Below are 56,071 nucleotides of genomic sequence, written 5' to 3'. Positions count from 1 at the left end.
TGCGCGGATCGCCTCCAGCTCGGGCGACTCCCCGGAGACGGGCGCGCTCCAGGTGCGGACGAACGACGCCAACAACTACATCGTCGGGCAGATCTCCCGGACGGTTTTCGGCGAGGTGCGTACGGCGGCCTCCACGAAGGCGTCGCGGTCGTTCCTGGACCGGATCTTCGTCTCGTTCTCCGACATCCACGGGCAGACCGTGAAGGCCGCCGAGGGCGCCGACACCCTCACGGGCGGCATCGGCAAGGCCGAGAGAGGGTCCAAGGACCTCGCCGACGGGCTGAAGGACGCCGAGGCGGGCAGCGGCAAGCTGGTCCGGGGGCTGAAGAAGCTCGACACGGGCGCGGGCGACCTCGCCGACGGTTCACGGCAGGTCGCCGCGGGCACGCAGACGCTCGCCGACCGGGTGCACGGCGTCTCGGACCGGCTCGGGCCCTTCCTCGAGGACAACGAGAAGACGATCGGGGACGCCGCCCAGCTCGTCGCCGACTCGGCCGGTACGGTCCGGCGCAACCTCGGCACCCTGGTGAAGGCCGCCCCGGTCGCCGCCAAGGGCGCCCACACGGCCTCCACCACCCTGGACGGCGTCTACCGGGCGCGCTGCGAGCGCGCGGTGCTGCCCGACGCCGCGTGCGCCGACCTGAAGAAGGCCAGGAAGGCGGCGGCGGACGTGGCGACGGTCGCCGACGACGTCAACACCCTGGTCGCCGACCAGAACGGCGACCTGGACCGCCTCGACCGGCAACTGGCCACGCTGCAGAAGCAGGCCCAGTCGCTCGCCGACCGCGCCCCGCGCCTGGCCGAGGACCTCGACGACGCCGTCCGGAAGGTCGACCGGCTCAACGCGGGGGCGGCCCAGGTGGCCGCGGGAGCGCGGAAGCTGCACACCGGGCTCTCCACCGCCAGGACCGGCGCCACCGCCCTGGACACGGGCGTCCAGGAGCTCAGGACGGGCGCCGACGACCTCTCCGGAGGCATGTTCAAGCTCGCCGATTGTTCCGGAAAGCTCGCCGGCGGACTGCACGAGGGCGCCGGGCGGATCCCCGACTACGACCGGCAGGACCGTGACGCGCGCACCCAGGTGATGGCCGACCCGGTCCAACTGGCGTCCAAGGACCTGCACAAGGCACCCAACTACGGCACCGGATTCGCCCCCTACTTCATCCCGCTGTCGCTGTGGGTGGGCGCGATGGTCGCCTACATGCTGATCCCGCCGCTCAACCGGCGCGCGCTCGCCGCGGGCGCCTCCGCGTGGCGCATCACCCTGGCGGGCTGGCTCCCCGTGGCCGCCCTGGGCGTGCTCCAGACCGTGGCCCTGATGTCCGTACTGCACTGGGCGATCGGCCTGGAGATGGTGCGGGCGGCGGGGACAGTCGGCTTCCTGTTCCTGGTCACCGCGTGTTTCGCGGCGATCGTCCAGTGGCTGAACGCACGCTTCGGACCGGCAGGACGGATCCTCGTACTCGCCTTCCTGATGCTCCAGTTGACGTCCGCGGGCGGCACCTATCCCGTGCAGACCAGCCCCGGCTTCTTCAACGCGATCCACCCGTTCATGCCGATGAGTCATGTCGTCGAGGCGCTGCGCAGGCTCATCACCGGCGGGGGGCTCGGGCCGGTGTGGCAGGCGTGTGCCGTGCTGGCGGCGTTCACGGCCGGCGCCCTGGCGCTGACCGCCGTGTCGGCCCGCCGCAAGCAAGTGTGGACCCTGGACCGGCTGCACCCGGAGCTGAGCCTGTGACGTCTCGTCAGCGGGTGCCCGGCGTTCCTGTGAGAATCGGGGCCATGGAACACAGCAGGACCGCGTCGGGCGGCGGTACGCGCCGCGAGGCCACCCGGCAGAAGCTCTACGAGGCAGCCGTCACGCTCATCGCCGAACAGGGCTTCTCCGCCACCACGGTGGACGAGATCGCCGAACGGGCAGGCGTCGCCAAGGGCACGGTCTACTACAACTTCGCGAGCAAGTCCGTCCTCTTCGAGGAGTTGCTGCGCCACGGCGTGGAACTCCTCACCGCCTCCCTCAAGGAGGCGGCGGAGCAGACCACCCGGGACGGCGGCACCAGGATCGACGCCCTGGACGCGATGGTCCGGGCCGGGCTCGTCTTCATCAGCCGCTATCCGGCCTTCACCCAGCTGTACGTGGCCGAGCTGTGGCGGACCAACCGGGCCTGGCAGTCCACCCTGATGGTGGTCAGGCAGCAGGCGGTGGCGGTCATCGAGAACGTCCTGCGCGAGGCGGTGGCGGCCGGTGAGCTCAGCGACGAGATCGACATCCCGCTGACCGCGGCGGCCCTGGTCGGCATGGTCCTGGTCGCCGCCCTGGACTGGCAGTCCTTCCAGCCGGAACGCTCCCTGGACGACGTCCACTCGGCGCTGTCCCGGCTGCTCCAGGGGCGGGTGGCCGGCAAGGGCTGAGCGGGCGGGGTCCGGGCGCACGGGAAAGCGCCGGTCCGTTGTGGCCGCGTCCCCCGCGGGCCACCTCGAACCGGCGCTTCCTTCCTGCTCCCCCCCGTTTCCCCCGTTCCCCCGTACCCCCCTGTTCCCCGTTCCCCCGTGCCCCCGTGCCCCCGTGCGGTCGTTCCCCCGGATCCCCCGGTGTCTCGCTCCCGCCGACGGATCGGCGGAAGGAGCGGTCCAGGGCCTCGGCACCGTTCCGCCGCCCCGTGTCGGCGGTACCGGAGCCGTGCCCTTTTCCGTGTCTCCACTCTCCCGTTCGCGCAGGTCGCCGCCCATCCGTGCGCCTACTCATCTCTCCCCCTAGGTACGCGTACTCAGCCCTGCGCACTCACCCCCACGACACGCCGTTGCCGACTGGTTACCATCGCGTCCGTGTCAGTACTCCCCTTGGTGTTCACCAGTGGCTGGGCCAGCGGCATCAACGCGTACGCGGTGGTGCTCCTCCTCGGCATTTTCGGCGCGACCGGGCTGAGCGACGAGGTCCCCGAGTCGCTGCAACGTCCCGAGGTCCTCGTCGCGGCGGGCGTGCTGTTCCTGTGCGAGGCGGTCGCGGACAAGATCCCGTACGTGGACACGGCGTGGGACGCGGCGCACACGGTGATCCGGCCGGTCTCCGGGGCCGTCGTCGGGGCGCTGCTGGCCGGGCAGAGCGGTTCGCTGTCCGATCTGGCGGCGGGCGCGATCGGCGGTTCGTCGGCGCTGGCCAGCCATGTGGTCAAGGCCGGGACGCGGATGGCGGTCAACACCTCGCCGGAGCCGTTCAGCAACGTGATCGTGAGCGTCGCCGAGGACCTCGGGGTCGCCGGCATAGTGACGTTCGCGATGTTCCACCCGCAGGCGGCGGCGATCATCGCGGGCGCGCTGCTGCTCACCGGCCTGGTCGTGCTGTACTTCCTGATCTCCCGGATCAGCCGGTTCCTGCGCCGCCGGGCCCAGCGGCGCGAGGAGAAACGGCTGGTCACAGGCGCCTGACGGGATTGTCAGTGGGTGCCGATAAAGTCCCTGGCATGGCACGGATTGCGGTGATCGGCGCCGGCATGGGCGCGATGGCGGCCGCTGCCCGGCTGGCCGTCGCGGGCCACCGGGTGGCGGTGTACGAGCGTGGGGAGACGTACGGCGGAGCAGTGCGCCGCTTCGAGCGCGACGGCTTCTCGTTCGACACGGGGCCGGGGCTGCTCACCCTGCCCGCGGTCTACCGCGACCTGTTCGTCAAGACCGGCAAGCAGCCCCTGGAGGAGTGCGTCGAGCTGGTCCAGGTCGACCCGTCCTCGCGGCACGTCTTCCCGGACGGCACGGAGGTCGCCCTGCCGAACGCGTCCCGTGCGGGCGTCGTCCAGGCGCTGGAGGCGGCTCTCGGCCCCGGGGCGGGTGACCGCTGGGGCGACTTCCTGGTCCGGGCCCGCGAGGCCTGGGACCGCACCCGCAGACCGCTCCTGGAGGAGCCCCTGTGGAGCGACTGGCAGGTGCTGGCGGAGCGTGAGCCCTATCCGGCGGTCCCCCACAAGCGGCTGCTGCGCACCCGGCGGGCCGGCACCCTCTCCGAGGTCGCCGCCTGGGAGCTGTGCGACCCGCGCCTGGCCGCCCTTCTGGACAGTCATGCCCTGGCGTTCGGCCTCGATCCCCGGGCCGTTCCGGCGAGCGCGGCCGTGCTGCCGTACATGGAGCACGCCTTCGGCACCTGGTATGTGCGGGGCGGCATCCGGGAGTTGGCGCGCGCGGTGTACGAGCGGTGCGTGGCCCGGCGGGTCGAGTTCGTCTTCGGGGCCGAGGTCATGGGGATCGTCGAGAAGGACGGCCGGGCGGCGGGGCTGGAGTTGGCCGACGGCACGGTCACGGAGGCCGACCATGTCGTGGCGGGCGTGGATCCCGTACGGCTGAAGGGGCTGACGGAGCACACACTCGACGAGGACGGTGACGTGCTTCCCGACGCGTCGACGCCGTCGCCGGGCCGGTTCACCGTTTTGCTGGCCCTGCGCGGGGCCCGCGAGAAGGGTGCCGCGCATCGCACGGTGGTGCACGCGCCGGACCGCGAGGCCGAGTTGGACTGGATCAGCGGGGAGGGAAACGGCCCGGTCCGGCCCACGGTGACCGTGCTGCGGCCGGACGATCCCGCGCTGCGGCCCGACGAGGAGCACGAGTCCGTGGTCCTGAGCGCCCCGGCGGCGGTCATGGGCGACTGGGGTACGAACGGCCCGGCGGAACGGTTCGCGGAACTGATGGTCGGCGCGGCGGAGGCCGCGATCCCGGGGCTGCGCGAGCGCGTCCTGTGGCGGGAGATACGGACGCCGGGACACTCGGGCGAGGAGACGGGCGCGTTCCTCGGGGGCATGCCGGCGCCCTCGCTGGCGGGTGGGAACGGGGACTTCCTGCGTCCCGCCAACAGCACCCGGCTGCCGGGGCTGTACCGCGTGGGCGGCTGGTCGCATCCCGGGGGCGGGCTCGCGCACGCGGGCATGTCGGGTGCGCTGGTGGCCGGGCTGATCGTGGAGGGGCCGGGCTTCCGGGGCTCGCAGTGAGTTCCCTGGCGCCCGGGCGGGGCAGCGGACGTCAGAAGCGGTACTGCTGCTCGTCGAAGCCGTTCCCGTGCGTCTGGCCGTTGCCGTTGGCGCTGCCCTGGCCGTTGCCGTTGTCCTGGTAGGGATACTGCTGCTCCGGCGGGAGTTCACCGCCGAAGAACGGGTCGTCGGTGCTGCGCTGCTGCGGCACCCAGACACCGTTCGACGGGGTCTCCTGGTAGCCGCCGTTGCCGTACTGGTCCTGGCCGTAGCCCTGCTGCCCGTACTGCTGCTGGTCGTAGCCGGAGTCGTACGAGGTGCCGCCGTAGCCCTGGCCGATGTACGGGTCGGAGTAGGCGGCGTACTGCTGCTGGCCGGAGGCGTCGTAGCCGTACTGCTGCTGGTCGTAGCCGGTGTAGCCGTCGTACCCGTAGGTCTGGTCGCCGTTCTGGGCCGCCGCCGCGTACGACTGGTCCTGGCCCGCGCCCGCGTAGGACTGGTCCTGGCCGGTCGCGTTCGCGTAGGCGGCATCGCTGTACACGCCGTACGTGCCGGTCTCGTCGGGGATGGGCTGCGGTTCGTAGACGGCCGTGTTCCCGGTCTCCGCGGGCCGCAGGGGGCGGGCGGGGGTGAAGACGTCGTCCCGGTCGTAGTCGCGGTCGAAGTCCTCGCCCTGCTGGTACGTTCCGGCACCGGTGTCGTAGGCGTCGTTGCCGGCGCCCTCCGCGGGGCCGCGGCCGAAGTCGCCGAAGTCCGCGTCCGTGCCGTTGCCCTGCCCGTAGGCGCTCTCGGTGGCCTCCAGGTCGGAGACCTCCAGCGTCGGGTCCTGGTGCTCCCCCTCGCGGCGGCCCTTCTTGCCGAACCGCGCGAGGAAGCCCGTGCGGCCCGCGACGGCCCAGCCGGCCGAGAAGCCACTGCGGAACGACAGCGTGACGTAGGTCTGGCCGACCGCGAAGGCAGCGGCGCCCAGGCCGATGACCACCACGGACGGGATGAGCACGCCGAAGACCACGCCGAGGAAGCCGACGAAGGCCAGCAGACGCCAGCGCAGCCGCGCCTTGTACTGGAGCAGAACCTCTCCGAGTAGCCACAGCGCGACGACGCCAAACGCGATGTAGAGGACCGTCCAGCCCATGTACGCCCCTCTCCCAGTGGCCGCTACGCAGTGTGTCGTACGCCCGTGCGGCCGGTCTAGGCCCGCTGTGGGTGGTGCAGACCCAGGTTTTCGTAGATTTCCAGCGATGCCGTGGAGTTGTTCAGCGTAATGAAGTGCAGTCCGGGGACTCCCTCGGCCAGCAGCCGCGCGCAGAACTCCGTGGCGAACTCGATGCCAATGGAGCGTACAGCCGTCGCGTCGTCTTTGGCTGTGAGGATCCGCTCTTTCAGGGTAGAAGGGATGGCCGCGTTGCTGAGCTGCGGCAACCGCTCCAGCATCCGCACGCTGGTCACGGGCATGACCTCGGGGATGACCGGGGTCGGGCAGCCCGCCGCCGCGACCGCGTCCCGCAGCCTCAGATAGGACTCCGGGTGGAAGAACATCTGGGTGATCGCGTAGTCCGCGCCGGCCCGGCACTTGTCGACGAAGTGCGTGACGTCCGTGTCCCGGTCCGGTGAGCGCGGGTGCGTCTCGGGGAAGGCGGCGACGCCTACGCAGAAGTCGCCCGACTCCTTGATGAGGCGGACGAGTTCGGCGGCGTACGTCAGACCGCTCGGGTGCGGTACCCAGTCGGCCATCGGATCGCCGGGCGGGTCGCCGCGCACGGCAAGGATGTTGCGGATGCCGGCGTCGGCGTACTGGCCGATGATGTTGCGCAGTTCGGCGACGGAGTGATTGACCGCGGTGAGGTGGGCGACCGGGGTGAGCGTGGTGTCGGAGACGATCTGCTGGGTCTCCTTGACCGTGCCCGCGCGCGTCGAGCCGCCGGCGCCATAGGTCACGGACACGAAGTCCGGCGCGACCGCCTCGACCCGCCGGAGCGCGTTCCACAGGCTCCGCTCGCCCTTGGGCGTCTTGGGCGCCGAGAACTCGAAGGAGTACGTGGTCTTGCCGGATGCGAGCATGTCACGCACAGTGCGTGCGCGGTCGGTTCGGGTGGACGCGGTTCCGAGGGCCATACCCGCAGGTTAGTCAGGGGGCGGCGGTCTCCCAACCGGATGCCGGAAATTTGCCCGGATTGTCGCCTTGTTGTCCACGCCTCGGACACCTGGCGGCCACCCGCCCGACGGTCACCGCGAACGCAGTCGCTTCGCGAACTCCGCCGCCGCCGCGCCCGGGTCGGTCGCCTCGGTGATCGCCCGTACGACGACCACGCGGGTGGCGCCCGCCGCCAGTACCTCGTCCAGGTTGCCCAGGTCGATGCCGCCGATGGCGAACCAGGGGCGCCCGGTGGCGAGCCCGGCCGTGTGGCGGACCAGGTCGAGGCCGGGGGCGTGGCGGCCCGGTTTGGTGGGGGTGGGCCAGCAGGGGCCCGTGCAGAAGTAGTCGACACCCTCCTGGACGGCGGCCGCCTCGGCCTCGGACTCGGCGTGCGTGGAGCGGCCTATGAGGACGTCGGGGCCGAGAATGGCGCGGGCCGCCGGGACGGGGAGGTCGCCCTGGCCGAGATGGAGCACGTCGGCACCGGCCGCGTGGGCGACGTCCGCGCGGTCGTTGACGGCGAGGAGCCTGCCGTGCCGGGCGCAGGCGTCGGCGAAGACCTGGAGGTGGTCCAGTTCCTCGGCCGCCTCCATGCCCTTGTCGCGCAACTGCACGATGTCGACCCCGCCGGCCAGGACGGCGTCCAGGAACTCGGCGAGGTCGCCCTGCCGTCTGCGGGCGTCCGTGCAGAGGTAGACCCGGGCGTCGGCGAGCCGCGCACGGGCGGTACCGGCGCTCGCCCCGGGCACGGTGTCGGGCGTCTCGGGCATACGTGTCCCCCCATGGGCGCGCCCTGGGTGTTCACCCGGGCGCGCCCCTGTGTGGTGGTGTGCGGGCCGTGGCCCGCACACCGGCGGCTGGTCGGATCAGACGGCGAGCGCCTGGGCCCGGCGCTTCACCTCCGTGCCGCGATTCTCGCTGAGGGCCTGCGCGGGGGTGCCGGGCAGGCTCGGGTCGGGGGTGAAGAGCCACTCGAGCATCTCTTCGTCGGAGAAGCCGTCGTCCCTCAGGAGCGTCAGGGTGCCGGTGAGGCCCTTGACGACCTTCTGCTCGGCCCCGTCGATGAAGGCGGCGGGGACGTGCAGCGCGCGGTTCTCGCCACGGCGTACGGCGATCACTTGGCCCTCCTTGACCAGCTGCCGGACGCGTGTCACCTCGATGTCGAGGATTTCCGCGATGTCGGGCAGCGTGAGCCAGGCGGGGACGAGAGCATCGATCTTTGCGTCAATCTCGGTCACGGGACAAGCCTGCCATCCCGCACTGACAGTCGGAAGCGGGACCCCTGTGACCTGCGCCGTTGTACTCGTGTCGAGCCGCGTCGGGCGACGACGGGCCTTAAGCCGTGGCCGCCTTCAGTGGCCGGGAGGGGTCCGTCAGGGCCTCGGCGTCCATCAGGGTGCCCGCCTCGATCAGCCGGCGCCCCTGGGCCAGGTCCCGGGGTCGGCCCACCGCCAGCAGGGCGACGAGGCGGCCCTCCAGCAGCCAGCAGACCGTCCAGGCGGGCCCCGCCGGGTCGCCGCGCCACAGGGTGGTGTCGGCGGACTGGTGGTGGCCGACGTACTGGACGAAGCGGCCGAACTGCTCCGACCAGAAGTACGGGACGGGGTCGTAGACCGCCGGGGACTCCCCGATGATGTTGGCGGCGACCGTACGGGGGCCCTGGAGGGCGTTGTCCCAGTGGTGGACCAGAAGACGCCGGCCGTACCTTCCCGAGGGGAAGGACGCGCAGTCGCCGACCGCGTAGACGTCCGCCTGGGAGGTGCGCAGATGGTCGTCGGCGACGACCTCGCGGTGCTCGCCCAGGGTGATCCCCGAGCCCGTGAGCCAGGCCGTGGCCGGGCGGGCCCCGATGCCGACGACGACGGCGCCCGCGGGCAGCCGCGAGCCGTCGTCGAGCACCACCGCGCCGGGCTCGACGCGTGCCACGCGCGCGTGGGTGCGCAGCGAGGCGCCGCTGTCGGCGTACCAGGCGGCCATCGGCGCGGCCACCTCGGCGGGCAGGGCGCCCGCGAGCGGCCGGTCGGCGGCCTCCACGACGGTGACGGAGCAGCCCGCCTCCCGGGCGGCGGTGGCGAACTCGGCGCCGATCCAGCCCGCCCCGACGACCACGATGTCGTGCTGGCGTGCGAGGACCGGCCGCAGCCGCTCGGCGTCGTCGAGGGTCCGCAGCAGATGCACCCCGGGTACGCCCTCGGTGCCCGGCAGCCGGATCGGTTCGGCGCCGGTGGCGAGGACCAGGACGTCGTACGGGACGGGCCCCTCGGCGGTGTCAAGTTCGTGTGCGGCGCCGCGGACGCCCAGCACCTCGCGCCCGAGCAGCAGTTCGATGCCGAGGGCCTCGAAGTCGACGTCGAAGGCGGAGTCCTCCGCCTTGCCCAGCAGTACGGCCTTGGAGAGCGGCGGCCGGTCGTACGGCTGATGGGGTTCCGCGCCCAGCAGCGTGACGGTGCCCGTGAACCCCTGCTCCCGCAGGGCGACCGCGGTCTGCACCCCGGCCATGCCCGCACCCACGACGACCACGCGCCGCGCCCGCGACCCGCCCGGTGTGTCCTGTGCCTGCGTCTGCTCGCTCACCCGATCACCATAGACAACTGACAAATTGTCAGTCAGTGGGCGCGGTCAGTGACCTACTCCACACCCGCGCGCTCGACCTGTTCCACCACGCTCGTCCCGCTGCCCGGCTGCGACTCCCACTCCCAGGTCTCCGCCAACCGCAGCCGCCCGTCGGGCAGTTCGGTCACCTCGGACACACAGTGGCCCGAGGACGTCGTCCCGTCGCGCTTCAGCTGCACGTACCGGAAGTCGAGCCGGTCACCTTCCCGTGTACCCACGAGATGGCCGCGTACGACATCGCCGCCCGCGTACTCGGCCCAGATCTCGCCGCTCTGCTCGTGGTAGGTGAACCGGGTGCGCGTCCCCACCTGACCTGGGGCCTGGTCCGTGACGGGGGCGAGGACAAGGCCGTCGAGCGAGCGGGGCATGGGGACGGGCTCCCTTACATGGGCGTCGCACTGCGGGCTAGGGTGACCAGCGTAAGCACTCGCGGGAGCCCGGACGCACCGGGCTGAGAGGGAGGCTGGGCGGCCTCCGACCGTACGAACCTGATCCGGGTCATGCCGGCGAAGGGAGGGGCTGGACGCCCATGTCGCGTACACACACCTCGGACGTCGTGGTCGTCGGCGGCGGGATCATCGGGCTGGTGACGGCCTGGCGGGCCGCGCAGCGCGGGCTCGCCACGACCGTCGTGGATCCCGTGCCGGGCGGCGGGGCCGCGCAGGTGGCGGCCGGGATGCTGGCCGCCGTCACCGAACTGCACCACGGGGAGCAGACCCTGCTCGGGCTGAACCTGGAGTCGGCCCGCCGCTATCCGGACTTCGTGGCCGAGCTCACCGAGCTGACCGGCCACGACCTCGGCTACCGCCGCTGCGGCACCCTCGCCGTCGCCCTCGACGCCGACGACCGCGCCGAGCTGCGCGAACTGCACGCCCTGCAACAGCGCTCAGGCCTGCGGTCGGAGTGGCTGTCAGGGCGCGAGTGCCGGCGCCTGGAGCCGATGCTCGCGCCGGGCGTGCGCGGGGGGCTGCGGGTGGACGGCGACCACCAGATCGATCCGCGACGGCTGGCCGGGGCGCTGGTGGCCGCGTGCGAGCGCGCCGGGGTCGTGCTGTGCCGGACCTGGGCCGAGCGGCTCGAGGTGCGGCGGGGGCGGGCCGTGGGAGTCATGGACTCGGACGGCGACGAACTGGCCGCCGGGTCGGTCGTGCTGGCCGGGGGCAGCCTCAGCGGGCGGCTCGCGGGGGTTCCGGAGGCCGTGCTGCCGCCCGTACGGCCCGTGAAGGGGCAGGTGTTGCGGGTGACCGTGCCGCAGCGGTACGCGCCCTTCCTGAGCCGGACCGTGCGCGCCGTGGTGCGCGGCAGCCAGGTCTATCTGGTGCCGCGCGAGAACGGTGAGCTGGTCGTCGGGGCGACCAGCGAGGAACTGGGCTGGGACACCACCGTCACGGCGGGCGGTGTCTACGAGCTGCTGCGCGACGCCCACGAACTCGTCCCCGGGATCACCGAGTTGCCGCTGACGGAGACCCGCGCGGGGCTGCGCCCCGGCTCCCCCGACAACGCGCCGCTGCTGGGCCCGACCGCGCTGGACGGGCTTCTGGTGGCCACCGGGCACTACCGCAACGGCGTGCTGCTGACGCCGGTCACCGGAGACGCGATGGCCGCCGCCCTGGCCACCGGTGAACTGCCGGACGAGGCCCGCGCCTTCACCCCCCGACGGTTCGACGCCGTCCACGCCGTACGCATGGAGCAGTTCGCATGAGCCATTCCCTGAACATCCTGAACATCCTGGTCAACGGCCGGCAGCGAGAGGTGTCCGCCGGTACCGCGCTCGACGCCCTGGTGAAGACCCTCACCCCGGCGCCTTCCGGGGTGGCCGCCGCGCTCAACGAAACCGTCGTCCCACGCGCGCGTTGGTCCTCGACCCCCCTCGCCGAGGGAGACCGCGTCGAGGTCCTCACCGCCGTCCAGGGAGGCTGAGCCATGGCCGACGATCCCTTTGTCCTCGGCGGTACTACTTTCGCGTCCCGGCTGATCATGGGTACGGGGGGCGCGCCCAGCCTCGAGGTGCTGGAACGGGCGCTGGTGGCCTCGGGCACGGAGCTGACGACGGTCGCGATGCGGCGCGTCGATCCCTCGGTGCACGGGTCGGTGCTGTCGGTGCTGGAACGGCTCGGCATCCAGGTGCTGCCCAACACGGCGGGATGCTTCACCGCCGGGGAGGCCGTGCTGACGGCCCGGCTGGCCCGGGAGGCGCTCGGTACGGACATGGTGAAACTGGAGGTCATCGCCGACGAGCGGACGCTGCTGCCGGATCCCATCGAACTGCTGGACGCGGCGGAGGTGCTGGTGGACGACGGGTTCACGGTGCTGCCGTACACGAACGACGATCCGGTGCTGGCGCGCAGGCTGGAGGACGTCGGGTGCGCCGCGATCATGCCGCTCGGGTCGCCGATCGGATCGGGGCTGGGGATCCGCAACCCGCACAACTTCCAGCTGATCGTGGAGCACGCGCGCGTGCCGGTGATTCTGGACGCGGGGGCGGGGACGGCGTCGGACGTGGCGCTGGCGATGGAGCTGGGGTGTGCGGGGGTGATGCTGGCGTCGGCCGTCACCCGGGCCCAGGAGCCCGTGCTGATGGCTGCCGCCATGCGGAGCGGGGTGGAGGCGGGGCGGTTGGCCCACCGGGCGGGGCGGATTCCGCGGCGTCACTTCGCCGAGGCGTCGTCTCCTGCGGAGGGGCTGGCCGTGTTTGATCCCGAGCGGCCCGCTTTTTGATCTCCCGCCCGCGCACCGCCCGTTTCCAGCCCGTTGACAAAGGGGGCTCTCCTGCGGGGGTTGTCCGCCGTCGGCGGCTGTCCGTCGCCGGTCGCGTCACAGGTCGGCTTCAGTCCTGCTGCTTTCCCGAGTGAGATCGCGGCCCTGTCAGTGACGGCTCGTACACTCGCCTGCGTGGACACGACCCTTCAGGACCCTCTCGTCGGGCAGGTGCTCGACGGTCGCTATCGCGTGGACGCGCGGATCGCGGTCGGCGGGATGGCCACGGTCTACCGGGCCGTGGACACCCGCCTCGACCGTGTGCTCGCCCTCAAGGTGATGCACCCCTCGCTCGCCGCCGACGTGTCCTTCGTCGAGCGGTTCATCCGCGAGGCCAAGTCCGTGGCCCGGCTCGCGCACCCCAACGTCGTGCAGGTCTTCGACCAGGGCACCGACGGGTCGTACGTCTATCTCGCCATGGAGTACGTCGCCGGCTGCACCCTGCGTGACGTGCTCCGTGAACGCGGCGCGCTCCAGCCGAGGGCCGCGTTCGACATCCTGGAGCCCGTGCTCGCCGCGCTCGGCGCCGCCCACCGGGCCGGATTCGTGCACCGCGACATGAAGCCCGAGAACGTGCTCATAGGGGACGACGGCCGGGTCAAGGTCGCCGACTTCGGGCTCGTGCGGGCCGTGGACACGGTCACCAACACGACCGGCGCCGTCCTCGGCACCGTCTCCTACCTCGCGCCCGAGCAGATCGAGACCGGCACCACCGACCCCCGGGTCGATGTGTACGCCTGCGGAATCGTCCTCTACGAGATGCTGACCGGCGACCAGCCGCACTACGGCGACTCCCCCGCGCTGGTGCTCTACAAGCACCTGCACGAGGACGTGCCGCCGCCGTCGTCCCTCGTCCCCGGGCTGGCCCACGAGCTGGACGCGCTGGTCGCCTCGGCGACCGCGCGCAACGCCGACATCCGCCCGTACGACGCCGTGGCACTGCTCGCGCAGGTGCTGGAGACGCGCAGCGTGCTCGGCGCCGAACAGCTGGACGCCGTACCGCCGCAGGCCGTCGCCTCGGCGCACGACAACGCCGAGGACCTGACGAGCGTCATCCCGCGTGCGCTGGCCGTGCAGCGGCCCTTGCCCGTCAACGAGATCGAACCCCCGGTCGACGAGGGACGGCTGCACCGGACCAGCCGGCTGGGAACGGTCGGCGCTCCCCCGGCGCCCGCACCGCCCTCCCGGCGCTCGCCGCGGGCGCGGAGCAGGCGTGGGCCGCTCGCCGTCCTCGCCACCGTGCTGCTCGTCCTCGGGGTGGGGGCGGGCGTCTGGTACATCAACTCCGGCCAGTTCACCCAGGTCCCGGGGGTGCTGTCGATGACGCAGGCACAGGCCGAGGCCCGGCTGAAGCAGGCCGGGCTCGAGGTCGGCAGCATCGACGAGGCCTACAGCGACACGGTCAGGCGCGGCACCGTCATCAGTACGGATCCGGAGGTCGGCGAGCGCATCCGGGACAACAACAGCGTGTCGCTCACCATCTCCAAGGGGCCGAAGACCGTGCCGGTGCCCCAGCTCGAGGGGTACCGCCTGGACAAGGCCAGAGCGGTGCTGAAGCGCGAGGGTCTGGAGCCGGGGATGGTCACCCGGGAGTTCAGCGCGGAGGTGCCCCGGGGATCGGTGATCAGTACCAGCCCGGAGCCGGGCACCGAGCGCCGCGCGGGTTCCGCGGTCGCCCTCGTCGTCAGCAAGGGCAGCCCGGTGGAGGTCTCCGACGTCACCGGCGCGGAGCTCGCCGACGCGAAGTCCGTACTGGAGCAGGCGGGGCTGAAGGTCAAGGTCGCCGCGCAGACCGTCACCTCGGACGAATTCGCCAAGGGACAGGTCGCCGCCCAGTCGCCGGAGGCCGGCAGCGAGGCCGAACAGGGCGACACGGTCACCCTGACGGTCTCCAAGGGCCCCGAGATGATCGAGGTCCCGGATGTCGTGGGCGACAGCGTCGGCGACGCCAGGGCGGCTCTGGAGGGCGCCGGGTTCACGGTCGACGAGGACCGGGGACTGCTCGGGCTCTTCGGCGACACGGTGAAGAAGCAGTCCGTGGACGGCGGCGACACCGCACCCAAGGGTTCGAAGATCACCATCACGATCCGCTGACCCGGCGGACAGCGGCGGACAGCGGCGGCAGACCATCGGCATCCGGCGACGGGACGCGGAGCGCCGCGTGACACCCTTCGAGGGTGACCAGCAAGCAGCTCCGCAACCCCGTCGGCGGCCATGTTCCCGTGGCCGGCGGACTCCACTCCGTCGGCCTGTCCTACGCCCGTGACCTCCTCGCCGAGACCGTGCAGGTCTTCGTCGCCAACCCGCGCGGCTGGGCGACGCCCGTGGGCAGTCCCCGGCAGGACGAGGAGTTCCGCGCGGCCTGCGCCGAGGGCTCGATCCCCGCGTACGTCCACGCCCCGTACCTGATCAACTTCGGCTCGCACACCGAGGCGACCGTCGAGCGGTCCGTGGAGTCGCTGCGGCACTCGCTGCGGCGCGGGCGCGAGATCGGCGCGCTGGGCGTGGTGGTGCACACCGGGAGCGCGACCGGCGGGCGGGAGCGGTCCGTGGCCCTCAAGCAGGTGCGGGAGCACCTGCTGCCGCTGCTCGACGAGCTCACCCATGACGACGACCCGTTTCTGCTCCTGGAGTCGACCGCCGGGCAGGGCTCCTCCCTCTGTTCGCGCACCTGGGACTTCGGGCCGTACTTCGAGGCGCTCGACGCCCATCCGAAGCTCGGCGTCTGTCTCGACACCTGCCACATCTTCGCGGCCGGGCACGATCTGACCGGGCCCAGCGGGATGCACCAGACCCTCGATCTGCTGGTCGACACGGTCGGCGAGGGCCGGCTGAAGCTGATCCACGCCAACGACTCCAAGGACGTGGTCGGCGCGCACAAGGACCGCCACGAGAACATCGGCGCCGGCCATATCGGCGAGGACCCCTTCCGCGCGCTGATGACCCACCCCGCGACCGAGGGCGTACCGCTGATCATCGAGACGCCGGGCGGCAAGGAGGGACACGCGGCGGACGTGGAGCGGCTGAAGAAACTCCGGGACGGCTGAGAGCGCGGTGCCCTTCCGGGGCGGCGCTCTCAGCGGTCTCGCTGGTCAGGGCCTCAGAGCTCGGGGCCGTCCCCGGGCTCCTCCTGGTAGGAGTAGCGCTGTTCGCGCCATGGGTCGCCGACGTTGTGATAGCCGCGTTCCTCCCAGAAGCCGCGGCGGTCGGCGGTCATGTACTCCACCCCGCGCACCCACTTGGGGCCCTTCCAGGCGTACAGATGGGGTACCACCAGCCGGACCGGGAAGCCGTGCTCCGCAGTGAGGAGTTCGCCGTCCTTGTGGGTGGCGAAGATCGTGCCGTCCGACGCGAAATCGGCCAGTCGGAGATTCGAACTGAAGCCGTATTCCGCCCAGACCATGACGTGGGTGACCTCCGGTGCGGGCGGCGCGGCCGCAAGGATCGTCCGCGCCGGGATTCCGCCCCACTCGGCGCCGAGCATGCTGAACTTCGTGACGCAGTGCAGGTCGGCCACGACGGAGGTGTACGGGAGGGCCGTGAACTCCTCGTGGTTCCAGCAGCGCTTCTCGCTGTCGGCGGTGGCGCCGAAAACCCTGAACTCCCAGCGTTCGGGGCGGAATTTGGGTACCGGTCCGTAATGGGTGACCGGCCAGCCGCGCTGCACTCGCTGCCCCGGCGGCAATTCGGGCTGCGCCGCACCTCCTGAATCGCGCTGTCCCGATTCACCTTCCACCGGCTGCCCCATGACTCCATCCTGACAGACCACGAAGAGTACGCATGACCAGGCCCGACCGAATTCCATCAAGTCCGGATAACTTGGACTAAGCATGCCCTTACTTACTAAGTGCGCACTTACTGGACGATCTTCGGCGGCGGTGAAATCATTCGGCGGCAACCTCCCCAGTCCCCCGCTTGGAAGGAGCCTCTGCGATGCAGGGCGACCCCGAGGTCATCGAATTCCTCAACGAGCAGCTGACCGCCGAACTCACGGCGATCAACCAGTACTTCCTGCACGCGAAGATGCAGGAGAACTTCGGCTGGACGAAGCTCGCGAAGTACACGCGGCACGAGTCGATCGACGAGATGAAGCACGCGGAGGTCCTCACCGACCGGATTCTCTTCCTGGACGGCCTGCCGAACTACCAGCGGCTCTTCCATGTGCGGGTGGGGCAGACCCTGACGGAGATGTTCCAGGCGGACCGGCAGGTCGAGGTCGAGGCGATCGACCGGCTCAGGCGCGGTATCGAGGTCATGCGCGCTAAGGGCGACATCACGTCCGCGAACATCTTCGAGTCGATCCTCGCGGACGAGGAGCACCACATCGACTATCTGGACACCCAGCTGGAACTGGTGGAGAAGCTCGGCGAGGCCCTCTACATCGCGCAGCTCATCGAGCAGCCGGAGAGCTGAGAGCCGGCCCGCGCGGGCCGACGACCCTCCAGAAATCAGGCGGCTTCGTCCAGCTGTTCGGCCAGGACCTGCCGGCTGCCCTCGTCCGCGAGCCCTCGGGTGGGATACGCGCCCCTGCCCAGCAGCGCCTGGATGCGCCGTACGCACGAGCCGCAGTCGGTGCCCGCCTTGCAGGCCGACGCGATCTGGCGGGGGGTGCAGGCGCCGTCCGCCGCATGCTTCTTCACCTGCGCCTCGGTCACTCCGAAGCAGTTGCAGACGTACACGCGGGTCACCTCCCGAACGGGATCGCAGGGATTGCGGGGTCACACCCTCCCGAAGATCGGTGAGGTTAACCTAACCTTACCCGGCTGACCGGTGCCCGAAAAGTGCTGTGGGGCGCGGATCGTATGTGATCCGCGCCCCACCACCGTCTGCTGTAACAGGCAGTCCGCCTACTGGTCCCTGTACATCTCCGCCACGAGGAACGCCAGGTCGAGCGACTGGCTGCGGTTGAGGCGGGGGTCGCAGGCCGTCTCGTAGCGGTGGTGCAGGTCGTCGACGAAGATCTCGTCGCCGCCGCCCACGCACTCGGTGACGTCGTCGCCCGTCAGCTCCACATGGATGCCGCCCGGGTGCGTACCCAGCCCCTTGTGGACCTCGAAGAAGCCCTTCACCTCGTCGAGCACGTCGTCGAAACGGCGGGTCTTGTGACCGGAGGCCGCCTCGAAGGTGTTGCCGTGCATCGGGTCGGTCACCCAGGCCACCGTCGCACCCGACGCCGTGACCTTCTCGACCAGCTCGGGCAGCTTGTCGCGGACCTTGTCGGCGCCCATGCGGACGATGAAGGTCAGCCGGCCGGGCTCGCGGTCCGGGTCGAGCCGCTCGATGTACTGCAGCGCCTCCTCGGCCGTCGTCGTCGGGCCGAGCTTGATGCCGATCGGGTTGCGGACCTGGGAGGCGAACTCGATGTGCGCGCCGTCCAGCTGCCGGGTGCGCTCACCGATCCACACCATGTGCGCCGAGACGTCGTACAGGCGTCCGGTGCGGGAGTCGACGCGGGTCAGCGCCGACTCGTAGTCCAGCAGCAGCGCCTCGTGGGAGGAGTAGAACTCGACCGTCTGGAACTCGGCCGGGTCCGTGCCGCAGGCACGCATGAAGTTCAGCGCGTTGTCGATCTCGCGGGCCAGCTGCTCGTACCGCTGGCCGGACGGGGACGACTTCACGAAGTCCTGGTTCCAGGCGTGCACCTGGCGCAGGTCGGCGTAGCCGCCGGTGGTGAAGGCGCGGACCAGGTTGAGCGTGGACGCGGACGCGTTGTACATCCGCTTCAGGCGCTCGGGGTCCGGCACGCGGGACTTCTCGTCGAAGTCGAAGCCGTTGACCGAGTCGCCGCGGTACGTCGGCAGGGTCACGCCGTCGCGGGTCTCGGTGCCCTTGGAGCGCGGCTTCGAGTACTGGCCGGCGATCCGGCCGACCTTCACGACCGGCACGGAGGCCGCGTACGTGAGGACGGCGCCCATCTGGAGGAGGGTCTTGAGCTTGGCGCGGATGTGCTCGGCGCCGACGGCGTCGAAGGACTCGGCGCAGTCGCCGCCCTGGAGGAGGAACGCCTCTCCCTTGGCGACGGCCGCCATCCGGGCGCGCAGCTGATCGCACTCGCCCGCGAAAACGAGCGGGGGATACGACTCGAGCTCCGCAACGACTGCGCGCAGAGCCTCGGTGTCGGGGTACTCGGGCTGCTGCGCCGCGGGCAGGTCTCGCCAGGTGTTGCCAGCGCTCGCGCTGGTCTTAGCGTTCACGGTCACGAGCCCAACATTACGGGGTCGTGTCGGGCGTCCATCCGCGTGCTCATCAAGTGAGACGGGGTTCGCTCGTTCGGGTCCGGTGAGCGGAATGACCGGTCCGCGCGCCGGTTCACGATCCTCGCGCGGCCCGTGGTGTATGGTCCGTCGCATGTTCGCGCACTCGACCCAGAACCAGAACTGGTGGTGGCCCGCTCACTCGGCGGCCCACTGACTGCGCGTACGCAAGTCTTCGCGAAGGCCGCCCGAGGGGCGGCCTTCGGTGTTTTCGCGGACTTGCGCGAACTTCCCCCGCCGGGCCGTTCCTCCCGACCACTGATCACTGATCACTGATCACTGCTCCAGTCATCGATCGATGGAAGAGGAACGAAGAACGATGCGACTCGACCGGCTTCTGCACGACAACCGCCCGTTCGCCCTGCTCCGCCGCCGCACCCCCGGCCACGATCACGCGGTGGTCGAACTGCTGCTCGGCCCGGTGAGCACGTACGACCGGCTCGCCGACATCCCCGACCAGGGGCTCGCCCTCATCCCGTTCCGCCAGATCCGCGAGCGCGGTTTCGACGTCCGTGACGACGGCACCCCGCTCGCGGTGCTCACGCCCGAGGAAACGTACGAACTCCCGCTCGAGGAGGCGCTCGCCCAGCTTCCCGCGCACGAGGTGCGGGTCGAGGGCGGTGGCTTCGACGTCGGGGACGAGGAGTACGCGGAGATCGTCGGGCGGGTGCTGCGGGAGGAGATCGGGCGGGGCGAGGGAGCCAACTTCGTCATCCGGCGGACGTACGGGGGTGAGATCCCGGGGTTCGGACGGGCCGACGCCCTCGCCCTGTTCCGGCGGCTGCTCGAGGGCGAGCGGGGCGCGTACTGGACGTTCGTGGTCCACACCGGGGAGCGGACGCTGGTCGGGGCCAGCCCCGAGGTGCACGTCCGGATGTCCGGCGGGACCGTGGTCATGAACCCGATCAGCGGGACGTACCGCTATCCGGCCGAGGGGCCGACCCCCGAGCATCTGCTCTCCTTCCTCGCCGACGGCAAGGAGATCGAGGAGCTGTCGATGGTCGTCGACGAGGAGCTCAAGATGATGTGCACCGTCGGCGACATGGGCGGGGTCGTGGTGGGGCCGCGGCTGAAGGAGATGGCCCATCTCGCGCACACGGAGTACGAGTTGCGCGGCCGGTCCTCGCTGGATGTGCGGGAGGTGCTGAAGGAGACCATGTTCGCGGCGACCGTCACGGGCTCGCCCGTGCAGAACGCCTGCCGCGTCATCGAACGGCACGAGGTCGGCGGGCGCGGCTACTACGCGGGCGCGCTGGCGCTGCTCGGACGGGACGCGGGCGGGGCGCAGACCCTCGACTCGCCGATCCTCATCCGGACCGCCGACATCGCGCCCGACGGACGGCTGCGGGTGCCGGTCGGTGCCACGCTCGTCCGGGGCTCGGACCCGGCGGGCGAGGTCGCCGAGACCCACGCCAAGGCGGCCGGGGTGCTGGCGGCGCTGGGTGTCGTACCGGGAAGGCCCCGGGAGGCGGGCGTACGGCCGCGGCTCATGGACGATCCACGGGTGCGGGCCGCGTTGGACGGGCGGCGGGGCTCGCTGGCGCCGTTCTGGCTGCGGATGCAGGAGCGGACCCAGGAGCTGGCCGGGCACGCGCTGGTCGTCGACGCGGAGGACACCTTCACGGCGATGCTCGCGCACGTCCTGCGCTCGTCGGGCCTGGAGGTGACCGTACGGCGGTTCGACGAACCGGGGCTTCGGGAGGCCGTCGTACGGCACGAGGGGCCGCTGGTGCTGGGGCCCGGTCCGGGTGATCCGGGTGATGCGGCCGACCCGAAGATGCGGTTCCTGCGGGAGCTGACCGCCGAGGTGCTGCGGGATCACCGGCACGGTGTGCTCGGTGTCTGCCTGGGGCACGAGCTGATCGCGGTGGAGCTGGGGCTGGGGATCGTACGGAAGGAGGTGCCGTACCAGGGGGCGCAGACGGAGATCGATCTGTTCGGGCGGGCGGAGACCGTCGGGTTCTACAACAGCTTCGTGGCGCACTGCGACGACGAGGCGGCGGCGGAGCTGGCGGCTCATGGGGTCGAGGTCAGCAGGAGTGAGGGTGGGGAGGTGCATGCGGTTCGGGGGCCCGGGTTCGCGGGTGTTCAGTTCCACCCGGAGTCGGTGCTGACGCTGGACGGGGCGAGTGTCGTACGGGAGTTGGTGGCGGGGGTGCAGTCCCTGCGGGCGCGGTAGTTGTTTCGTCTGCGGGCCCGGTGGGGGCTTGTCGCGCAGTTCCCCGCGCCCCTAAAGGACGAAAAGCACGGGGCGCAGCCCCTGCTTTTCAGGGGCGCGGGGAACTGCGCGAGCAACCACACACCACCGTCAGCCGAAGAACACCCCGACCTCCTCGTACAGCTTCGGGTCGACCGTTTTCAGTTTCGCCGTGGCCTCCGCGATCGGGACGCGGACGATGTCCGTGCCCCGCAGAGCGACCATCTTGCCGAAGTCCCCGTCGCGGACCGCCTCGATCGCGTGCAGGCCGAAGCGGGTGGCGAGCCAGCGGTCGAAGGCGCTGGGGGTGCCGCCGCGCTGGACATGGCCGAGCACCGTGGTGCGCGCCTCCTTGCCGGTCCGCTTCTCGATCTCCTTGGCCAGCCATTCGCCGACGCCGGACAGCCGGACATGGCCGAAGGAGTCGAGGGACTGGTCCTTCAGCACCATGTCGCCGTCCTTGGGCATCGCGCCCTCCGCGACGACCACGATCGGGGCGTACGAGGCGCTGAAGCGCGAGGTCACCCAGGCGCACACCTGCTCGGTGTCGAAGCGCTGTTCGGGGATGAGGATCACGTTGGCGCCGCCGGCGAGCCCGGAGTGGATGGCGATCCAGCCGGCGTGGCGGCCCATCACCTCGCAGACGAGGACGCGCATGTGCGACTCGGCGGTGGTGTGCAGCCGGTCGATCGCCTCCGTCGCGATGCCGACCGCGGTGTCGAAGCCGAAGGTGTAGTCGGTGGCGGACAGGTCGTTGTCGATCGTCTTCGGTACGCCGACGACCGGAATCCCGTACTCGTCGGTCAGCCGGGCCGCGACTCCGAGGGTGTCCTCGCCGCCGATCGCGATGAGCGCGTCGACCTGCTGCGCGGCGAGGTTCTCCCGGATGCGGGCGACGCCGTCCTCCTGTTTGAGCGGGTTGGTCCGCGAGGAGCCGAGGATGGTGCCGCCGCGCGGGAGGATGCCGCGCACGGCGGGGATGTCGAGGCGTACGGTGACGCCCTCCAGCGGACCTCGCCAGCCGTCCCGGAAGCCGACGAACTCGTACCCGTACTCCTGTACGCCCTTGCGGACGATGGCCCGGATGACGGCGTTGAGCCCGGGGCAGTCGCCGCCTCCGGTCAGTACTCCGACGCGCATGGAAATGTCCCTTCGCCGCGGGTTCCTGACGAAGGATCAGTGTGACGTGCGCCTCACTCTGCGTCGAGGCTCCGTACACTCCGTACCGCTCTCACTCGTCGTCCAGGCCGCGCTGGATCGCGTAGCGCACCAGTTCCACCCTGTTGTGCAGTTGCAGCTTGCCCAGGGTGTTCTGGACGTGGTTCTGGACCGTGCGGTGGGAGATGACCAGGCGGTCGGCGATCTGCTTGTAGCTGAGGCCCTTGGCCACCAGCCGCAGTACCTCCGTCTCGCGGTCGGTGAGCTGCGGCGCCTTGGGTTCGTCGTCGCCCGCCGCCGGGGCCGGCTCGGAGGCGAGGCGGCGGTACTCGCCGAGGACCAGACCGGCCAGGCCCGGGGTGAACACCGGGTCGCCGACCGCCGTACGGCGTACCGCGTCGATCAGCTCCTCCGTCGAGGCCGACTTCAGCAGATAGCCGGTCGCGCCCGACTTCACCGCCTCCAGGACGTCGGCGTGCTCGCCGCTCGCCGAGAGGACCAGGACGCGCAGCCCGGGGTTGGACCCGACGACCTCCTTGCAGACCTGGACACCCGGTTTCGCGGGCAGGTTGAGGTCGAGCACAAGGACGTCGGGGGTGACGGCCCGGGCGCGGCGTACGGCCTGCTCGCCGTCGCCCGCCGTGGCGACCACGTCGAACCCGGACTGGGCGAGGTCGCGGGCGACCGCGTCCCGCCACATGGGGTGGTCGTCGACGACCATGACCCGAAGGGGGCTCTGGCTCCCTTCTCCGCTTGCGGTTCCGCTCATGGGCTTCTCGTCCTTGTTCTCGTTCCCGGTGTCCGTCATCGCCGCCGCTCCGCCTTCCCCCGTGCCGCTCCGCTGTCCTTCGGTACCGTCAGTTCGACCTCCGTGCCCTGCCCCGGCACCGAGATCAGCTGGGCGTCGCCGCCGAGATCGCGCAGTCGGCCGCGGATCGACTGGGCCACGCCGAGCCGCCCCTCCCCCTCGGCCTGCGCGAGCCGCCCCTCCGGGATGCCCGGCCCGTCGTCGCGCACGGTCACGACGACGGAGTCCGGCTCGTCCTCGATGAGGATCCAGGCCCGCGCCCCCTCCCCCGCGTGCTTGCGTACGTTGTCCAGGGCGGCGCCGACCGCCGCGGCCAGCTCCTTCGCGGCGGCCCGGGCGAGCGGCACGGGCGCGCCGGGCTCGGAGAGCGTGACCGTCGAGGTGGCGTACGGGACGAGCAGGGTGCGCAGGTCCACCGGGTCGGGCGAGTCCTGCGCGGTCTCCCCCGCCGGGCCGGCGGCAGCGCCGGACGCCGAGGCCCGTGACTCCGGTACGAGGCCGCCGGAGACCAGGGCGCGCAGGGCGACCTCCTGTTCGCCGGCCATCCGGCCCAGTTCCCCCGCCTCGCCGCCGAGCACGGCGCCGCGCCGCTGCACCATCGCCAGTACCTGCAGGACGCTGTCGTGGATGTCCCGGGCGAGCCGCTCCCGTTCGCGGGTCGCGGCCTCGATCTCCAGGGCGCGGGCGAGGGTGCGCTCGGAGGCGCGGGCGACCTCGACGACGTACCCGATGGCGATGGAGGCGACCCACACCAGGACCACGTTGTGGACGGTGTCGCGGGCCGGGGTGCCGCGCTCGACGAGGTTCACGACGGCGACCAGTGTCGAGGCGAAGGCCGCCCAGCGCCAGCCGCCCTTGATCGCGAAGGCCAGCACCGAGCCGGCCGTCCATATCGACGGCAGCGTGGGGCCGCCCGAGGCGATCCTCTCGTGCGTCTCGGCGACGAGCGTGAGGAGTATCCCGGCCAGCGCGATGGTGAGGTCGGCGGCGAGGAAGCGCTTCGTGCAGTTGGCCGCGTTGGCCACCTTGGGCAGGGTCGCGAAGTTCCAGACGAACAGCACCGAGAAGTAGGCGACGGCCACCCAGGGCCGCGCGAACTCGTCGTAGGAGTTGGCGAACAGCCCGATCGCGTACAGCATCGTCAGGATGCGGTACCCGGTGAGCGCGCGCCACAACGGCTGCTCGACCGACATCCGCACGACCTTCGGAGCACCGGTCTGTCTGCGCCCGGCCTTCTCACGTACGGCCTTCTGACTTACGGCCATGTCCCCCGCCCTCCGACGGACCCGCCCCCGAATCCGCCCCCAGATATCGCTACTTGGTGCTCGACCGTGCTTTCTGCGCCTGCTTCTCGGCCTGTTTCTCCGCCTTCGCCTCTTCGGCGATCCGGCGCTTGGCGGCCGAGGCGTAGATGTCGACGTACTCCTGGCCGGAGAGCTTCATGATTTCGTACATGACCTCGTCGGTCACGGCCCGGAGCACGAAACGGTCGTGTTCCATGCCGTGGTAGCGGCTGAAGTCGAGCGGCTCGCCGATCCGGATGCCCGGGCGCATCAGCTTGGGCATCACCTTGCCCGGCGGCTGGATCTTTTCGGTGTCGATCATCGCGACCGGGATGACCGGCGCCCCCGTGGCGAGCGCCACGCGCGCGAGGCCGCCGGGTTTGCCCCGGTAGAGGCGGCCGTCGGGCGAGCGCGTGCCCTCCGGATAGATGCCGAACAGCTCACCGCGCTCCAGGACTTCGACACCGCTTTTGATCGCGGCCTCGCCCGCACCGCGTGCCCCGGAGCGGTCGACCGGCAGCTGGCCGACGCCCTTGAAGAAGGCGGCGGTCATCCGGCCCTTGAGGCCGGGCGTCGTGAAGTACTCCGCCTTCGCGATGAAGGTGACCTTGCGGTCGAGGACCGCGGGCAGGAAGAAGGAGTCGGAGAAGGACAGGTGGTTGCTCGCCAGGATCGCCGGACCCTCGGCCGGAACGTTCTCCAGGCCTTCCACCCAGGGCCTGAAGGCGACCTTCAGCGGTACCCCGACGGAAACCTTCATCGCGCCGTACAACAACCGAGTGCCTCCTGAGTGTGTAGATCAGACCTTATCCCGCGGGACTGCCAAAGAACCCGACGGCCCTGGTCGGTGTCAGTGCGGTCGCGTACGGTGAAGTACGCCTCGAAGCCTCGTGGCTTCCATGCGTGATCACCCACCCCAGTAACCCACCCCATGAACAGGAGACCGATGGTGCCGGTCCTTCCTGGAGCCGAGCCGTACCGCCATGAGGGCGGGGAGGTCGGAGTCCTCCTCTGTCACGGTTTCACCGGTTCCCCGCAGTCGTTGCGCCCCTGGGCGGAGTACCTCGCCGAGCGCGGACTGACCGTTTCGCTGCCGCTGCTGCCCGGGCACGGCACGCGCTGGGAGGACATGCAGCTCACCGGCTGGCAGGACTGGTACGCGGAGGTGGACCGCGAGCTGCGCGCCCTGCTCGAGCGCTGCGCCCGGGTGTTCGTCTTCGGCCTGTCGATGGGCGGCGCCCTGACCCTGCGGCTCGCCGCGCGGTACGGCGACCGGATCAGCGGCATCGTGGTCGTCAACCCGGCGAACAAGGTGCACGGTCTCGCCGCGTACGCCCTTCCGGTGGTGCGTCATCTCGTGCCCTCGGTGCCCGGCATCGTGAGCGACATCAAGAAGGAGGGTGTCGCCGAGGTCGGCTATCCCAGGGTTCCGCTGCACGCGGCGCACTCGATGCGGAACTTCTACCGTCTGGTCGACGGCGAGTTGCCGCAGGTCACCCAGCCGATGCTGCTGCTGCACAGCCGGGCCGACCATGTCGTGCCGCCGGCCGACTCGGCCCGGGTGCTGAGCCGGGTGTCCTCCACGGACGTCACGGAGATCGTGCTGGAACAGAGTTACCACGTCGCGACGTTGGACAATGATGCGGACCGGATCTTCGAGGAGAGCCACGCGTTCGTCCTCCGGCTCGCACCCGCGGCCGGTGAGGGGGCCGAGGAGTCCAAGGACTCCCAGGACCCGGTCGGACTGGATGCCGGTGACGCGCAGGTACCGCACCAGAGCCGGCAGTCAGACCAGGTGGGGCAGCAGGAAGGGACGGCCACGGGTGGCTGAGCACGACTCCGACCGCGAGCCGGAGGAGAAGGGCGTGCCCTTCGACGAGGCGGCCGCGTGGGCCGCGATCGTCGAGGCGTACGGCGACGAGCCGCCGGACCCGCCCGGCGCGAAACCGTTCAAGTCCGTCGAGGACCTGGCACTGCTCGAACCGGAACCGAATGACGACTCCGTGGACCCCGACCCCAAGGGCAACGCCGACAAGGTGGCCAAGGGCGACGGGCAGCCCGCGAAGCCGCTGGGCAGCTCCGTCGCCTTCGCCCCCGGAGTCGGCGGTCCGCGCGACTACAGCATGCCGGAGGGGTCGGAGGACGACTTCGACGATGACGACGAGGGCCACTTCGTCCCCCCGGAGCCGCCTCCGCTGCCCGCCTCCGACACGACCGCCCGGTTCGCCTGGCTGGGGGTGCTCGGCGGTCCGGTCCTGCTGCTTCTTGCCGTGCTGCTGGGCTGGGACATGACCTGGTGGCTGACGACCCTGGGCATCGGCGGGTTCCTCGGCGGGTTCGCGACGCTGGTGATGCGGATGAAGGGCGACGAGGACGACGAGGAGGACCCGGGGCGGGGGGCCGTGGTCTGACGGCCCCCCCCGTAATCACGGGTTCGCTGCAGCCGGCACTCTGAGGGCGGCCAGGACCGGAAGGTGGTCCGTGGCCGCCCTCAGGTCTGTCTCCGTCACCCCGGGCAGGCCCACCGGCACCCCGCACCCGAGCACCTCGATGCCCGGCGTGGCCAGGATCGCGTCGATCCGCTGATGGGGGTCGGTGGGCGTCGACGTGTACTCCGTGCCCCAGGGAGCGGTGGTCCAGCAGTCCTGGAGGCCGGTGGCCAGGCGCCGGAAGCTGCGGCCGTCCGGGCGTTCGTTGAGGTCGCCGCCCGCGACCGCGTGCGGTGCGCCGAGCGCGGCGAGGCGGTCGAGGAGCAGGCCCGACTGCTCGTACCGCTCCTCCTCGTGCAGGCTCAGGTGGGAGCTCAGTACGCCGAGGCGGGCGTCCCCGAAGCGGACGACCGCTGTCGCGAAGCCTCGGCGGTGCTGTCCGGGGGTGAGGGGGAGGAGGACGTCCTCGGTGCGTTCGACCGTCGCGCGCAGGGAGCACAGGAGGGCGGGGCCGGCGGCGGTGGCGCCGCCGGAGAGGAGTACCTGGCCGGAGGCTGCTGCGAGGCGGGCGAGTTTCTTGCGCCAGCGGAAGAAGCGGGGGGCTTCCTGGATGAGGACCAGGTCGGGGGCGCAGGCGGTGATGACTCGGGCGAGGGCGGTGTTGTCGTCGCGCATCGAGCGGATGTTGTAGCTGAGGACTCGGATGACGGCGGAACCGTCGGGGTTTGTGCGGGGTTCTGGTAGCGGGGGGTTCGTCGCCATGGTGGTCAAGATACGTAGGTGAGGTAAGGGGGGTGGGGGTAACCCGCCGTGGGGGTGCGGTTGTTGGTTGGCCGGCGGTTGGTGGGGGCTTGTCGCGCAGTTCCCCGCGCCCCTATGAGGGGGGTGCGGTTGGTGGTTGGCTGACGGTCGGTGGGGGGTTTTCGCGCAGTTCCCCGCGCCCCTGAAAGCCCGCCCCGTGCCCCTGAAAAGCACACCGCTCGCCGTCCCTGCGAGGGAACGGCGAGCGGCCACAGTCATGGGTGGGTTTACATGATCGGGTCGGGTTCTCTTGCCAGGTCTGCTGCGCCTACCATGCCTGCCTTGTTGCCCAGTTGGGCGGCGATGACGTCGGCGACCGGGCGCCAGTTGCCGCCCACCAGCCAGCGCTTGTAGGACTTGCGGATGGGGTCCAGGACCAGTTCGCCCTCGTCCGAGAGACCGCCGCCGACGATGAAGGCGGACGGGTCGAAGAGGGAGGCCAGGTCGGCGAGGCCCGCGCCGGCCCAGCGGGCCAGTTCGCGGTACGAGTCGACGGCGACCGGGTCGCCCTGTCGCGCGGCCATCGAGATGTGCTTGCCCTCGATGCCCTCGGGGGTGCCGTCGCCCAGCGAGAGGAGCAGCTCCGCGTTCTCGGGGGTCGCGTTGGCGCGCTGCTTGGCGTATCGGACGAGGGCGCGGCCGGACGCGTACTGCTCCCAGCAGCCCTGCGAACCGCAGCCGCACAGCAGGCCGTCGGGGACGACGCGGATGTGGCCGAACTCGGCGGCCACGCCGAAGTGGCCGCGGCGCAGCTTGTTGCCGATGATGATGCCGCCGCCGAGGCCGGTGCCGAGGGTGATGCAGATGACGTTGCGGTGGCCCTTGCCGGCACCGAACTTGTACTCGCCCCACGCCGCCGCGTTCGCGTCGTTCTCGACGACGACCGGCAGGCCCACGCGGGCCTCGACCTTGTCCTTCAGCGGCTCCTCGCGCCAGTCGATGTTGGGCGCGAAGTAGACCGTGGAACGCTGACGGTTCACGTATCCGGCCGCGCCGATGCCGACGCCGACGATCTCGTGCCCGGCCCGCGCGCCCTCGACGGCGGCGGCGATGGCGTCCACGATGCCCTCGGGCGTGCCCGGGGTCGGCACCTTGTGGGTCGAGAGGATGTTGCCTTCCTCGTCGACCACGCCGGCCGCGATCTTGGTGCCGCCGATGTCGACGCCGATGGTGAGTCCCATGAATCCCTCAGTTTCGGTCGAGCCCCGCTACGGACAACGGTACCCGAGGCCCTGTGGCCGGGTTCTCGTCGTCCGCACGGTGGGCGGGCCCGGCGGGGCCCGAAATGAGGGGGCTGTCAGTGATCGAGGGAACTGTCAGTCCAGGTCGATGCGCTCACCGGAGCCGGAGCCGGTTCCCTCGTCCCGGCCGTGGCCCCGGTCCTCGCCGCCCTGCTTCTCCCGCTGGGTCTCCCGGCTCGTCCAGCGGCGTTCCTGGGACTCGACGGCCGAGCGGTAGGCGGCGAACAGTTCGTTGCCCGCGGCCGCCAGGTGGTCGAAGACGTCCGGGTTGCGTTCGATCACCGGCTCGACGGCGGCCTTGGCCTGCTGGACGACCTGGCGCACCACCTGCTGGGCGGTGCCCTGGGCGACCGCGCCCAGCAGCGGTGACTGGAGGGACGACAGCTTGTCCGAGACGGCGTCGACGAGCTTGCGCAGTTCCTCGGCGGCCGAGCCGGGCGGCGGCCCGTACCGGGCCCGGCGGCGCGCCTTCTCGGCCTCGAGGTCCTCGGCGCAGGCCTTCGCCCACGCGTCGGAGTCGGTGGCGGGCGTCTCGAACGGTGCCTCGCCGGCGGCCTCCCCCCGAGCGGCGTCGGACGTGGGGCGCTCTTCGCTCATGGCGGGCTCCTGACTACGGTTCGTCTCTACGACGGTACCCGAATGGACGTACACGGTTCATCGTGTCTGCGGCCAGAGGCCGGGGTCCGGCGTGAAACGGATCCTCAGCTCGCCGTCGCGCAGGGCGGCGCCGGCCACCGTGCAGCGGCGCAGCGCCGAGGGCAGCGGGACGATACGGCGGAACGGGCCTACGGTGAGGACGAGTTCGTCGCCGCGCCGGACGAGGTCGAGTTCGTCGCGTATCGCGCCGGGCAGCGGGATGTGCCAGACGAGCACACCGTCGTCGGCCAGCTGGTCGGTGACGGGCCACTCGATGGGGGCGGGGGTCCGGTTGACGGCGGGTGCGCGCAGGGCGGCCAGGTCGTCGGTGCCGCGCGGGTCGTGTCCGAGGTGCGGGACCTGGTGGACGGCGTACGCCCCGGGGGCCTGGGCGGACTCGGCCCACGCGTCGATCGTCTTGCGCTGCTGGGCGGTGACGGAGGCGAGCCAGGGGTCGGTCGAGGGCTCCGGCAGGACGCGGTTGGCGAGCAGCACGTCGGCGCGCAGGCCGCGCAGGGCGAGTCCGGTGGTGGCGGCGCGTACGGCGTCGGCGCCGGCCGGGCCGGGTTCGGCGACCAGTCGTACGACGGTGTCCCGGTCCTCGACGACCGCGGTGACGGCGGCCAGTTCCACGTCCCAGCGGGCGGCGGCGTCGTACAGCCACTCCGAGGGCATCGGTACGCCGGCGAGGCGGCCGAGTACGGGACGCAGGGCGCGGGCGGCCTGGCGCTCGGCCGGGAGGAGCCGGCGCAGATAGCGGCGCAGTTCGTCGGGGAGGGAGAGAAGGGCGAGGGCCTGCGGGGTGGGGGGCAGGTCCACGACGAGGAGTTCGTACGCCTCCGAGAGCGCGGCGTCGCGCAGGGCGCGCAGCAGGGCGAGTTCCTCGGCGCCGGGGATCGGGGTGACCTCCTCGGGGTCGAGCCGGGATGCGCCCAGGAAGTCGAGCACGTTCGCGGCGCGGTCCTGGAAGGCGGTGAGGTCGGCGCGGAAGCGGGTGACGGCGTCGGGGCGCCAGGCCGTGAGGTGGGGGGTGCCCGGGACGGGGACGGGGGTGGATCCGGTGGGGGTGCCGAGGGCGGACCCGAGGGTGTCGGTGCGGTCGGTGCTGAGGACGAGGGTGGGGGTGCCGTCGCGCGCCGCGGTCAGGGCGGTGGCCGCGGCGAGGGTGGTGCGGCCCGAGCCGCCGGGGCCGGTTACGAGGATGGTGCGCATGGGGGTGAACGGTATCTCGCCCCCGCCGCCCCTACCCGTCCCGTCCCTGGGGCCTGCAGCCCCCGGACCCCCGCCACGGCCCTGAACGGGCCTCGTCCTCAAACGCCGGACGGGCTGGACATCCCGGCCGGCGCTTGAATCGCAGAACCGGCTACTTCGGGTTCTCCACGCGCTTCTTCAAGCCCGCCAGCGCCCGGTCGATGATGACCTTCTCCGCCTTGCGCTTGATCATGCCGAGCATCGGGATCTTGACGTCGACCGTCAGCTGGTAGGTGACCTCGGTCGCCCCGGCCCCGGCCGGCTTCAGGATGTACGAGCCGTCCAGCGCCCGCAGCATCTGCGACTTGACCAGGGTCCAGGAGACCTCGTGCTCGCCGGTCCAGGTGTAGCCGAGGGTCTGGTCGTCCTTGATCGCGCCGGCGTCCATGACCAGGCGGACCTGCTCGGCGCGGCCCTGGGCGTCGGTCTTCAGGACCTCCGCCTCCTTCACCTCGCCGGTCCAGTCCGGGTAACGGGCGAAGTCGGCGATCACCGCCATCACCTCGTTCGGTGCCGCCTCGATCGTGATGCTCGAACTGGTGAATTCCGCCATCGCCGTGGCTCCTCCAGATGCGGTCCGGTGAGGGAGGGTTGGTACGCACGTATGTGCAGCGTGAAGGCTACCCCGCGCGGGACAGGGCGTTGCCACCCGGACCCGGGTCGCCACCGGCGTCACCATTCGAGCGCCCATGGCTTTCCGCTCCCCGCGAAGTGCCCGACGTTGACGCACTCCGTGCCGCCGATGCGCATCCGCTGGGCCAGCGGCTGGTGGACATGGCCGAACAGCGCGTACCGGGGGCGGGTGCGCCGGATCGCGTCCAGCAGCGCACGGCTGCCGCGTTCGAAGCGGCGCGCGACCGTGTCGTACACCAGTTCCGGTACCTCCGGCGGGATGTGCGTGCAGAGCACGTCGACCTCGCCGACCGCCTCGATCTTGGCCGCGTACTCCTCGTCGCTGATCTCGTACGGCGTGCGCATCTGCGTGCGCAGGCCGCCGCCGACGAAGCCGAAGGTCCGGCCGCCGATCTCGACCCGCTCACCGTCGAGGACCTGGGTGCCCGGTCCGGCGTACTCCGGCCACAGTGTCGGCATGTCGACGTTGCCGTAGGTGGCGTACGTCGGGGTGGGGAACGCGGCGAACAGTTCGGCGTACTGCTTGCGCACCGCCTTCTCGATCACCGTCGCCCGGTCCGCCCCGACCCCGGCCCACAGGCGGGCGCCGAGTTCGCGGGCCTCCTCGAAGCGGCGGGCCGTGCGCAGCGCCACGAGGCGGCTCGCGTTCTCGGCGCCGAAGAGGTCGGGGAAGATGCCGCGCGAGTGGTCTGCGTAGTCGAGGAAGAGGACCAGGTCGCCCAGACAGATCAGGGCGTCCGCGCCCGCACCGGCTTCGGCCAGGTCCCGCACGTTGCCGTGCACGTCGCTGACCACATGGATACGCGTCCTCTTCGCACGTGGGTTGCCCCGCGGTGTGGGTGCCATGGCGATCAAGGGTAGGCGTGTGGGGCACGGGTGAACAGAACAGGGGGGTCGCCGACGATTACTGGCCGGTCAAGAAAACCGTGCACTACTGTGCGTAAAAGACACCAATCCCGTGTGATGCCTCGAACATCTCGCCCGACCCCCCTGTCATAGAAGCCATACCGGCGGGTAACGTCCGGGCAGTCCAGTCGTACTCAGGATTTCAACCATGGATCCGTCGAGTACTTGCCCGAGCCATGGACCGCACCGTCGCATCGCACAACGTCGTGGCGCCGGCGCCCTATGAGGAGCAGCAGTCTTGCGCGAGTTCAGCCTTCCGGCCTTGTACGAGGTCCCCGCCGACGGAAATCTGACCGACATCGTCCGTCGAAACGCCGCGCAGCATCCGGATGTCGCCGTCATCGCCCGCAAGGTGGGCGGCGCGTGGCAGGACGTGACGGCCACGACGTTCCTCGCCGAGGTGAACGCCGCCGCGAAGGGCCTCATCTCCGCCGGGATCGCACCGGGCGACCGGGTCGCCCTGATGTCCCGTACGCGGTACGAGTGGACGCTGTTCGACTTCGCGATCTGGTGCGCCGGCGCGGTGACCGTGCCCGTGTACGAGACCAGTTCGCCCGAGCAGGTGCAGTGGATCCTCAGCGACTCGGGGGCCACCGCGATCATCGTGGAACTGGACGGCCACGCCGCCTCCGTGGCGTCGGTGCGCGATCAACTGCCCGAGCTGAAGCACGTCTGGCAGATCGAGGCCGGCGCGGTGGAGGAACTGGGGCGGGCCGGTCAGGGCGTCTCGGACGCGACCGTCGAGGAGCGCGGCGCGCACGCGAAGGCCGACGACCCGGCGACCATCGTGTACACGAGCGGTACGACCGGCCGGCCCAAGGGCTGTGTGCTGACGCACCGCAGTTTCTTCGCCGAGTGCGGGAACGTCGTCGAGCGGCTTCGACCCCTGTTCCGTACCGGGGAGTGCTCGGTCCTTCTCTTCCTTCCCCTCGCGCATGTCTTCGGGCGGCTGGTGCAGATCGCGCCGATGATGGCGCCGATCAAGCTGGGCACCGTCCCGGACATCAAGAACCTCACCGACGAACTGGCCTCGTTCCGGCCGACGTTGATCCTCGGTGTGCCGCGCGTCTTCGAGAAGGTCTACAACTCGGCGCGGGCCAAGGCTCAGGCGGACGGCAAGGGCAGGATCTTCGACAAGGCCGCCGACACGGCGATCGCGTACAGCCGGGCGCTGGACACCCCGTCGGGCCCGTCCCTGGGCCTGAAGATCAAGCACAGGACGTTCGACAAGCTGGTCTACAGCAAGCTGCGCGCGGTCCTCGGCGGCAAGGGCGAGTACGCCATCTCCGGTGGCGCTCCGCTCGGTGAGCGGCTCGGGCACTTCTTCCGGGGCATCGGCTTCACGGTCCTCGAGGGCTACGGGCTCACCGAGTCCTGTGCCGCCACCGCGTTCAACCCCTGGGACCGGCAGAAGATCGGCTCGGTGGGCCAGCCGCTGCCCGGCTCGGTCGTGCGCATCGCCGACGACGGCGAGGTCCTGCTGCACGGCGAGCACCTGTTCAAGGGGTACTGGAACAACCCCGGCGCCACCGAGGAGGCGCTGGCGGACGGCTGGTTCCACACCGGTGACATCGGGACCCTCGACGAGGACGGCTTCCTGAGCATCACCGGCCGTAAGAAGGAGATCATCGTGACCGCGGGCGGCAAGAACGTCGCCCCGGCCGTGATCGAGGACCGCATCCGCGCGCACGCGCTGGTCGCGGAGTGCATGGTGGTGGGCGACGGACGGCCGTTCGTGGGCGCGCTCGTCACCATCGACGAGGAGTTCCTGGGTCGTTGGGCCGACGAGCACGGCAAGCCGGCCGGGTCCACCGCGGCGTCGCTCGCCCATGACCCGGATCTCCTCGCGGCGGTCCAGGACGCGGTCGACGACGGCAACGCCGCGGTGTCGAAGGCGGAATCGGTGCGGAAGTTCCGCATTCTGGCCTCCCAGTTCTCCGAGGAGTCGGGCCACCTGACGCCGTCCCTGAAGCTCAAGCGCAATGTGGTGGCGAAGGACTACGCGGACCAGATCGAGGCGATCTACCAGGGTTAGTAAACCCAGTTGGCCCGGCTGGCTTAGCCGGCCCGGTCGGCCCTGCTGAACCCCTTGGCCGTCATGGCGCGGTGTCCTCGGCGAGGACCCGCGCCATCGTCCGTTCCGCGAGCGCGGTGATCGTCACGAACGGGTTCACCCCGATCGACCCGGGCACCAGCGAACCGTCGGTGATGTACAGCTTCGAATACCCCTTCACCCGCCCGTAGTTGTCGGTCGCCTTGCCCAACACGCAGCCGCCCAGCGGGTGGTAGGTGAAGTCGTCGGCGAAGATCTTGTTGCCCGAGCCGAACAGGTCGTACCGGTACATGGTGGAGTTGGCCGAGTTGATCCGGTCGAACAGCTTCTTGGCCATGGCGACGGACACCGCGCTCTGGGCGGCGCTCCACCGCAGCCGCGCCGAGTCGGTCGCCGCGTCGTAGGTGAACGAGGCCCGCTCCGGGTTCTTGGTGATCGCCAGATAGAGGCTCACCCAGTGCTCCAACCCCGTTGGCAGCGGGGCGATTTCGGCGAAGACCGGGTTGGCGGTGTTGGCCCAGTCGTCGATGCCCATGACCGGCATCGTCGACTGGTTGGCCCCGACGGTGTCCCACAGGTGGTTGGCGCGTCCGAGCATCACGTTGCCGTTGGTCCCCCACCCGGTGCCCACGTCGGCGTTGAGCGCGGGCAGTGTGCCCGTCTCCCGGGCCCGCACGAGGAGTTCGGTGGTCCCGACGCTGCCGCCGCCGAGGAACAGATAGGTGCACCCGTACTGCTTGGTCTGGACGACGGCGCCCGTCTCGTCGATCCGGTCGGCGGTCAGGACGTACGTCCCGTCGGCGGCCCGGGTGATCGCCCTGACGCGTTCCATGGTGTTGATGGTGACGTTGCCGGTGCCGAGCGCGGAGGCGAGGTACGTCTTGTCGAGGCTGCGCTTGCCGTAGTTGTTGCCGTAGATGACCTCCTGGCCGAGCGCGGACTTGGTGGCCGTGCCGGCCGCCTCGCGCTGCATGTAGTCGAAGTCGTAGACGCTGGGTACGAAAGTGGTCTTCAGGCCCGTCTTCTCGGCGTGCTTGCGGGAGATCCGGCTGAAGCGGTACCACTCCGTGGACTCGAACCAGGCGGGGTCCACGCTGTTGACACCGAGCATCGCGCGGGCCCGCGGGAAGTAGGTGCCGTACATCTCGGCGGTGTTGACGCCGGGGAACTGCTCGGCGAAGTACGACTGGAGCGGGGTGACCGCCATGCTGCCGTTGACCAGCGAACCGCCGCCGACCCCGCGGCCGAGGAACACGGACATGGCGTCGTAGTGCACACGGTCCAGGGCGCCGGGGTAGGGGGTGATGTCCTTGTTGACGACGTCCAGCCACAGGAAGCTGGCCAGCGGCGCCTCGGTGCGGTTCTTGAACCACATGGAGCGCTTGTCGGGGGCGGCGGTGGAACAGAAGATCTTGCCGTCGGGGCCCGCCGTGTTCCAGAGGCGGCCCATCTCGAGGACGAGGGTGCGGATGCCGGCCTGGCCGAGGCGGAGGGCGGCGACCGCGCCGCCGTACCCGGAACCGATGACGATGGCGGGGGCGGACTCGACGGCGGCGGGTTCGACGGCCTGGGCGGACTGGAGGCCGACGCGGGTGAAGCCGAGGGCGGCGGCCGTCTGGAAGGCGGCCATGCCCAGTATTTGACGTCTCGTCAGCTGATGCTGCATCAACTGACGGTGTATCAGCTTTTCTGTCATGACCGCAGCATCGGCGGAATTTCGACTTCCGCCTAGTAGGTGCGTACCTTTATGTCGTCGGATGTGTCCGGGCGTTTCGGGCGCCCGGCGTCACAGCAGCTTCTTCAGCTCCTCCGCGAGCAGGTCCCAGCGCCATCGCTCCTCGACCCAGGCGCGCCCCCGCTCCCCCATCCGGGCGCGCAGTTCGGCGTCGCCGAGCAGGACGGTGATGCGGTCGGCGGTCTCCTCCACGGAGCGTCCGCGCACCACCCAGCCGGTCTCGCCGTCCAGGACCGCGTCCGGCGCGCCCCCCGAGTCGCCGGCGACCACGGGCAGTCCCGTCGCGGACGCCTCCAGGTACACGATCCCGAGCCCCTCGACGTCCAGACCGCCCCGGCGCGTCCGGCACGGCATCGCGAAGACGTCCCCGGCCCCGTAGTGGGCGGGCAGCTCGGACCAGGGCACCGGACCGGTGAAGCGGACCGAGTCGACGACACCGGTCTCGTGGGCGAGTTTGCGCAGTTCCCGCGCGTAGGGGCCGCCGCCGACGATCAGCAGGACCGTTTCCGGCTGGGCCGCGAGGATGCGGGGCATCGCCAGGATCAGCGTGTCCTGCCCCTTGCGCGGGACCAGCCGCGAGACGCACACGATGACAGGCCGGTCGGTGAGCCCGAGCCGGGCGCGGACCGCGGCGCCCCCCGACCCCGGGTGGAAGGTCTTCTCGTCGACCCCGGGCGGCAGCTGGACCATCCGCCGGGCCGCTCCCGGAGTCAGCGCGCCGGCGATCCGCGACCGCGTGTACTCGCCGAGGTAGGTGATGGTGTCCGTCGACTCGCCGATCCTGCGCAGCAGTTGACGCGCCGCCGGCAGCTGCGCCCACCCCGCCTCATGACCGTGGGTCGTCGCCACAAGCCGCTCGGCGCCCGCCTTCCGCAGGGCCGGAGCCATCAGCCCGAGCGGCGCCGCGGCCCCGAACCACACCGACGCGCACCCGTGTTCACGCAGCAGCCCGACGGCCCGCGCGGTGACCGCGGGCGTCGGCAGCAGCATCGTCGTCCGGTCCCGCACGACGGTGAAGGGCTGCTCGGCGTCGAAGGCGGCCGTGGCCCGGGCCCCCTCGGGGCCCCGCTTCCAGGTGGAGGCGTAGACGACGAGCCGGCCGGGATCGAGCCGCAGGGCCATGTTGTGCAGGAAGGCCTGGATGCCGCCCGGCCGGGGCGGAAAGTCGTTCGTCACGATCAGGGTCTTTCGCATCGCCGACGACCCTACCGAACCCCTCCCCGCACCCTTCCAGAACCCTCACAGCTGTCCGGCCCGGTTTGCGGCATTCGCACAGCCGCTCGGGAGATCATGGCCGCACGCACGACGGCGCAGAGGCACGAACAGGGGTTCAGGTGGACATCGCGAGCAGAGGACGGCGGCGGCTCCCCGTGGCACTGCTGGGCACCTGGGGACTGACCCGGCTGCTCCTGCTGCTCTTCGTGTTCAAGGTGCTCGTCTTCCCCGGCCCGGACGTCACGAGCGACGTCTCGGTGATCTACCACGGCTGGTACGAGGTACTGAGCCACGGCACCTTCCCCCTCGCCGACGTCACCTGGCAGTACCCGCCCGCCGCCGCCCTCGCGATCCTCTCCCCCGCCACCCTGCCGTTCCTGGACTACGCGACGGCCTTCTTCGTCCTGGCCTTCCTCGCCGACCTGGTCGTCCTGGCCCTCCTCCGGTACGCGGGCGCACGCCCCGGCGGGACGCAGCGCGGCACCTGGGTCTGGGTGGTGGGCGTCCCGCTGCTGGGCCCGACCGTCTACGCCCGGTACGACGTGATGGTGACCGCCGTGGCGGTGGCCGCGCTGCTCGCCGGGGCCCGGCATCCGCGTCTCATGGGCGCCCTGGCGGGCTTCGGGGCCCTGCTGAAGGTCTGGCCGGCGCTGCTGCTCGTCGGGGCCGTACGGCGGCGGGCGTGGGCCTCGGCGGCCGTCACCGTGGCCGCGCTGGCCGCGCTGTTCGCGGTGGCCATGCCCGGCGCCTTCGCCTTCCTGACCTTCCAGGGCGACCGGGGCACCGAGGTGGAGTCGCTGGGCGCCCTCGTCTTCCATGTCGGCCGGCAGTTCGGCTGGGAGGGCCGGGTGGCACTGAACTACGGCTCCATCGAATTCCTGGGCCCGTATGTGAAGACCGTGAGCACGGTGGCATTGCTGCTGAGCGTCGTCGCCTTCGGCTGGCTGCTGCTGTGGCGGCTGCGCGCCACCCGCTTCCTGCCGCACACCCTCGCCGACGCGGCCTTCGTGGCGGTACTGCTGTTCACGGTGACCAGCCGGGTGATCAGCCCGCAGTACATGGTGTGGCTGGTCGGCCTGGCCGCCGTCTGCCTCTGCTTCCGCGCGAGCCGGATGACCCTGCCCGGCGCCCTGGTCGTCGTCGCCTGTCTGTTGACGGTCCTGGAGTTCCCCGTCGGCTTCGGACACGTGGTCGCCAGCGATGCCTACGGCATGGCTCTCCTGTTCACCCGCAACGGCCTCCTGCTCGTCGCCTCCCTCACGGCCGCCCGTGAGCTGTGGCGTACGACGGCTCCGCCCCGGGCGCAGCTCCCGCCACTGCCCGACCAGGCCACCCGCACCAGGGAGACTCAGCCGAGCTGAGCGCGGACATAGTCCCGCCAGAGCGCGGTGAACTCCTTCGGCGTGGTCCCCAGCACGTCAGCCAGCGCCCCTTCGACGGCCCCCGCCCGCGTCCCGTGCGCCCCCACGGCCCGGTAGAACTCGCCGAGCCGCGTCTCGCCCCACCGGTCGGCGATCATCCGGCACGCCAGCCAGCCGCTCTCGTACGCCCGGGCCAGCTTCGCCCCGTCCCCGTCGAAGCCGAAGTCCGCGTCCACGGGAAGCGCGTCCGGCACCTCGCCCGAGTCCACGACGCGCGCCAGTTCGGGCGCCACCTGAGTCGGCGTACGGCCCGTGGACCGGTAGCCGACCCAGTCCGCGTACCCCTCGGAGAGCCACAGGGGCGTGGCGGCCGAGGTGGCGGTACGGGTGGCCACATGCGTGGTCTCGTGGGTGAGCACGACCTGCTTGCCGAAGTCGCCGAGCACGCTGTACGCGTCGGGGTTGACGATGATCCGGTCCGCGGGCGCCCGCACCGACCCGCCCGTCTCCCCGGTCGTGACGGCGGCTATCCCCCGGTACGAGGAGGCGGGTGACCCGAGCAGCGCCGCCATCCCGTCCAGCGACTTCGGTACGAGGACCACGATCCGCCTCGTCCACGCGCCGCCCCACGCCTGGGTCACCAACGGCACGGCACGGTCGGCGAGGCCCGCGTACCGGCTCAGGGTCCGCGTCGACTGGCCGACCCCCAGTACGAGGCTGTGGGTGCCGCGTACGGCCGTCACCGTCCCCTGGTCCCACAGCTGCTGGCCGGCCTCGCGGGCGGGCCGGTCGGCGTCGACGTACCAGTGGCCGTCGGCCCGTTCCGTGAGGCTCAGTGTCCGGCCGGTGTTCAGGGGTGCCTTGTCGATGCCCTCGACGCGGTAGCTCAGCTGCACGTCGGCGGTGGCCTCGCCGTCCCCGGTGGGGTGCAGGGCGGTCAGACGGTACGACCAGGCCGCCAGCGGGAGCGCGCGCAGCCGGGTGAACTCCGCCGGCGCACCGGTCCGCGCGTACGCCGGTGCGTCGCCGGCGAGGACCGCCGCCGCCCGCCGGTCGAGCAGCTGCTGTACGTCGGCGGACGCGGTGTCGGTCTCCGACCGGCTGTCGCACGCGACGAGGCCGCCGAGCGAGCCGACCAGCAACCAGAGGGCCACGAACCGGACCCGCCATCCACCTCGGGCATCCCACGTACGCCTTCGACCAGCCACGCCGACGATCGTACGGGCCGATTGTCAGGAAACCGAGAAAACGAGAAAACGCGAAAAAGGGGACGTTCAGACCCGTGGAGGCCCGTGCAGACCCGTCAGACCCTGGTGACCGACGAGACCGGCATCATGCCCACCGGGTCGTACCGCACCGGCGCGCCCGGATACGGGGCGTGGATCACCTGGCCGTTGCCCACGTACATCCCGACGTGGCTGGCGTCGGACCGGTAGGTGACCAGGTCACCGGGTTGCGCCTGGGAGAGCGGGACCTGCTGTCCGGCGTACCGCTGGGCCTGCGAGGTGCGCGGCAGGGAGACCCCGGCCTTCGCGTACGACCACTGCATCAGGCCCGAACAGTCGAAGCCCGAGGGCCCGTTGGAGCCCCAGATGTACGGGCTGCCCAGGGCCGCGCGGGCGGCGGCGACGGCGGCTGCCGCGCGGGCGCTCGGCGCGGCGGCGTTGCCCGGGTCGGGCAGGTCGGCGCGCTCGGAACGGGAGGCCCGGTCGTAGGCGGCGCGGTCGGCGGAGGGCAGCGAGTTGAGCAGCGCCCGCGCCTTCGCCAGTTTCCGTTCGACGGTCCGCTTGTGCTCGGCGACCGCCCTGCGGCTGCGGTCGAGCTCGGTGAGCCGGCCGGTGGCCTCCGTGCGCTCCTGGTCGAGTTCCCGCATGGCCGCCTGGAGTTCCCGCAGCTCACCGGCCTGGTGGACGTTGATCCGGTCGAGCGCGGCGGCCTTCTCCAGATAGTCGTCCGGGTCGTCGGAGAAGAGCAGCGCGAGCGAGGGGTCCATGCCCCCGGACCGGTACTGGGCGCCCGCGAGCGAACCGAGCGCCTCCCGCATGGTGTTGATGCGCTGCTGCTGCCGGGCGATCCGGTCCTGGGCCCGGGTCACCTGCTCGCGCAGCGCGTCGGCGCGCTCGTCGGCCCGGTTGTAGGACTCGGTGGCCTTCTCGGCCTCCGCGTAGAGCCGGTCGACCTCGGCCCGGGTGCTGTCGGCGGGCGCGGCCACGGCCGACGGAACGGCGGCGCCGAGAGCGGCCACGGCGGCCGACAGTACGCAGAGCGCGGCAGTGGCGCCCCGGTCGAACCCGGACGGTGCAAGGCGGCGATGGAACCCCACGAGAAGCCGCACTCCTTCCGCTGGCGGACGCTGACGATCCCCCGGTGTTGGGGGCGGGCCGACAGTAGCCGCGCGACCGCGCACCGGCCAAAGACCTCGACGGCCACGCACAGTGACGCCCCGCCTATGACGCAGGTCATGGGCGGGGCGTGGGGTCAGCGGAAGTTGTTGCGATTCGCCCGTTCGGGCGTCAACGTGTCCTGATCTTGAAAAGACCCGGAAGGAGTACGACGATCCGATCCGGCGAAGAGCAGATCAGATCCGTACGCCGAACTGGAACGGCATGTTGTCGATCGACTCGTACCGGACGACCGTGCCGCTGCGCGGAGCGTGCAGGACCTGGCCGTTGCCGGCGTAGAAGCCGACGTGGTGGTGGTCGGCGTAGAAGATGACCAGGTCACCGACCTGGAGATCACTCTGCGAGTAGATGCGCGTACCGGCGTTGGCCTGGTCCTGCGAGGTACGGGGGATGTGGATGCCGACCTGGGCGAACGACCAGGAGGTGAAGCCCGAGCAGTCGAAGGTGTTGGGGCCCGAGGCGCTGTAGACGTACGGCGAGCCGATCTTGCTCTGCGCGACCGCGTACGCGGAACCGGCGCGGCCCGTGACATGCGAACCGCCACCGTCGAGGGCGGAGCGCTCACTGGCCCGGCTGGCGCGGGCGTCGGCGGCGGCGATGGCCGCCCGCTGCGCGGCCGTCATGGAGTTGAGGAGCTGACGCGCCTCGGTGAGCTTGCTCTGGACTTCCTTCTTCTTCTTGGCCAGCTCGCTGCGGGTGTCCGCGAGATCCTTGAGCTTCTCGGTGGCCTCCGAGCGCTGCTGGGCGAGCGCGCGCTGCTTCTCCGTGACCTTCTTGAGCGTCTCGACCTGCTGACTGCTCAGCTGGTCCATCGTGGACGCCTTGTCGAGGTAGTCGTCCGGGTCGGCGGAGAGGAACAGCTGCACGGAGGGGTCGATGCTGCCGGTGCGGTACTGGGCGGCGGCGGCGAGTCCGAGGCTGTCGCGCAGGTCGTTGAGGTCCGCCTGACCGCGGGCCACGTTGTCCTGGAGGGTGGAGATCTCCTTCTCCAGCCGGTCCTGCTTCTCCTCGGCCCCGTTGAGCTTCTCGCTGGCCTGCTCGGTCTGCTCGTAGAGCTTGTCGACCTTCGCCTTGACCTCGTCCATGCTCGGCTTCTCACTCGGAGCGGCGTTGGCGGCGTTGGCACTGAGGGCCACGGCTGCGGCTGCGGCGGTGGTGAGCACGGTCACGCGGGTGCGGCTCGGCTGCTTCGGTCGACGATGGGACGCCACGGAGGCGAACTCCTTCTTCTCCCGCCGTCACTCCCTTTGAGTGATCACCCGAGCGGAGGTTCGAGGCATGACCCTAGTGACCTTCCTGTGATCACTTCAAATCCTGGCATGAAAAATGTTTGTCACTCACCGCACTTTTTACACACAACACACATACAGCAACGCTCGATTGACGCTACGTTGCGTAACACTTCCGCACAGTTCGGCCAATTCGACCATTACGCCCAGGCGTTGTCAGCCGCGCGAGAACCGCTTCAGAAGCACGGCGGAAGCCACCGGCCGGGCGCCCGCCTTGGCGATCCCGTCGGCCACCTCGCGGTCCGTCGACACGACGATGACCGGCCTGCCGGGCGGCTCGGCGCGCACCAGTTGACGGATCAGCTCGTCGGCGGTGACCCCGGCCTTGGAAAACAGGACGCGCACCCCGCGCGGCGGCGCCAGCAGCACCGGAGCGGCCAGTTCGGCGCCGTCGAAGACACAGGTCACCTCGGCGCCGGTCTGGGCGGCGAGCTGCGAGAGCTGACCGAGCAGCCTCAACCGCTGCTTCTCCAGGGGCATTTGGGGATACCCGGTCTTGGTCACGTTGTAGCCGTCGACGACCAGGTGTGCCTGCGGCAGCGCGAGCAACTGGTCGAGGATGGCCGGGTCGTTCTCCGAAAGCGCCCGCGCGGCGATGTCCTTCGGGGTCATTCGTCCCGGTTCGACCGCTTCCACTGTCTCGGCCGGCCGCACCGACACCGGCGGCAGCGCCAGCTCCCGCCGCAGCCCCTGGGCCGCGTCGAGCACGGTGTCCAGCAGCAGCCGTACGCGCATGTCCTCGACGCTGCGCCCCTCCCGGGCGGCGCGTCTGCTGGCCTCCAGGGCCGCCTCGACCTCGCTCAGCCGCCCCTTGAGCCGCCGGGTCTCGCTCTCGGCCGCGGAGACCTGGGTGTGCCCCTCGCCGCGCAGGGCCTCCATCTCGGCGTGCAGCTTGCGCAGGGCCGCCTCGCCCCGCTTGACGTCGCTGAGGGCCGCACGCAGCTTGCGGTGCAGCGACTCCGTCTCCTTCTTGGCCGACTCCAGCTCCGTACGCAGCCGTTCGGTCTCCGCGCGGGTGTGGTCACGGGCGGAGGTCAGCTCCTCGCGCAGCCGCTCCAGTTCGGCCCGGCTCTCCTCGTCGGCCCGCTCGGCGTCGGCGCGCTGCGCCTCCTCGCCGGCCGCGGTGACGAGCTTGACCCAGCCCGTGGGGCGCAGCACATAGGCCGCGGCGGCCACGTCCAGCGGATCGGCGGCCGGGGGCGGCGAACCGGCGTCGAGAGCACCCGCCAGCTCCGGCTGGGCCTCGCGCAGCTTCTCCCCGATGCGCTGCCGGAACAGCGTGTCGGTCTCCAGCGCGGCGGCCATCGCGTTCCCGGCGAACTTGGCCCGCCGGTTGGGCGCGAACCGCGCGTACTGCCGCAACTGCGCGGGCAGTTCGGCGACCGTGAGCCCGCCGAACCCGTCGGAGACGATCTGGACGACGCGCCTGCGCACGCCGTCGGGCAGCGGGCGGTCGAGCACCTCGGCGGCGCCGTCGCCCGGCTCCCCGCCTGTGGTCTCCACCATCCGTCACCCCAACCGATTCCGGTGCGGGCCCCGCGCTCCTGTCAGGAGCCGGCGCCCGGCCTGTCCACGAGTTCCACCTGATCCACGGCGTTGCACCAACGGCAGCGCACCGACTCGATGGTCTCACTGACCACCTCGCGCTCCTCCACCGTCGGGTCTCCGGCGAGGTCGAGGTGCACGTACTCCACGACCTTCGAGGAGCGCGTCACGTCGAAACGCGTGAGGTTGCCGCACAGAGCACAGCGCCACCGGGTCGTGTCGGTAGGCAGAGGAACCGTCATCGTGGATATGTTCGCTTTCCTTCTAGTATCCGTGCTGCGCCAGTTTCCCTGGAGCGTGTGGCTCGTAACCCTAAGGCCTGCCGGGTACCCACCGCCCGTCCGTCCACAGCGGCGAGGCGGTCTGCACTGTTCGGTCCCGTTACGTCATGCTCTGTGTCCATGGTCGGCGAGTTCGAAAAATGGCGCACGACGCTCGGCAGATCGGTGGGCAGATCGGTCGGCGGATCGGTCCGCGCCCAGTCGGCGCCGGTGACGTACGGGCTGATCGCCGTCTGCTGTCTGCTCTTCGTCATCGGCCCCGCCTCGGGCCTGAACCCCGGGTACGGCACCGGTGACGCCCTGCTCGCCGCCCAGCGGGCCTACTTCCGGCGCTGGGGCGTGGTCCCCGCCGACCTCTTCACGGGCTCCCCGCGGGCCACGCTCACCCCGGCCACAGCGCTCTTCGTGCACGGCAGCTGGGTCCACCTGCTGGGCAACATGCTGTTCCTCTACGTCTTCGGCGCGATGACGGAGGAACGCCTGGGCCATCTGGAGTTCGCCCTCTTCTATCTGGGCTGCGGCTGCCTCGCCCTGCTGGGGTACGCCGCCGCCAACGCCGGCTCGCAGCAGACGCTGGTGGGGGCGTCCGGGGCGATCTCGGCGGTGCTGGGCGCGTTCCTGTACCTCTTCCCGGGCGCCCGGGTCACCAGCCTCTTCCCGTTCCTCTTCTTCCTGCCGCTGCGCTTCCCCGCCTGGCTGACCCTCCCGTTCTGGGTGACCCTCCAGTGGGTGGCGGCGGGCCGGGCGTCCAGCGGCCCGGGAGTCGCGTATCTGGCGCACGTCGTCGGCTTCGGCCTCGGCTTCGTCCACGCGTGGGTACGGCATCGGCGTACCACTAGAGTGAGGTCCGCCCCAGCGCCGGCCACCGAGGGAGAGAACCAGCCGTGATCACCGCGATCGTGCTCATCAAGACCAGCGTGGACCGGATCCCCGAGATCGCGGAGTCGATCGCCGCGCTGGACAGCGTGAGCGAGGTCTTCTCGGTCACCGGTACGTACGACCTGATCGCGATGGTCCGCGTCAGGGCCCACGAGGACCTGGCGGAGATCATCCCCGGCAGCATCAGCAAGATCCCGGGCGTGGAGGCAACGGACACCCACGTGGCGTTCCGGACGTACTCCCAGCACGACCTGGAGGCGGCGTTCGCGATCGGGCTGGACAGCTGACCTGTTTTTAGCCCGTCCGGCGTTTGAGGACGAGCGCTTTCGGCGCGAAACGGGGGTCTGGGGGCAGCGCCCCCAGGGATGGGAACGGGTAGGGGCGGCGGGGGCGATCAAACCGCCGGCACGCAGCGCCCGCCCTCCGTCCGGTACTCCCACCGAGCCCCGTCCCGAACAAGCTCCTTGACGGCACCCACAAACCGCTCCACATGCTCATCGGGCGTCCCCGCCCCGAAGCTCACCCGGATCGCGTTCAGCGACTTCTCCCCGGGCGCCGCCTCAGGCGCCCCGCACTCCCCCTGAGTCTGCGGCTCACTGCCCAGCAGCGTCCGCACCAGCGGATGCGCGCAGAACAACCCGTCCCGCACCCCGATCCCGTACTCCGCGGACAGCGCAGCGGCGAAGTGCGAGCTGTTCCACCCCTCGACGACGAACGAGATGACCCCGACCCGAGGCGCGTCGTCACCGAACAGCGACAGCACCCGCACCTCGGGCACCTCCGCCAGCCCCGCCCGCACGGTGTCGATCAGGTACTGCTCCCGGGCCACCAGCGACTCGAACCCGGCCTCCGTGAGGGCGTTGCAGGCAGCGGCGATCGAGTAGGCACCGATCACATTCGGCGACCCCGCCTCGTGCCGCGCCGCACTGTCGTGCCACTCCACGTCCACTCCCCCGTCCTCGCGCCGCGTGACCTTGCGGCTGGCGCCGCCACCGGCGAGGTACGGGTCGGCGGCGCGCAGCCAGTCGGCGCGGCCGGCCAGGACGCCGGAACCGAAGGGCGCGTACAGCTTGTGGCCGGAGAAGGCGACCCAGTCGACGTCCAGGTCCTGGACGGAGACCGGGTGGTGCGGGGCGAGCTGAGCGGCGTCCAGGACGATCCGGGCACCGTGCTCGTGGGCGGCGGCGGCCAGCTCCCGTACGGGCCACAGCTCTCCGGTGACGTTGGAGGCGCCGGTGACGCAGACGAGGGCCGGGCCCTTGGGGTCGCGGGCGGCGAGGGCCTCGCGGAGGGTGGCGACGGCCTGCTCGGGGGTGCGCGGGGCGTCGAGGTAGGTGACCTGGGCGTGCTGCCAGGGCAGCAGCGAGGCGTGGTGCTCGGTCTCGAAGACGAAGACCTGGCAGCCGTCGGGGAGGGCGGAGGCCAGCAGGTTCAGGGAGTCGGTGGTGGACCGGGTGAAGATCAGCTGGTCGTCGGCGCGGCAGTCCAGGAACTCGGTGACGGTCCTGCGGGCGTTCTCGAAGAGGTCCGTCGACAGCTGGGAGAGGTAGCCGGCACCCCGGTGCACACTGCCGTAGTAGGGCGCGTACGCGGCCACGTCGTCCCAGACCCGCTGGAGAGCGGGGGCGCTGGCGGCGTAGTCGAGCGCCGCGTAGGTGACCTCGCCGCCGGTGACGAGCGGGACGGTGACATCACGGCCCAGAACGGGCAGCGGGGCACAAACGGTCTGGGCGGCGGCAACGGTGGAGACAGACATGGCGAACTCCCGTGAGAGACAAGAGGAATCGCTGTGCGAGCGGACACGGACGGCCCATGGCTACGGACGTCGGACGTGGCTCAGCACAGGAAAGGAAGGTGAAAAGGGTGCGCGGAGGCGGGGCTCGGCAGCCCTATCGCATTCGCTTGCTCACGGAAGACTCCCTCGAACGACCAGGACCCCTGGTGTCGAGAGGGGCCCGCGCTTGCCGTAAGCCTTGCTGCCTACGGCCTGGTCTTCATCCCGGGGCACCCCGCCACGGACGGAGGGTTGCCGGACAGTCGGCCGGGGCCTCATGACTGTCACTCATGACCTGGAAGAGAACGTAACGGAGGTGATCGACGTCCCGCAACCCGTGTCCGGATCGCGGGACGCCCACCACCGAGGAACCGCTGGGAGTCGCTAGGAACCCCAGGAGTCGCCAGGAGCCGCTAGGAGTTGCTGGCCGCCGCCCACCGCTCGAGCGTCCGCTTCGCCGCCCCGGAGTCGATGGACTCCGCGGCCCGCGCCATTTTGGCGCCGATCTGCTCGGCGAGCGAGCCCGGGCCCGGGTCCAACGCCACCAGCGCCGCCGCCGAGTTGAGCAGCACGGCATCCCGTACGGGCCCGGTCTCGCCGTCCAGCAGCCGCCGGGCGACCGCGGCGTTGTAGGAGGAGTCGCCGCCGCGCAGCGCCTCCACCGGGACCAGTTCGATGCCGACGTCGCGGGGGTCGAAGGTCTCCTCGGTCACCTTGCCGTCCCTGACGACCCACACCCGGGAGGTGGCGGTGATCGTCAGTTCGTCGAGGCCGTCGTCGCCCCGGAACACCAGGGACGAGTTGCCGCGCTCGGCGAAGACACCGGCGACGATGGGCGCCATCCGGGGGTGCGCGACCCCGACCGCCTGGGCTTTGACCTTGGCGGGGTTGGTCAGCGGGCCCAGGATGTTGAAGACCGTGCGGATGCCCAACTGGCCGCGCGCGGCGCCCACATGACGCATCGCCGGGTGGAACTTGGCCGCGAAGCAGAAGGTGATCCCGGCCTCCTCCGCCACCTCCGCCACCCGCTTCGGCGTCAGCTCCAGATTGACCCCGAGCTGACCCAGCACGTCCGACGCCCCGGAGGCCGAGGAGGCCGCCCGGTTGCCGTGCTTGACGACCTTGGCTCCCGTGCCGGCGATGACGATCGCGGACATCGTGGAGATGTTGACCGTGTTGGCGCCGTCGCCGCCGGTGCCGACGATGTCGACGGCCGGGCCCGGTACCTCGATCACGTTGGCGTGCTCGTACATGGCCTCGACGAACCCGGAGATCTCCTCGACGGTCTCGCCCTTGGCGCGCAGCGCCACCACGAACCCGGCGATCTGCGCGTCGGTCGCCTCACCGCGCATGATGAGGTTCATCGCCCAGGCGGTGTCGGCCGCGCTCAGGTCATGGCCGTCGAGAAGGCCGTTCAGCACGCGGGGCCAGGAACGGACCGCCGCGGTGTCGCCTCCGGCGGGGTTCACAGCGCTCATCTGCCGCTCCTGGGTACCGTCCCTGCGGGCTCCGCGGGACCTCTAGTGGGAATGGGCACACCCTATCCAGCCCGGCGGCACGACGAAGGGCCCCGTCCGGTGTACGGACGGGGCCCTTCTGCCGTGTGTGGCGAAGCTGGGTGATCAGTGGTGGCCGTGGCCGCTCGTGATCTCCTTGTACTCCTCGGCGGTGGGCTTGGCGATCTGGCTGTCCTCGCCGTAGTACGACTCGCTGAGCCTGGCGCGCAGCTTCTCGGTGCCCTTCACCTTGCGCTCGACACCGTTCTCGTCGACCGTGGCGCCGATCGCGGCCGGCACGTACTGCTCGTGCGCGGTGAGGGTGTGCAGGGCCTCCTGGCTGAGCGGCTCGTGCACCTCGATGAACTCACCGTGCGGCAGGCGCTTGATGATGCCGGACTCGCGGCCGTGCAGCACCTTGTCCTTGTCGCGGCGCTGGAGGCCGAGGCAGATCCGCTTGGTGGCGATGAACGCGAGGACCGGGGCGACGAAGAACGCCACTCGTACGAACCAGGTGATCGCGTTGATCGACAGGTGGAAGTGCGTGGCCCAGAGGTCGTTTCCACCACCGATCAGCAGCACCATGTACCAGGTGATCCACGCGACACCGAAGGCCGTACGGGTCGGGGCGTTGCGCGGGCGGTCCAGGATGTGGTGCTCGCGCTTGTCGCCGGTGACCCAGGACTCGATGAACGGGTAGACCGCGATCGCGACCAGGACCAGCGGGAAGATGACCAGCGGGATGAACACGCCCAGGACGAGCGTGTGACCCCAGAAGTTGATCTCCCAGCCGGGCATGACACGGATCAGACCCTCGGAGAAGCCCATGTACCAGTCGGGCTGGGCGCCGGTGGACACCTGGTCCGGCCGGTAGGGGCCCATCGTCCAGATCGGGTTGATCGAGGCGATCGCCGCGATGACCGCGATGACACCGAAGACCAGGAAGAAGAAGCCTCCGGCCTTGGCCATGTAGACCGGCAGCAGCGGCATGCCGACGACGTTGTTGTTCGTCTTTCCGGGGCCCGCGAACTGCGTGTGCTTGTGGTAGAAGACCAGGATCAGGTGCGCCACCATCAGGCCGAGCATGATGCCCGGCAGCAGCAGTACGTGGATCGAGTAGAACCGGGCCACGAAGTCGCCGCCGGGGAACTCGCCGCCGAACAGGAAGAACGACAGGTACGTGCCCACGACCGGCACGGACAGGACCGCGCCCTCCATGAAGCGCACACCGGTGCCGGAGAGCAGGTCGTCCGGGAGCGAGTAACCGGTGAAGCCGGTGAACATGCCCAGGACGAACAGCAGGAACCCGAACAGCCAGTTGACCTCGCGGGGCTTGCGGAACGCACCCGTGAAGAACACGCGCATCATGTGCACGAACATGCCGGCGAGGAAGATCAGCGCCGCCCAGTGGTGGATCTGCCGGATCAGCAGACCACCGCGCACATCGAAGGAGATGTGCATGGTCGAGTTGAACGCCTCGGACATCAGCTGGCCCTGCAGCGGGATGTAGCTGCCGTGGTACTCCACCTCGTTCATCGACGGGTGGAAGAACAGCGTCAGATACACACCCGTGAGGATGATGATGATGAAGCTGTACATGCAGACTTCGCCGAGCATGAACGACCAGTGGTCGGGGAAGATCTTGCGCATGTTGGTCTTGGCCAGGGAGTAGATCCCCAGTCGGCCGTCGGCCCAGTCGGCGACCCGCTCACCGGCGGGTGCCTTCTCGCGCGACGAACGCGCGTCGGTGTTTGCCGTAGTGCTCATCCGCGCTCCCAGAATGCAGGACCGACGGGCTCGGAGAAGTCGCCGAGCGCCTCGAGGTAGCCGTCGTCGTTCACACCGATGCGCAGCTGCGGCAGGGCGTGACCGGCGGGGCCGAAGATCACCCGGGCGCCGTCGGAGAGGTCGAAGGTGGACTGGTGGCAGGGGCAGAGCACGTGGTGCGTCTGCTGCTCGTACAGGGAGATCGGGCAACCGACGTGGGTGCAGATCTTCGAGTACGCCACGATGCCCTCGTGGGACCACTCGAGTTCGCGCTTGTCCTTGATGTTGTCCGGCTGGATGCGGACGATCATCAGGGCGGCCTTGGCGATCTCGGTCTGGAACTCGTGGTCGTCCTCCTCCAGGCCCTCGGGCTTGGCGAAGGTGAGGGAACCGACCGCGATGTCCGAGGGACGCAGCGGCTCGTTCGTGTTCATGTTGACGAGCTGCTTGCCCTTGGACCACATGGTGTGGCGGAGCTTCGTGCCGGGCAGCGGGCCGAGGTCGCGCAGCAGCATGACGCCGGAGAGCGGGAACAGGGCCAGCGCGCCGAACATCGTGTTGCGGACCAGCTTGCGCCGGCCGATCGCGGACTCCTTGGCGCCCTGCTTGAAGTCGGCCAGGACCTTCGCCTTGACCTCGGGCGGCGCCTCGATGGCGTGCCGCTCGTCGACGAGTTCCTCGTCGGACATCAGGGTGCGGGCCCAGTGGACCGCGCCCGCGCCGATCAGGAAGAGCGCGAGGCCCAGGGACAGCCCCAGCGCGAAGTTCAGCGCGCTGATGTGCCCGATCGGGAAGACGTAGATCGACTTGTCGGCCGGGATCGCCACGTACGAGGCGATGAAGGCGACGGTGGCCAGCATCGACATCGTGAACAGGAAGGCGACCGCACGCTCGGACCGCTTGGCGGCCCGCTCGTCGATGTCCTGGACACGGTGTTCGTGAGGCGGCAGCCCCGGGTCCGCGAACGGGTTCTTCTCGTCCGCGACGCCGACGGCACCGTGCTCGGTTTCGTGCACAGCGGGCAGCTTCTCTTCTGGAGTGTCTTGGCTACTCATGACTTCTTGGCCTTTGCGGTCCGAGCGGCGACCCAGACGGCGACCGCGATGAGCGCTCCGAGTCCGAAGATCCAGGCGAACAGGCCTTCACTGACCGGTCCGAGACCGCCCAGACCGAGGCCGCCGGGCTCGACGGTGTCATCGCCGTTGACCGCGTTGAGGTACGCGATGATGTCCTTCTTGTTCTTCTCCGACAGCGTCGTGTTGGGGAAGGACGGCATGTTCTGCGGGCCGGTCAGCATGGCCTCGTAGATGTGCTTCGGGGCGACACCCTCAAGGCTCGGGGCGAACTTGCCGTGCGTGAGCGCACCGCCCTTGCCGGTGAAGTTGTGGCACATCGCGCAGTTGGTACGGAAGAGTTCACCGCCCTTGGCGATGTCCGCTCCCTCGGGGCCGAACTGCTCCTCGGTCGGCACGGCGGGACCGGCACCGAGCGACGCGATGTACGTCGCGAGCTGGTCGATCTCGGCCTGCGAGTAGATGTTCTTCTTCTTGGGGATCTGCGCTGCCTGCGAGGTCGCGGCCGGCATACGGCCGGTCGACACCTGGAAGTCGACCGCCGCGGCGCCCACACCCACCAGGCTCGGACCGTCGGAGGATCCCTGACCGCCGGTGCCGTGGCAGCTGGCGCAGCCCACGGAGTACAGCCGCTGTCCCTCGGTGATGGTGAGGGACTGGGCGGTCTCATCGGCCTCTGCCCTGCCTGCGGGCTTGAGCGTGCTGTACAGCCCCGCGACGGCCGCCAGCGCGATGAGTAGGACGACGACCGCCGCCATCGGATGGCGTCGTCGTGCGGAGAGCTTTTTCACGGATTACCCCGGTGTCAGGATCTTCAGCGTCGAGTCTTCTGGAGGTATCGGGCGGACCCGATGTGAGGATCGGGCGAGCCCGGCTACTTGATCATGTAGATCGTGGCGAAGAGCCCGATCCAGACGACGTCGACGAAGTGCCAGTAGTAGGACACGACGATCGCGGCGGTCGCCTGTTCATGGGTGAACCTCTTCGCCGCGTACGTCCTGCCGAGGACGAACAGGAAGGCGATGAGACCGCCCGTCACGTGCATCCCGTGGAAGCCGGTGGTCAGGTAGAACACCGAGCCGTACGGGTCGGAGGAGAGCGAGAGCCCGTCCTTCTTGACCAGCTCGGTGTACTCGAAGACCTGACCGCCGATGAAGATCGCACCCATCACGAAGGTGACGATGAACCACATCCGGAGCTTCTTCACGTCACCGCGCTCGGCGGCGAACACGCCGAGCTGGCAGGTGAGGGATGAGAGCACCAGGATCGTGGTGTTGGCCGCGGAGAACGGGAAGTTCAGGCTTGACGCCATCTCCTTCCAGTGATCCGGACCGGTCACCGATCGCAGGGTGAAGTACATCGCGAAGAGGGCCGCGAAGAACATCAGCTCGGAACTAAGCCAGATGATGGTTCCGACGCTGGTGAGGTTCGGCCGGTTGACCGACGGGTGCGCGTGCCCGGTTTCTACTGTCGTTGCTGTCGCCACGACCGACATTATGTCGGTCGCTTATCCCGCCCTCACCCCGGGGGGTGCCGTTCGGAGTGTCTGTGGGGTGTGTCCAGCCCGTATGGCCCATCGGACGGCTGTGTGAGCGGTGTTCAGACGAGGGGTCCAAGGGAGTAGCATCCGGCCCAACGGACCCGGTCCGTCTGTCCGTACGACGCTGATGTCTCGGAGGAACAATGCAGCCGACCGCCACGGTGCTGGTCTACAGCGACGACTCCAACACCCGCGAGCAGGTGCGGTTGGCGACGGGACGGCGGCCCGCTCCCGACGTGCCCGTGGTCGAGTTCCTCGAGTGTGCGACTCCCGCAGCCGTGTTGAAGGAACTCGACAAGGGCGGGATCGACGTCTGTGTGCTGGACGGGGAGGCCGTGCCCATGGGGGGCATGGGGATGTGCCGGCAGATCAAGGACGAGGTGTTCCAGTGCCCGCCGGTGCTGTTGCTGATCGGACGGCCGCAGGACGCTTGGCTGGCGACGTGGAGTCGGGCCGACGCGGCGGTCACCTTGCCGGTGGATCCGGTGGAGTTCGCGTCGGCGTTGGCTTCTTTGTTGCGGGCCAGGAGGGCCCTCAGCGCCTAGGAGCTCGGTTCGACTGGTTGTTTGGCGGGTGCGGGGGCGTTGTGGCTTGTCGCGCAGTTCCCCGCGCCCCTCAGGTCGGCTCATGCCGAGGCCGGTCGTAGCCTTGCCGTCTGTTCCGGGGCCGTGTCCGCCGCCGTGCCCCGGATGAGGGCGCTGCCGCCCTGCCACTGCTTCCAGTCCAGGTTCCAGTCGCCGAAGCCGTTGCCGAAGGTTTCCATGGTGTGGCCGTTGGAGTTGACGACCTTGACGACGTCGCCCTCGCGGACGTTGTCGAAGAACCACTCGGCGTTGCCGGTGCTCATGCCGGTGCAGCCGTGGCTCACGTTGGCGGAGCCCTGGGAGCCCACGGACCAGGGGGCGGCGTGGACGTACTCGCCGCTCCAGGTCACCCGGGTGGCGTAGTAGACGGGCAGGTCGTACGAGTCGGCGCTGCCCTCGGCTATGCCGATGCTGGTGCCGCGCATCCGTACGAAGTACTCCTTGCCGAGTACGACCTTGACGCCGTTGCGGGTGTCGAAACCGGGCTTGCCCGTGGTGACCGGGATGGTGTTGATCACCTTGTCGTTCTTGTAGACGGTCATCTCGTGGGTCGCCGCGTCCGTGACGGCGATGACCGAGTCGCCGATGGTGAACTTCAGGGGCTTGGCCTTGCCACCCCAGAGCCGGTCAGCGATCTTGATGCCGGGCAGGTTGCTGCGCACCTGGACGGTGGCCCTGGCGGGCCAGTACTCCTTGGGCCGGTAGTGGAGTTCCTTGTCGTTCACCCAGTGCCACGCGCCCTCGGCGGTGGGGGCCGAGTCCACCTTGAGGGCGCGCTCGACTATCGCGCGCTGTGCCTTCTCCCGGACGGGTTGGCTGAGTTCGGCGGTCACCGGCTGGCCCACCCCGTAGGTGCCCGTCTTCGGGCCGAAGGTGACGTCCAGGCGCTTCTTGGTGGTGGGCCTGCTGGTCTCGAAGGTGCGGGTCTCGCGGCCGGGGGCGCCGTCCTCGTCCTCCGTGCTCACCCGGACCGTGTAGCGGGCGCCCGCGGCCAGCGGGGAGGTGCTGTGCCAGCGGCTGCCGTCGGCGGAGAGTTCGCCGGCCACGAAGCGTCCGGCGGCGTCGACGGCGGTGACGTCCGTGATGCGGTCGTCTGAGTCCTCGGCGGTGACCTCCAGGGGCTTGTCGGGGTCGGCCTTCTTGCCGTCGCCGATGGAGTCCCCGAAGGAGATCTGCTCAGCCGCGTCGTACGGCTTCGCCGAGAGGGGATGGTCGTCGGAGCCGCAGGCGGTGGCGGACGCCCCCAGGGCGGCCACCAGGAGGGTGCAGCTGACGACCGTACGGTTACTCGGTGAGTGCCTCATGCCCTCACGCTAAGAACGTGCGTCGGGCTCGGCGCGGCGGGTGATCCGTGCGAGGGAACGTGGGTGTGGCAAAAGAGGGAGCCCGGACTCTCCTGACGGAGTGTCCGGGCTCCCCTGAGCGCCGTGCGTGTTACTGGGCGCGTGTTACTGGGTGCGTGTTACTGGGTGCGGTTCTCACCGCGGTAGTACTCGAAGACCCAGCCCCACAGACCGATCAGCAGGATCGGGGCCGAGAAGTACGCCAGCCACCAGCCGACCGCGACGCTCAGGAACAGGAGCGCGCCACCGATGCCCAGCGCGAGCGGCTGCCAGCTGTGCGGGCTGAAGAACCCGACCTCGCCGGCGTCGTCCGCGACGTCGGCCTCCTTGTTGTCCTGCGCGCCCACGTCGACCCGCCGGGCCGTGAAGGCCAGGTAGTAGCCGACCATGATGCACAGGCCGAAGGCGAGGAAGAGCGCCGTGGTGCCCGCCGGTTCCTTCGACCATACGCCGTAGACGATCGCCATGGCGAGGACGAAGACGGCGAGCCAGATGAACATCTTGCCCTGGACCTTCACTTGCCCGCCTCCTTACCGCCGGCGAGAGCCTTCTCGCCGTGTCCGGCGTTCTCCAGCTGGTCCAGCGCTGCGATCTCAGGGTGGTGCAGGTCGAACGCCGGGGATTCGCTGCGGATCCGCGGCAGGGTGAGGAAGTTGTGACGCGGGGGCGGGCAGGACGTGGCCCACTCGAGCGAGCGGCCGTAGCCCCACGGGTCGTCGACCTCGACCTTCTTGCCGTACTTCGCCGTCTTCCACACGTTGTAGAGGAACGGCAGCACGGACAGGCCCAGCAGGAACGAGCTGATCGTCGAGATCGTGTTCAGCGCGGTGAAGCCGTCCGCCGCGAGGTAGTCCGCGTACCGGCGCGGCATGCCCTCGGCGCCCAGCCAGTGCTGGACGAGGAAGGTGCCGTGGAAGCCGATGAACAGCGTCCAGAACGTGATCTTGCCGAGGCGCTCGTCGAGCATCTTGCCGGTCATCTTCGGCCACCAGAAGTGGAAGCCGGAGAACATCGCGAACACCACGGTGCCGAACACCACGTAGTGGAAGTGCGCCACCACGAAGTAGGAGTCCGAGACGTGGAAGTCCATCGGCGGCGAGGCCAGGATGACACCGGTCAGACCACCGAAGGTGAAGGTGATCAGGAAGCCGGTGGCCCACAGCATCGGGGTCTCGAAACTCAGTGACCCCTTCCACATGGTGCCGATCCAGTTGAAGAACTTCACGCCCGTCGGGACGGCGATCAGGAACGTCATGAAGGAGAAGAACGGCAGCAGCACACCGCCGGTGACGTACATGTGGTGCGCCCACACCGTCACGGACAGACCCGCGATCGCGATGGTCGCGCCGATCAGGCCCATGTAGCCGAACATCGGCTTGCGGGAGAAGACCGGGATGACCTCCGAGATGATCCCGAAGAACGGCAGCGCGATGATGTACACCTCTGGATGCCCGAAGAACCAGAACAGGTGCTGCCACAGCAACGCCCCGCCGTTCGCGGCATCGAAGATGTGCGCCCCGAACTTCCGGTCGGCCTCCAGGGCGAACAGCGCGGCGGCCAGGACGGGGAAGGCCAGCAGGACCAGGACCGCGGTCAGCAGCACGTTCCACACGAAGATCGGCATGCGGAACATGGTCATGCCCGGTGCGCGCATGCAGATGATCGTGGTGATGAAGTTGAC

53 protein-coding genes and 2 riboswitches (1 of these 55 cut by a window edge) are annotated in these 56,071 nt (G+C 70.4%); of the genes, 18 read left to right on the top strand and 35 right to left on the bottom strand.

Annotation, left to right across the window (positions count from 1 at the left end; genetic code table 11):
- The 4 genes from ABZ855_RS33575 to ABZ855_RS33560 all read left to right on the top strand — a co-directional run.
- On the top strand, window positions 1-1,738 hold the 3' portion of the coding sequence (locus ABZ855_RS33575) for a YhgE/Pip domain-containing protein (RefSeq protein ID WP_360813300.1). The gene continues 347 nt to the left of window position 1, outside the view; only the last 1,738 of its 2,085 coding nucleotides appear in the window; its start codon lies beyond the left edge, outside the window; the stop codon is at window positions 1,736-1,738.
- A gap of 44 nt (window positions 1,739-1,782) precedes the next feature.
- Complete coding sequence (locus ABZ855_RS33570; protein WP_360813299.1) at window positions 1,783-2,412, top strand: TetR/AcrR family transcriptional regulator; 630 nt, start codon at window positions 1,783-1,785, stop codon at window positions 2,410-2,412.
- Window positions 2,413-2,826: 414 nt separating this feature from the next.
- Window positions 2,827-3,426: a DUF4126 domain-containing protein gene (locus ABZ855_RS33565; RefSeq protein WP_360813298.1), complete on the top strand. Its 600-nt coding sequence runs from the start codon at window positions 2,827-2,829 to the stop codon at window positions 3,424-3,426.
- Between the two features lie 35 nt (window positions 3,427-3,461).
- Window positions 3,462-4,970 carry an NAD(P)/FAD-dependent oxidoreductase gene (locus ABZ855_RS33560; RefSeq protein WP_360813297.1) on the top strand — a complete coding sequence of 503 codons (1,509 nt, stop codon included), beginning with the start codon at window positions 3,462-3,464 and terminating at the stop codon, window positions 4,968-4,970.
- A 31-nt stretch (window positions 4,971-5,001) separates the two neighbouring features.
- Here the strand turns inward: ABZ855_RS33560 and ABZ855_RS33555 are convergent, their stop codons facing one another.
- From ABZ855_RS33555 to ABZ855_RS33530, 6 genes are all read right to left on the bottom strand, one after another.
- Window positions 5,002-6,084, bottom strand: a complete 1,083-nt coding sequence (locus tag ABZ855_RS33555; protein ID WP_360813296.1) for a hypothetical protein — start codon at window positions 6,082-6,084, stop codon at window positions 5,002-5,004.
- Window positions 6,085-6,140: 56 nt separating this feature from the next.
- A complete protein-coding gene (gene metF, locus ABZ855_RS33550; protein ID WP_319199500.1) occupies window positions 6,141-7,064 on the bottom strand; it encodes a methylenetetrahydrofolate reductase [NAD(P)H] in 924 nt (307 codons plus the stop codon).
- Between the two features lie 111 nt (window positions 7,065-7,175).
- Window positions 7,176-7,856: a thiamine phosphate synthase gene (thiE, locus tag ABZ855_RS33545; RefSeq protein ID WP_360813295.1), complete on the bottom strand. Its 681-nt coding sequence runs from the start codon at window positions 7,854-7,856 to the stop codon at window positions 7,176-7,178.
- Window positions 7,857-7,952: 96 nt separating this feature from the next.
- Window positions 7,953-8,324 carry an Rv2175c family DNA-binding protein gene (locus tag ABZ855_RS33540; RefSeq protein WP_319199498.1) on the bottom strand — a complete coding sequence of 124 codons (372 nt, stop codon included), beginning with the start codon at window positions 8,322-8,324 and terminating at the stop codon, window positions 7,953-7,955.
- A 97-nt stretch (window positions 8,325-8,421) separates the two neighbouring features.
- Window positions 8,422-9,660 (bottom strand): FAD-dependent oxidoreductase, encoded by a 1,239-nt coding sequence (locus ABZ855_RS33535; RefSeq protein ID WP_360813294.1) that lies wholly within the window; start codon window positions 9,658-9,660, stop codon window positions 8,422-8,424.
- 53 nt (window positions 9,661-9,713) lie between these two features.
- Window positions 9,714-10,067 (bottom strand): hypothetical protein, encoded by a 354-nt coding sequence (locus tag ABZ855_RS33530; RefSeq protein ID WP_360813293.1) that lies wholly within the window; start codon window positions 10,065-10,067, stop codon window positions 9,714-9,716.
- Between the two features lie 51 nt (window positions 10,068-10,118).
- Window positions 10,119-10,231, top strand: a riboswitch (TPP riboswitch).
- On the opposite strand from ABZ855_RS33530, the gene thiO reads away from it, so the two are divergent.
- From thiO to ABZ855_RS33505, 5 genes are all read left to right on the top strand, one after another.
- Window positions 10,229-11,401 (top strand): glycine oxidase ThiO, encoded by a 1,173-nt coding sequence (thiO, locus tag ABZ855_RS33525; protein WP_360813292.1) that lies wholly within the window; start codon window positions 10,229-10,231, stop codon window positions 11,399-11,401. Its footprint overlaps the riboswitch before it by 3 nt.
- A 17-nt stretch (window positions 11,402-11,418) precedes the next feature.
- Window positions 11,419-11,619, top strand: a complete 201-nt coding sequence (thiS, locus tag ABZ855_RS33520) for a sulfur carrier protein ThiS (protein WP_360813359.1) — start codon at window positions 11,419-11,421, stop codon at window positions 11,617-11,619.
- A 3-nt stretch (window positions 11,620-11,622) separates the two neighbouring features.
- Entirely contained in the window at window positions 11,623-12,417 is a 795-nt protein-coding gene (locus ABZ855_RS33515) for a thiazole synthase (protein WP_360813291.1), read from the top strand.
- A gap of 174 nt (window positions 12,418-12,591) precedes the next feature.
- Window positions 12,592-14,550, top strand: coding sequence for a Stk1 family PASTA domain-containing Ser/Thr kinase (gene pknB / locus ABZ855_RS33510; protein ID WP_360813290.1), 1,959 nt, complete (start codon window positions 12,592-12,594; stop codon window positions 14,548-14,550).
- A gap of 83 nt (window positions 14,551-14,633) precedes the next feature.
- On the top strand, window positions 14,634-15,503 hold the full coding sequence (locus ABZ855_RS33505; protein ID WP_360813289.1) for a deoxyribonuclease IV: 870 nt from the start codon (window positions 14,634-14,636) through the stop codon (window positions 15,501-15,503).
- A 53-nt stretch (window positions 15,504-15,556) separates the two neighbouring features.
- Here ABZ855_RS33505 and ABZ855_RS33500 read toward each other — a convergent pair whose 3' ends face one another.
- Window positions 15,557-16,204: a sulfite oxidase-like oxidoreductase gene (locus ABZ855_RS33500; protein WP_319199490.1), complete on the bottom strand. Its 648-nt coding sequence runs from the start codon at window positions 16,202-16,204 to the stop codon at window positions 15,557-15,559.
- 185 nt (window positions 16,205-16,389) lie between these two features.
- Between ABZ855_RS33500 and bfr the strand changes: the two genes are divergently transcribed.
- Window positions 16,390-16,869: a bacterioferritin gene (gene bfr, locus ABZ855_RS33495; RefSeq protein ID WP_360813288.1), complete on the top strand. Its 480-nt coding sequence runs from the start codon at window positions 16,390-16,392 to the stop codon at window positions 16,867-16,869.
- A gap of 35 nt (window positions 16,870-16,904) precedes the next feature.
- On the opposite strand, the gene ABZ855_RS33490 is transcribed toward bfr, so the two are convergent.
- Both ABZ855_RS33490 and ABZ855_RS33485 read right to left on the bottom strand, forming a co-directional pair.
- Window positions 16,905-17,135: a (2Fe-2S)-binding protein gene (locus ABZ855_RS33490; protein WP_319200576.1), complete on the bottom strand. Its 231-nt coding sequence runs from the start codon at window positions 17,133-17,135 to the stop codon at window positions 16,905-16,907.
- A gap of 168 nt (window positions 17,136-17,303) precedes the next feature.
- Window positions 17,304-18,656 (bottom strand): class II 3-deoxy-7-phosphoheptulonate synthase, encoded by a 1,353-nt coding sequence (locus tag ABZ855_RS33485; protein ID WP_360813287.1) that lies wholly within the window; start codon window positions 18,654-18,656, stop codon window positions 17,304-17,306.
- Window positions 18,657-19,029: 373 nt separating this feature from the next.
- Here ABZ855_RS33485 and ABZ855_RS33480 point away from each other — a divergent pair, with 373 nt between their 5' ends.
- Window positions 19,030-20,889 carry an anthranilate synthase family protein gene (locus ABZ855_RS33480; protein ID WP_360813286.1) on the top strand — a complete coding sequence of 620 codons (1,860 nt, stop codon included), beginning with the start codon at window positions 19,030-19,032 and terminating at the stop codon, window positions 20,887-20,889.
- A 129-nt stretch (window positions 20,890-21,018) separates the two neighbouring features.
- On the opposite strand, the gene ABZ855_RS33475 is transcribed toward ABZ855_RS33480, so the two are convergent.
- From ABZ855_RS33475 to ABZ855_RS33460, 4 genes are all read right to left on the bottom strand, one after another.
- Window positions 21,019-22,047 (bottom strand): 6-phosphofructokinase, encoded by a 1,029-nt coding sequence (locus ABZ855_RS33475; protein WP_360813285.1) that lies wholly within the window; start codon window positions 22,045-22,047, stop codon window positions 21,019-21,021.
- A 91-nt stretch (window positions 22,048-22,138) separates the two neighbouring features.
- A complete protein-coding gene (locus tag ABZ855_RS33470) occupies window positions 22,139-22,834 on the bottom strand; it encodes a response regulator transcription factor (protein ID WP_360813358.1) in 696 nt (231 codons plus the stop codon).
- 35 nt (window positions 22,835-22,869) lie between these two features.
- Window positions 22,870-24,066, bottom strand: coding sequence for a DUF5931 domain-containing protein (locus ABZ855_RS33465; protein ID WP_360813357.1), 1,197 nt, complete (start codon window positions 24,064-24,066; stop codon window positions 22,870-22,872).
- Window positions 24,067-24,187: 121 nt separating this feature from the next.
- Entirely contained in the window at window positions 24,188-24,916 is a 729-nt protein-coding gene (locus tag ABZ855_RS33460; RefSeq protein ID WP_360813284.1) for a lysophospholipid acyltransferase family protein, read from the bottom strand.
- Window positions 24,917-25,105: 189 nt separating this feature from the next.
- Here ABZ855_RS33460 and ABZ855_RS33455 point away from each other — a divergent pair, with 189 nt between their 5' ends.
- Both ABZ855_RS33455 and ABZ855_RS33450 read left to right on the top strand, forming a co-directional pair.
- The gene (locus ABZ855_RS33455; protein WP_360813356.1) at window positions 25,106-25,987 is read left to right on the top strand and encodes an alpha/beta fold hydrolase; all 882 of its coding nucleotides are present in this window, start codon (window positions 25,106-25,108) and stop codon (window positions 25,985-25,987) included.
- A complete protein-coding gene (locus ABZ855_RS33450; protein WP_360813283.1) occupies window positions 25,980-26,567 on the top strand; it encodes a hypothetical protein in 588 nt (195 codons plus the stop codon). Before ABZ855_RS33455 ends, ABZ855_RS33450 begins: the two co-directional genes overlap by 8 nt.
- 15 nt (window positions 26,568-26,582) lie before the next feature.
- On the opposite strand, the gene ABZ855_RS33445 is transcribed toward ABZ855_RS33450, so the two are convergent.
- The 6 genes from ABZ855_RS33445 to ABZ855_RS33420 form a co-directional block, all read right to left on the bottom strand.
- On the bottom strand, window positions 26,583-27,347 hold the full coding sequence (locus ABZ855_RS33445) for an endonuclease/exonuclease/phosphatase family protein (RefSeq protein WP_360813282.1): 765 nt from the start codon (window positions 27,345-27,347) through the stop codon (window positions 26,583-26,585).
- Between the two features lie 266 nt (window positions 27,348-27,613).
- Window positions 27,614-28,567, bottom strand: a complete 954-nt coding sequence (locus ABZ855_RS33440) for an ROK family glucokinase (protein ID WP_319199481.1) — start codon at window positions 28,565-28,567, stop codon at window positions 27,614-27,616.
- A 135-nt stretch (window positions 28,568-28,702) separates the two neighbouring features.
- Entirely contained in the window at window positions 28,703-29,224 is a 522-nt protein-coding gene (locus ABZ855_RS33435) for a DUF5304 domain-containing protein (RefSeq protein ID WP_360813281.1), read from the bottom strand.
- Window positions 29,225-29,281: 57 nt separating this feature from the next.
- Window positions 29,282-30,475 carry an ArsA-related P-loop ATPase gene (locus ABZ855_RS33430; RefSeq protein ID WP_360813280.1) on the bottom strand — a complete coding sequence of 398 codons (1,194 nt, stop codon included), beginning with the start codon at window positions 30,473-30,475 and terminating at the stop codon, window positions 29,282-29,284.
- 151 nt (window positions 30,476-30,626) lie between these two features.
- On the bottom strand, window positions 30,627-31,067 hold the full coding sequence (locus ABZ855_RS33425) for an SRPBCC family protein (RefSeq protein WP_319199478.1): 441 nt from the start codon (window positions 31,065-31,067) through the stop codon (window positions 30,627-30,629).
- A gap of 119 nt (window positions 31,068-31,186) precedes the next feature.
- Window positions 31,187-31,942 (bottom strand): metallophosphoesterase, encoded by a 756-nt coding sequence (locus ABZ855_RS33420; protein WP_319200570.1) that lies wholly within the window; start codon window positions 31,940-31,942, stop codon window positions 31,187-31,189.
- A gap of 349 nt (window positions 31,943-32,291) precedes the next feature.
- Here ABZ855_RS33420 and ABZ855_RS33415 point away from each other — a divergent pair, with 349 nt between their 5' ends.
- Window positions 32,292-34,088: an AMP-binding protein gene (locus ABZ855_RS33415; RefSeq protein ID WP_360813279.1), complete on the top strand. Its 1,797-nt coding sequence runs from the start codon at window positions 32,292-32,294 to the stop codon at window positions 34,086-34,088.
- Between the two features lie 61 nt (window positions 34,089-34,149).
- Here ABZ855_RS33415 and ABZ855_RS33410 read toward each other — a convergent pair whose 3' ends face one another.
- Together ABZ855_RS33410 and ABZ855_RS33405 are read right to left on the bottom strand one after the other, a co-directional pair.
- On the bottom strand, window positions 34,150-35,736 hold the full coding sequence (locus ABZ855_RS33410) for a GMC oxidoreductase (protein WP_360813355.1): 1,587 nt from the start codon (window positions 35,734-35,736) through the stop codon (window positions 34,150-34,152).
- Window positions 35,737-35,892: 156 nt separating this feature from the next.
- Window positions 35,893-37,035: a glycosyltransferase family 4 protein gene (locus ABZ855_RS33405; protein WP_360813278.1), complete on the bottom strand. Its 1,143-nt coding sequence runs from the start codon at window positions 37,033-37,035 to the stop codon at window positions 35,893-35,895.
- A 140-nt stretch (window positions 37,036-37,175) separates the two neighbouring features.
- On the opposite strand from ABZ855_RS33405, the gene ABZ855_RS33400 reads away from it, so the two are divergent.
- Window positions 37,176-38,417, top strand: coding sequence for a glycosyltransferase 87 family protein (locus ABZ855_RS33400; protein WP_360813277.1), 1,242 nt, complete (start codon window positions 37,176-37,178; stop codon window positions 38,415-38,417).
- Here the strand turns inward: ABZ855_RS33400 and ABZ855_RS33395 are convergent.
- From ABZ855_RS33395 to ABZ855_RS33375, 5 genes are all read right to left on the bottom strand, one after another.
- The gene (locus tag ABZ855_RS33395; RefSeq protein ID WP_360813276.1) at window positions 38,405-39,625 is read right to left on the bottom strand and encodes a hypothetical protein; all 1,221 of its coding nucleotides are present in this window, start codon (window positions 39,623-39,625) and stop codon (window positions 38,405-38,407) included. The two genes, ABZ855_RS33400 and ABZ855_RS33395, sit on opposite strands and share 13 nt — an antisense overlap.
- A 95-nt stretch (window positions 39,626-39,720) precedes the next feature.
- Entirely contained in the window at window positions 39,721-40,740 is a 1,020-nt protein-coding gene (locus tag ABZ855_RS33390; RefSeq protein WP_360813275.1) for an NlpC/P60 family protein, read from the bottom strand.
- 255 nt (window positions 40,741-40,995) lie between these two features.
- On the bottom strand, window positions 40,996-42,030 hold the full coding sequence (locus ABZ855_RS33385) for an NlpC/P60 family protein (protein WP_360813274.1): 1,035 nt from the start codon (window positions 42,028-42,030) through the stop codon (window positions 40,996-40,998).
- 234 nt (window positions 42,031-42,264) lie between these two features.
- Window positions 42,265-43,614, bottom strand: a complete 1,350-nt coding sequence (locus tag ABZ855_RS33380) for an NYN domain-containing protein (RefSeq protein WP_360813273.1) — start codon at window positions 43,612-43,614, stop codon at window positions 42,265-42,267.
- Between the two features lie 41 nt (window positions 43,615-43,655).
- The gene (locus ABZ855_RS33375; protein ID WP_319199470.1) at window positions 43,656-43,895 is read right to left on the bottom strand and encodes a hypothetical protein; all 240 of its coding nucleotides are present in this window, start codon (window positions 43,893-43,895) and stop codon (window positions 43,656-43,658) included.
- A gap of 159 nt (window positions 43,896-44,054) precedes the next feature.
- On the opposite strand from ABZ855_RS33375, the gene ABZ855_RS33370 reads away from it, so the two are divergent.
- Together ABZ855_RS33370 and ABZ855_RS33365 are read left to right on the top strand one after the other, a co-directional pair.
- Entirely contained in the window at window positions 44,055-44,822 is a 768-nt protein-coding gene (locus tag ABZ855_RS33370; protein ID WP_360813272.1) for a rhomboid family intramembrane serine protease, read from the top strand.
- Window positions 44,819-45,100 carry an Lrp/AsnC ligand binding domain-containing protein gene (locus ABZ855_RS33365; protein ID WP_319199468.1) on the top strand — a complete coding sequence of 94 codons (282 nt, stop codon included), beginning with the start codon at window positions 44,819-44,821 and terminating at the stop codon, window positions 45,098-45,100. The genes ABZ855_RS33370 and ABZ855_RS33365 overlap by 4 nt, the downstream gene beginning before the upstream one ends.
- Window positions 45,101-45,207: 107 nt before the next feature.
- On the opposite strand, the gene ABZ855_RS33360 is transcribed toward ABZ855_RS33365, so the two are convergent.
- From ABZ855_RS33360 to ABZ855_RS33335, 6 genes are all read right to left on the bottom strand, one after another.
- The gene (locus ABZ855_RS33360) at window positions 45,208-46,569 is read right to left on the bottom strand and encodes an aminotransferase class V-fold PLP-dependent enzyme (RefSeq protein WP_360813271.1); all 1,362 of its coding nucleotides are present in this window, start codon (window positions 46,567-46,569) and stop codon (window positions 45,208-45,210) included.
- Between the two features lie 196 nt (window positions 46,570-46,765).
- Window positions 46,766-46,883, bottom strand: a riboswitch (SAM riboswitch).
- 117 nt (window positions 46,884-47,000) lie between these two features.
- On the bottom strand, window positions 47,001-48,065 hold the full coding sequence (gene trpD, locus ABZ855_RS33355) for an anthranilate phosphoribosyltransferase (RefSeq protein WP_360813270.1): 1,065 nt from the start codon (window positions 48,063-48,065) through the stop codon (window positions 47,001-47,003).
- A 144-nt stretch (window positions 48,066-48,209) separates the two neighbouring features.
- Complete coding sequence (locus tag ABZ855_RS33350; protein ID WP_360813269.1) at window positions 48,210-49,850, bottom strand: cytochrome bc complex cytochrome b subunit; 1,641 nt, start codon at window positions 49,848-49,850, stop codon at window positions 48,210-48,212.
- Window positions 49,847-50,905 carry a Rieske 2Fe-2S domain-containing protein gene (locus tag ABZ855_RS33345; protein WP_360813268.1) on the bottom strand — a complete coding sequence of 353 codons (1,059 nt, stop codon included), beginning with the start codon at window positions 50,903-50,905 and terminating at the stop codon, window positions 49,847-49,849. The genes ABZ855_RS33350 and ABZ855_RS33345 overlap by 4 nt, the downstream gene beginning before the upstream one ends.
- Entirely contained in the window at window positions 50,902-51,714 is an 813-nt protein-coding gene (locus tag ABZ855_RS33340; RefSeq protein ID WP_360813267.1) for a c-type cytochrome, read from the bottom strand. The genes ABZ855_RS33345 and ABZ855_RS33340 overlap by 4 nt, the downstream gene beginning before the upstream one ends.
- A gap of 83 nt (window positions 51,715-51,797) precedes the next feature.
- Window positions 51,798-52,418 carry a heme-copper oxidase subunit III gene (locus tag ABZ855_RS33335; protein ID WP_044472511.1) on the bottom strand — a complete coding sequence of 207 codons (621 nt, stop codon included), beginning with the start codon at window positions 52,416-52,418 and terminating at the stop codon, window positions 51,798-51,800.
- Window positions 52,419-52,606: 188 nt separating this feature from the next.
- Here ABZ855_RS33335 and ABZ855_RS33330 point away from each other — a divergent pair, with 188 nt between their 5' ends.
- Window positions 52,607-53,008, top strand: coding sequence for a hypothetical protein (locus ABZ855_RS33330; protein ID WP_360813266.1), 402 nt, complete (start codon window positions 52,607-52,609; stop codon window positions 53,006-53,008).
- Between the two features lie 80 nt (window positions 53,009-53,088).
- Here the strand turns inward: ABZ855_RS33330 and ABZ855_RS33325 are convergent, their stop codons facing one another.
- From ABZ855_RS33325 to ABZ855_RS33315, 3 genes are all read right to left on the bottom strand, one after another.
- On the bottom strand, window positions 53,089-54,351 hold the full coding sequence (locus tag ABZ855_RS33325) for an Ig-like domain-containing protein (protein ID WP_360813265.1): 1,263 nt from the start codon (window positions 54,349-54,351) through the stop codon (window positions 53,089-53,091).
- Window positions 54,352-54,509: 158 nt separating this feature from the next.
- Window positions 54,510-54,908 (bottom strand): cytochrome c oxidase subunit 4, encoded by a 399-nt coding sequence (locus ABZ855_RS33320; protein ID WP_360813264.1) that lies wholly within the window; start codon window positions 54,906-54,908, stop codon window positions 54,510-54,512.
- The coding region (locus tag ABZ855_RS33315; protein ID WP_360813263.1) for a cbb3-type cytochrome c oxidase subunit I at window positions 54,905-56,071 on the bottom strand (1,167 nt) is incomplete at its 5' end. The genes ABZ855_RS33315 and ABZ855_RS33320, both read right to left, overlap by 4 nt.

This window comes from Streptomyces sp. NPDC047042 (assembly GCF_040644035.1).
Taxonomy (GTDB): domain Bacteria; phylum Actinomycetota; class Actinomycetes; order Streptomycetales; family Streptomycetaceae; genus Streptomyces.
Note: the sequence above shows the minus strand (reverse complement) of the source record. Positions and strands in the feature narration are given on the sequence as shown.

What these genes read in the sequence shown, in the direction of transcription:
- ABZ855_RS33570 (WP_360813299.1), top strand. Translation starts at nt 1,783, where the DNA reads ATGGAACACAGCAGGACCGCGTCGGGCGGCGGTACGCGCCGCGAGGCC.
- ABZ855_RS33560 (WP_360813297.1), top strand. Translation starts at nt 3,462, where the DNA reads ATGGCACGGATTGCGGTGATCGGCGCCGGCATGGGCGCGATGGCGGCC.
- ABZ855_RS33555 (WP_360813296.1), bottom strand. Translation starts at nt 6,084, where the DNA reads ATGGGCTGGACGGTCCTCTACATCGCGTTTGGCGTCGTCGCGCTGTGG.
- metF (WP_319199500.1), bottom strand. Translation starts at nt 7,064, where the DNA reads ATGGCCCTCGGAACCGCGTCCACCCGAACCGACCGCGCACGCACTGTG.
- thiE (WP_360813295.1), bottom strand. Translation starts at nt 7,856, where the DNA reads ATGCCCGAGACGCCCGACACCGTGCCCGGGGCGAGCGCCGGTACCGCC.
- ABZ855_RS33530 (WP_360813293.1), bottom strand. Translation starts at nt 10,067, where the DNA reads ATGCCCCGCTCGCTCGACGGCCTTGTCCTCGCCCCCGTCACGGACCAG.
- thiO (WP_360813292.1), top strand. Translation starts at nt 10,229, where the DNA reads ATGTCGCGTACACACACCTCGGACGTCGTGGTCGTCGGCGGCGGGATC.
- ABZ855_RS33515 (WP_360813291.1), top strand. Translation starts at nt 11,623, where the DNA reads ATGGCCGACGATCCCTTTGTCCTCGGCGGTACTACTTTCGCGTCCCGG.
- ABZ855_RS33500 (WP_319199490.1), bottom strand. Translation starts at nt 16,204, where the DNA reads ATGGGGCAGCCGGTGGAAGGTGAATCGGGACAGCGCGATTCAGGAGGT.
- bfr (WP_360813288.1), top strand. Translation starts at nt 16,390, where the DNA reads ATGCAGGGCGACCCCGAGGTCATCGAATTCCTCAACGAGCAGCTGACC.
- ABZ855_RS33480 (WP_360813286.1), top strand. Translation starts at nt 19,030, where the DNA reads ATGCGACTCGACCGGCTTCTGCACGACAACCGCCCGTTCGCCCTGCTC.
- ABZ855_RS33475 (WP_360813285.1), bottom strand. Translation starts at nt 22,047, where the DNA reads ATGCGCGTCGGAGTACTGACCGGAGGCGGCGACTGCCCCGGGCTCAAC.
- ABZ855_RS33470 (WP_360813358.1), bottom strand. Translation starts at nt 22,834, where the DNA reads ATGAGCGGAACCGCAAGCGGAGAAGGGAGCCAGAGCCCCCTTCGGGTC.
- ABZ855_RS33465 (WP_360813357.1), bottom strand. Translation starts at nt 24,066, where the DNA reads ATGTCGGTCGAGCAGCCGTTGTGGCGCGCGCTCACCGGGTACCGCATC.
- ABZ855_RS33460 (WP_360813284.1), bottom strand. Translation starts at nt 24,916, where the DNA reads ATGAAGGTTTCCGTCGGGGTACCGCTGAAGGTCGCCTTCAGGCCCTGG.
- ABZ855_RS33445 (WP_360813282.1), bottom strand. Translation starts at nt 27,347, where the DNA reads ATGGCGACGAACCCCCCGCTACCAGAACCCCGCACAAACCCCGACGGT.
- ABZ855_RS33440 (WP_319199481.1), bottom strand. Translation starts at nt 28,567, where the DNA reads ATGGGACTCACCATCGGCGTCGACATCGGCGGCACCAAGATCGCGGCC.
- ABZ855_RS33435 (WP_360813281.1), bottom strand. Translation starts at nt 29,224, where the DNA reads ATGAGCGAAGAGCGCCCCACGTCCGACGCCGCTCGGGGGGAGGCCGCC.
- ABZ855_RS33430 (WP_360813280.1), bottom strand. Translation starts at nt 30,475, where the DNA reads ATGCGCACCATCCTCGTAACCGGCCCCGGCGGCTCGGGCCGCACCACC.
- ABZ855_RS33425 (WP_319199478.1), bottom strand. Translation starts at nt 31,067, where the DNA reads ATGGCGGAATTCACCAGTTCGAGCATCACGATCGAGGCGGCACCGAAC.
- ABZ855_RS33410 (WP_360813355.1), bottom strand. Translation starts at nt 35,736, where the DNA reads ATGGCCGCCTTCCAGACGGCCGCCGCCCTCGGCTTCACCCGCGTCGGC.
- ABZ855_RS33405 (WP_360813278.1), bottom strand. Translation starts at nt 37,035, where the DNA reads ATGCGAAAGACCCTGATCGTGACGAACGACTTTCCGCCCCGGCCGGGC.
- ABZ855_RS33380 (WP_360813273.1), bottom strand. Translation starts at nt 43,614, where the DNA reads ATGGTGGAGACCACAGGCGGGGAGCCGGGCGACGGCGCCGCCGAGGTG.
- ABZ855_RS33375 (WP_319199470.1), bottom strand. Translation starts at nt 43,895, where the DNA reads ATGACGGTTCCTCTGCCTACCGACACGACCCGGTGGCGCTGTGCTCTG.
- ABZ855_RS33370 (WP_360813272.1), top strand. Translation starts at nt 44,055, where the DNA reads ATGGTCGGCGAGTTCGAAAAATGGCGCACGACGCTCGGCAGATCGGTG.
- ABZ855_RS33360 (WP_360813271.1), bottom strand. Translation starts at nt 46,569, where the DNA reads ATGTCTGTCTCCACCGTTGCCGCCGCCCAGACCGTTTGTGCCCCGCTG.
- trpD (WP_360813270.1), bottom strand. Translation starts at nt 48,065, where the DNA reads ATGAGCGCTGTGAACCCCGCCGGAGGCGACACCGCGGCGGTCCGTTCC.
- ABZ855_RS33350 (WP_360813269.1), bottom strand. Translation starts at nt 49,850, where the DNA reads ATGAGCACTACGGCAAACACCGACGCGCGTTCGTCGCGCGAGAAGGCA.
- ABZ855_RS33345 (WP_360813268.1), bottom strand. Translation starts at nt 50,905, where the DNA reads ATGAGTAGCCAAGACACTCCAGAAGAGAAGCTGCCCGCTGTGCACGAA.
- ABZ855_RS33335 (WP_044472511.1), bottom strand. Translation starts at nt 52,418, where the DNA reads ATGTCGGTCGTGGCGACAGCAACGACAGTAGAAACCGGGCACGCGCAC.
- ABZ855_RS33330 (WP_360813266.1), top strand. Translation starts at nt 52,607, where the DNA reads ATGCAGCCGACCGCCACGGTGCTGGTCTACAGCGACGACTCCAACACC.
- ABZ855_RS33325 (WP_360813265.1), bottom strand. Translation starts at nt 54,351, where the DNA reads ATGAGGCACTCACCGAGTAACCGTACGGTCGTCAGCTGCACCCTCCTG.